The organism is Oligosphaera ethanolica (assembly GCF_030814695.1).
GTDB lineage: Bacteria > Verrucomicrobiota > Lentisphaeria > Oligosphaerales > Oligosphaeraceae > Oligosphaera > Oligosphaera ethanolica.
Map to the genome: position 1 here is coordinate 807,400 of NZ_JAUSVL010000001.1, position 56,776 is coordinate 864,175.

55 protein-coding genes (1 of these 55 cut by a window edge) are annotated in these 56,776 nt (G+C 61.0%); 11 read left to right on the plus strand and 44 right to left on the minus strand.

Going from position 1 to position 56,776, the window contains the following annotated elements:
* The 3 genes from J3R75_RS02805 to J3R75_RS02815 all read left to right on the plus strand — a co-directional run.
* A protein-coding gene (locus J3R75_RS02805; protein ID WP_307259805.1) for an HlyD family secretion protein crosses the window boundary here: on the plus strand, positions 1 to 890 show its 3' portion. It extends 220 nt beyond the left edge of the window; only the last 890 of its 1,110 coding nucleotides appear in the window; the start codon falls outside the window, past its left edge; the stop codon is at positions 888 to 890.
* Between the two features lie 114 nt (positions 891 to 1,004).
* Positions 1,005 to 2,798 carry an ABC transporter ATP-binding protein gene (locus J3R75_RS02810; protein ID WP_307259806.1) on the plus strand — a complete coding sequence of 598 codons (1,794 nt, stop codon included), beginning with the start codon at positions 1,005 to 1,007 and terminating at the stop codon, positions 2,796 to 2,798.
* 21 nt (positions 2,799 to 2,819) lie between these two features.
* A complete protein-coding gene (locus tag J3R75_RS02815) occupies positions 2,820 to 4,838 on the plus strand; it encodes an ABC transporter ATP-binding protein (RefSeq protein WP_307259807.1) in 2,019 nt (672 codons plus the stop codon).
* A gap of 621 nt (positions 4,839 to 5,459) precedes the next feature.
* On the opposite strand, the gene J3R75_RS02820 is transcribed toward J3R75_RS02815, so the two are convergent.
* The 26 genes from J3R75_RS02820 to J3R75_RS02945 form a co-directional block, all read right to left on the minus strand.
* Entirely contained in the window at positions 5,460 to 6,296 is an 837-nt protein-coding gene (locus tag J3R75_RS02820; RefSeq protein ID WP_307259808.1) for an MBL fold metallo-hydrolase, read from the minus strand.
* A gap of 114 nt (positions 6,297 to 6,410) precedes the next feature.
* The gene (lepB, locus tag J3R75_RS02825; protein WP_307259809.1) at positions 6,411 to 7,700 is read right to left on the minus strand and encodes a signal peptidase I; all 1,290 of its coding nucleotides are present in this window, start codon (positions 7,698 to 7,700) and stop codon (positions 6,411 to 6,413) included.
* 17 nt (positions 7,701 to 7,717) lie between these two features.
* The gene (gene lepA, locus J3R75_RS02830; RefSeq protein ID WP_307259810.1) at positions 7,718 to 9,532 is read right to left on the minus strand and encodes a translation elongation factor 4; all 1,815 of its coding nucleotides are present in this window, start codon (positions 9,530 to 9,532) and stop codon (positions 7,718 to 7,720) included.
* 54 nt (positions 9,533 to 9,586) lie between these two features.
* Positions 9,587 to 10,684 carry an LptF/LptG family permease gene (locus J3R75_RS02835; protein WP_307259811.1) on the minus strand — a complete coding sequence of 366 codons (1,098 nt, stop codon included), beginning with the start codon at positions 10,682 to 10,684 and terminating at the stop codon, positions 9,587 to 9,589.
* Positions 10,685 to 10,787: 103 nt separating this feature from the next.
* A complete protein-coding gene (gene bamA, locus J3R75_RS02840; protein WP_307259812.1) occupies positions 10,788 to 13,154 on the minus strand; it encodes an outer membrane protein assembly factor BamA in 2,367 nt (788 codons plus the stop codon).
* Between the two features lie 131 nt (positions 13,155 to 13,285).
* Entirely contained in the window at positions 13,286 to 14,314 is a 1,029-nt protein-coding gene (gene argC, locus J3R75_RS02845) for an N-acetyl-gamma-glutamyl-phosphate reductase (RefSeq protein WP_307259813.1), read from the minus strand.
* Positions 14,315 to 14,504: 190 nt separating this feature from the next.
* A complete protein-coding gene (rpsI, locus tag J3R75_RS02850) occupies positions 14,505 to 14,900 on the minus strand; it encodes a 30S ribosomal protein S9 (RefSeq protein WP_307259814.1) in 396 nt (131 codons plus the stop codon).
* A gap of 43 nt (positions 14,901 to 14,943) precedes the next feature.
* Positions 14,944 to 15,375 carry a 50S ribosomal protein L13 gene (gene rplM, locus J3R75_RS02855; RefSeq protein WP_370882360.1) on the minus strand — a complete coding sequence of 144 codons (432 nt, stop codon included), beginning with the start codon at positions 15,373 to 15,375 and terminating at the stop codon, positions 14,944 to 14,946.
* Between the two features lie 411 nt (positions 15,376 to 15,786).
* A complete protein-coding gene (locus tag J3R75_RS02860) occupies positions 15,787 to 16,635 on the minus strand; it encodes a hypothetical protein (RefSeq protein WP_307259815.1) in 849 nt (282 codons plus the stop codon).
* Between the two features lie 48 nt (positions 16,636 to 16,683).
* Positions 16,684 to 19,614 carry an insulinase family protein gene (locus J3R75_RS02865; protein WP_307259816.1) on the minus strand — a complete coding sequence of 977 codons (2,931 nt, stop codon included), beginning with the start codon at positions 19,612 to 19,614 and terminating at the stop codon, positions 16,684 to 16,686.
* Positions 19,615 to 19,741: 127 nt separating this feature from the next.
* Positions 19,742 to 20,197, minus strand: coding sequence for a 50S ribosomal protein L17 (rplQ, locus tag J3R75_RS02870; protein WP_307259817.1), 456 nt, complete (start codon positions 20,195 to 20,197; stop codon positions 19,742 to 19,744).
* 5 nt (positions 20,198 to 20,202) lie between these two features.
* Positions 20,203 to 21,237 carry a DNA-directed RNA polymerase subunit alpha gene (locus J3R75_RS02875; RefSeq protein ID WP_307259818.1) on the minus strand — a complete coding sequence of 345 codons (1,035 nt, stop codon included), beginning with the start codon at positions 21,235 to 21,237 and terminating at the stop codon, positions 20,203 to 20,205.
* Positions 21,238 to 21,305: 68 nt separating this feature from the next.
* Positions 21,306 to 21,749 carry a 30S ribosomal protein S11 gene (gene rpsK / locus J3R75_RS02880; protein WP_307259819.1) on the minus strand — a complete coding sequence of 148 codons (444 nt, stop codon included), beginning with the start codon at positions 21,747 to 21,749 and terminating at the stop codon, positions 21,306 to 21,308.
* Positions 21,750 to 21,831: 82 nt separating this feature from the next.
* Entirely contained in the window at positions 21,832 to 22,236 is a 405-nt protein-coding gene (gene rpsM, locus J3R75_RS02885; RefSeq protein ID WP_307259820.1) for a 30S ribosomal protein S13, read from the minus strand.
* A gap of 69 nt (positions 22,237 to 22,305) precedes the next feature.
* The gene (gene rpmJ, locus J3R75_RS02890) at positions 22,306 to 22,419 is read right to left on the minus strand and encodes a 50S ribosomal protein L36 (RefSeq protein ID WP_307259821.1); all 114 of its coding nucleotides are present in this window, start codon (positions 22,417 to 22,419) and stop codon (positions 22,306 to 22,308) included.
* Positions 22,420 to 22,630: 211 nt separating this feature from the next.
* Positions 22,631 to 22,846 carry a translation initiation factor IF-1 gene (infA, locus tag J3R75_RS02895; RefSeq protein WP_307259822.1) on the minus strand — a complete coding sequence of 72 codons (216 nt, stop codon included), beginning with the start codon at positions 22,844 to 22,846 and terminating at the stop codon, positions 22,631 to 22,633.
* On the minus strand, positions 22,828 to 23,604 hold the full coding sequence (map, locus tag J3R75_RS02900) for a type I methionyl aminopeptidase (RefSeq protein WP_307259823.1): 777 nt from the start codon (positions 23,602 to 23,604) through the stop codon (positions 22,828 to 22,830). The genes infA and map overlap by 19 nt, the downstream gene beginning before the upstream one ends.
* Positions 23,605 to 23,622: 18 nt before the next feature.
* A complete protein-coding gene (locus J3R75_RS02905) occupies positions 23,623 to 24,285 on the minus strand; it encodes an adenylate kinase (RefSeq protein ID WP_307259824.1) in 663 nt (220 codons plus the stop codon).
* Positions 24,286 to 24,436: 151 nt separating this feature from the next.
* Positions 24,437 to 24,658, minus strand: a complete 222-nt coding sequence (locus J3R75_RS02910; protein WP_307259825.1) for a DNA-directed RNA polymerase subunit omega — start codon at positions 24,656 to 24,658, stop codon at positions 24,437 to 24,439.
* A gap of 519 nt (positions 24,659 to 25,177) precedes the next feature.
* Positions 25,178 to 25,420: a hypothetical protein gene (locus J3R75_RS02915; RefSeq protein ID WP_307259826.1), complete on the minus strand. Its 243-nt coding sequence runs from the start codon at positions 25,418 to 25,420 to the stop codon at positions 25,178 to 25,180.
* Between the two features lie 146 nt (positions 25,421 to 25,566).
* The gene (locus J3R75_RS02920) at positions 25,567 to 27,117 is read right to left on the minus strand and encodes a glycoside hydrolase family 5 protein (RefSeq protein ID WP_307259827.1); all 1,551 of its coding nucleotides are present in this window, start codon (positions 27,115 to 27,117) and stop codon (positions 25,567 to 25,569) included.
* Between the two features lie 78 nt (positions 27,118 to 27,195).
* A complete protein-coding gene (locus tag J3R75_RS02925) occupies positions 27,196 to 27,975 on the minus strand; it encodes an energy transducer TonB (RefSeq protein WP_307259828.1) in 780 nt (259 codons plus the stop codon).
* A 7-nt stretch (positions 27,976 to 27,982) separates the two neighbouring features.
* Complete coding sequence (locus tag J3R75_RS02930; RefSeq protein ID WP_307259829.1) at positions 27,983 to 28,390, minus strand: ExbD/TolR family protein; 408 nt, start codon at positions 28,388 to 28,390, stop codon at positions 27,983 to 27,985.
* Between the two features lie 66 nt (positions 28,391 to 28,456).
* Positions 28,457 to 29,152 (minus strand): MotA/TolQ/ExbB proton channel family protein, encoded by a 696-nt coding sequence (locus J3R75_RS02935; protein WP_307259830.1) that lies wholly within the window; start codon positions 29,150 to 29,152, stop codon positions 28,457 to 28,459.
* Entirely contained in the window at positions 29,149 to 30,507 is a 1,359-nt protein-coding gene (locus J3R75_RS02940) for a MotA/TolQ/ExbB proton channel family protein (protein ID WP_307259831.1), read from the minus strand. Before J3R75_RS02940 ends, J3R75_RS02935 begins: the two co-directional genes overlap by 4 nt.
* 155 nt (positions 30,508 to 30,662) lie before the next feature.
* Positions 30,663 to 31,445, minus strand: a complete 783-nt coding sequence (locus tag J3R75_RS02945; RefSeq protein ID WP_307259832.1) for a DUF3450 family protein — start codon at positions 31,443 to 31,445, stop codon at positions 30,663 to 30,665.
* 188 nt (positions 31,446 to 31,633) lie between these two features.
* Between J3R75_RS02945 and J3R75_RS02950 the strand changes: the two genes are divergently transcribed.
* Together J3R75_RS02950 and J3R75_RS02955 are read left to right on the plus strand one after the other, a co-directional pair.
* A complete protein-coding gene (locus J3R75_RS02950) occupies positions 31,634 to 32,158 on the plus strand; it encodes a hypothetical protein (RefSeq protein WP_307259833.1) in 525 nt (174 codons plus the stop codon).
* Between the two features lie 8 nt (positions 32,159 to 32,166).
* Positions 32,167 to 33,174, plus strand: coding sequence for an AAA family ATPase (locus tag J3R75_RS02955; protein ID WP_307259834.1), 1,008 nt, complete (start codon positions 32,167 to 32,169; stop codon positions 33,172 to 33,174).
* 89 nt (positions 33,175 to 33,263) lie between these two features.
* Here J3R75_RS02955 and J3R75_RS02960 read toward each other — a convergent pair whose 3' ends face one another.
* The 3 genes from J3R75_RS02960 to J3R75_RS02970 all read right to left on the minus strand — a co-directional run bounded on the left by J3R75_RS02960 (position 33,264) and on the right by J3R75_RS02970 (position 35,719).
* Positions 33,264 to 34,553, minus strand: coding sequence for an alpha-L-fucosidase (locus J3R75_RS02960; RefSeq protein WP_307259835.1), 1,290 nt, complete (start codon positions 34,551 to 34,553; stop codon positions 33,264 to 33,266).
* A 276-nt stretch (positions 34,554 to 34,829) separates the two neighbouring features.
* The gene (locus tag J3R75_RS02965; protein WP_307259836.1) at positions 34,830 to 35,234 is read right to left on the minus strand and encodes an Hsp20/alpha crystallin family protein; all 405 of its coding nucleotides are present in this window, start codon (positions 35,232 to 35,234) and stop codon (positions 34,830 to 34,832) included.
* Positions 35,235 to 35,278: 44 nt separating this feature from the next.
* Positions 35,279 to 35,719 carry an Hsp20/alpha crystallin family protein gene (locus J3R75_RS02970; protein ID WP_307259837.1) on the minus strand — a complete coding sequence of 147 codons (441 nt, stop codon included), beginning with the start codon at positions 35,717 to 35,719 and terminating at the stop codon, positions 35,279 to 35,281.
* Between the two features lie 239 nt (positions 35,720 to 35,958).
* Here J3R75_RS02970 and J3R75_RS02975 point away from each other — a divergent pair, with 239 nt between their 5' ends.
* The gene (locus J3R75_RS02975) at positions 35,959 to 36,579 is read left to right on the plus strand and encodes an IMPACT family protein (protein ID WP_307259838.1); all 621 of its coding nucleotides are present in this window, start codon (positions 35,959 to 35,961) and stop codon (positions 36,577 to 36,579) included.
* 81 nt (positions 36,580 to 36,660) lie between these two features.
* Here J3R75_RS02975 and zupT read toward each other — a convergent pair whose 3' ends face one another.
* Positions 36,661 to 37,533 (minus strand): zinc transporter ZupT, encoded by an 873-nt coding sequence (gene zupT / locus J3R75_RS02980; protein ID WP_307259839.1) that lies wholly within the window; start codon positions 37,531 to 37,533, stop codon positions 36,661 to 36,663.
* Between the two features lie 391 nt (positions 37,534 to 37,924).
* Here zupT and J3R75_RS02985 point away from each other — a divergent pair, with 391 nt between their 5' ends.
* Positions 37,925 to 38,659, plus strand: coding sequence for a metallophosphoesterase (locus tag J3R75_RS02985; RefSeq protein WP_307259840.1), 735 nt, complete (start codon positions 37,925 to 37,927; stop codon positions 38,657 to 38,659).
* Here the strand turns inward: J3R75_RS02985 and J3R75_RS02990 are convergent.
* The 10 genes from J3R75_RS02990 to J3R75_RS03035 form a co-directional block, all read right to left on the minus strand.
* Complete coding sequence (locus J3R75_RS02990) at positions 38,650 to 38,889, minus strand: hypothetical protein (protein ID WP_307259841.1); 240 nt, start codon at positions 38,887 to 38,889, stop codon at positions 38,650 to 38,652. The genes J3R75_RS02985 and J3R75_RS02990 overlap by 10 nt on opposite strands.
* A 5-nt stretch (positions 38,890 to 38,894) precedes the next feature.
* Entirely contained in the window at positions 38,895 to 39,509 is a 615-nt protein-coding gene (locus tag J3R75_RS02995) for a DUF1559 family PulG-like putative transporter (RefSeq protein ID WP_307259842.1), read from the minus strand.
* A 67-nt stretch (positions 39,510 to 39,576) separates the two neighbouring features.
* Positions 39,577 to 40,233, minus strand: a complete 657-nt coding sequence (locus J3R75_RS03000; RefSeq protein WP_307259843.1) for a DUF1559 family PulG-like putative transporter — start codon at positions 40,231 to 40,233, stop codon at positions 39,577 to 39,579.
* Between the two features lie 51 nt (positions 40,234 to 40,284).
* Positions 40,285 to 40,932, minus strand: a complete 648-nt coding sequence (locus J3R75_RS03005) for a DUF1559 family PulG-like putative transporter (protein ID WP_307259844.1) — start codon at positions 40,930 to 40,932, stop codon at positions 40,285 to 40,287.
* Between the two features lie 40 nt (positions 40,933 to 40,972).
* Positions 40,973 to 41,623, minus strand: a complete 651-nt coding sequence (locus J3R75_RS03010) for a prepilin-type N-terminal cleavage/methylation domain-containing protein (protein WP_307259845.1) — start codon at positions 41,621 to 41,623, stop codon at positions 40,973 to 40,975.
* A gap of 22 nt (positions 41,624 to 41,645) precedes the next feature.
* A complete protein-coding gene (locus J3R75_RS03015) occupies positions 41,646 to 42,371 on the minus strand; it encodes a lipoate--protein ligase family protein (RefSeq protein WP_307259846.1) in 726 nt (241 codons plus the stop codon).
* A 14-nt stretch (positions 42,372 to 42,385) separates the two neighbouring features.
* Positions 42,386 to 43,621 carry an LL-diaminopimelate aminotransferase gene (locus tag J3R75_RS03020; RefSeq protein ID WP_307259847.1) on the minus strand — a complete coding sequence of 412 codons (1,236 nt, stop codon included), beginning with the start codon at positions 43,619 to 43,621 and terminating at the stop codon, positions 42,386 to 42,388.
* Between the two features lie 87 nt (positions 43,622 to 43,708).
* Positions 43,709 to 44,590, minus strand: a complete 882-nt coding sequence (locus J3R75_RS03025; protein WP_307259848.1) for a YecA family protein — start codon at positions 44,588 to 44,590, stop codon at positions 43,709 to 43,711.
* A gap of 394 nt (positions 44,591 to 44,984) precedes the next feature.
* On the minus strand, positions 44,985 to 46,124 hold the full coding sequence (locus tag J3R75_RS03030) for a M24 family metallopeptidase (RefSeq protein WP_307259849.1): 1,140 nt from the start codon (positions 46,122 to 46,124) through the stop codon (positions 44,985 to 44,987).
* Positions 46,121 to 46,495: a Trp family transcriptional regulator gene (locus tag J3R75_RS03035; protein WP_307259850.1), complete on the minus strand. Its 375-nt coding sequence runs from the start codon at positions 46,493 to 46,495 to the stop codon at positions 46,121 to 46,123. Before J3R75_RS03035 ends, J3R75_RS03030 begins: the two co-directional genes overlap by 4 nt.
* A 214-nt stretch (positions 46,496 to 46,709) precedes the next feature.
* Here J3R75_RS03035 and J3R75_RS03040 point away from each other — a divergent pair, with 214 nt between their 5' ends.
* From J3R75_RS03040 to J3R75_RS03055, 4 genes are all read left to right on the plus strand, one after another.
* Positions 46,710 to 47,699: a carbohydrate binding domain-containing protein gene (locus tag J3R75_RS03040; protein WP_307259851.1), complete on the plus strand. Its 990-nt coding sequence runs from the start codon at positions 46,710 to 46,712 to the stop codon at positions 47,697 to 47,699.
* A 36-nt stretch (positions 47,700 to 47,735) separates the two neighbouring features.
* The gene (locus J3R75_RS03045) at positions 47,736 to 51,149 is read left to right on the plus strand and encodes a rhamnogalacturonan lyase family protein (protein ID WP_307259852.1); all 3,414 of its coding nucleotides are present in this window, start codon (positions 47,736 to 47,738) and stop codon (positions 51,147 to 51,149) included.
* 78 nt (positions 51,150 to 51,227) lie between these two features.
* Entirely contained in the window at positions 51,228 to 51,401 is a 174-nt protein-coding gene (locus J3R75_RS03050; RefSeq protein ID WP_307259853.1) for a hypothetical protein, read from the plus strand.
* Positions 51,402 to 51,549: 148 nt separating this feature from the next.
* Positions 51,550 to 51,984: a hypothetical protein gene (locus J3R75_RS03055; protein ID WP_307259854.1), complete on the plus strand. Its 435-nt coding sequence runs from the start codon at positions 51,550 to 51,552 to the stop codon at positions 51,982 to 51,984.
* A gap of 520 nt (positions 51,985 to 52,504) precedes the next feature.
* Here the strand turns inward: J3R75_RS03055 and J3R75_RS03060 are convergent.
* Genes J3R75_RS03060 through J3R75_RS03075 form a run of 4 tightly spaced genes read right to left on the minus strand, consistent with a single transcriptional unit; the run spans position 52,505 to position 56,191 of the window.
* The gene (locus J3R75_RS03060; RefSeq protein WP_307259855.1) at positions 52,505 to 54,316 is read right to left on the minus strand and encodes an asparagine synthetase B family protein; all 1,812 of its coding nucleotides are present in this window, start codon (positions 54,314 to 54,316) and stop codon (positions 52,505 to 52,507) included.
* A gap of 60 nt (positions 54,317 to 54,376) precedes the next feature.
* Positions 54,377 to 55,120 (minus strand): glycosyltransferase, encoded by a 744-nt coding sequence (locus tag J3R75_RS03065; RefSeq protein WP_307259856.1) that lies wholly within the window; start codon positions 55,118 to 55,120, stop codon positions 54,377 to 54,379.
* The gene (locus J3R75_RS03070; RefSeq protein ID WP_307259857.1) at positions 55,117 to 55,488 is read right to left on the minus strand and encodes a DUF2304 domain-containing protein; all 372 of its coding nucleotides are present in this window, start codon (positions 55,486 to 55,488) and stop codon (positions 55,117 to 55,119) included. Before J3R75_RS03070 ends, J3R75_RS03065 begins: the two co-directional genes overlap by 4 nt.
* A gap of 25 nt (positions 55,489 to 55,513) precedes the next feature.
* Positions 55,514 to 56,191: a glycosyltransferase family 2 protein gene (locus J3R75_RS03075; RefSeq protein WP_307259858.1), complete on the minus strand. Its 678-nt coding sequence runs from the start codon at positions 56,189 to 56,191 to the stop codon at positions 55,514 to 55,516.
* Between the last annotated feature and the right edge of the window lie 585 nt (positions 56,192 to 56,776).

Consider the following 56,776-nt stretch of genomic DNA (forward strand, 5'->3'; position numbering starts at 1 on the left):
AAATCTTCGTCTTCAGCGGCGACAAGGTCAAGGCCGGCGACTTGCTCGTCCAGCTCAATGCCGAGGAAGAAGAGGCGACCCTCGCCGAAACCCGCTCACGTCTCTCGCGCCTGCAGGTCAACCTCGAACGCCGCAAAGCCGAAATGGACATCGACCTCGAACGCCGCAGCGTCGATCTCGATGAGCAGAAGCGCGACCACGCCAACAATCTAGCCGTCGCCGAACTGCAGCTGCGCAACGCCCAGACTAAACTCGCACTCACCCAGGAGCTCGTGGACAAGGGCCTCAAGGCCGCCAACAACCTCGAAGATGACAAACTCAAGGAACAGCTCGCCCGCGTCAATCTCACCGCCTTCCAGCAGAAGTCCTTCACGGTCTACGAAGAACTGCTCAAACGCGACCGCCAAAAATACAACCGCGAGCTGGCCGCCCTCGACGAAGAGATCAACGCCATGGAAGACGCCGTGCGCCGCGCCGAAGCGCGCCTGCGCACCCGACAGGTCCGCGCGCCGATCGACGGCGTGGTTGTGCGCTATGAATTCGTGGTCGGCGAGCTGCTGCAGCCGGCGACCGTCATCTACGAAATCTTCGGTGGCGACACCAACACCCTCAAGCTGCGCATCAACGAACGCTATTCGACCAAGGTGGCCGTCGGCCAGAAGTACAAAGCCCGCCTCAATTCCTTCCGCAGCCTCAACCGGGTGTACTTCCACGGCACAGTCCAGTACATGCGCAGCGTCATCCAGGCTGAAGGCGAAGCGACGTACCGCGTCATCTACTGCAGCTTCGACCCCGGCGACCGCCTCATTCCCCCCGGCGCGACCGCCGAAGCGCGCATCTACTACGGCCAGTCGTGCCTGTGGTTCTACTTGTTCAACATCGACCTCTAACAGCGGCGCGGCCTATGCGCGCCGCAGCACCACGCCAGTCCTGCGGCAGCCCCGCGGCACCGGCGCCGGCGTCTTTCCCCTCAGCATCAAGGCACCGTCCCTCCAGCACCGACCATGGCCGACGCAACCGCAAAAAAACCGGATGAGAACAAGCGCAGACTGGGCAACATCAGCAAGATTCTGGTGTTCATGGAGCCCTACTACCTGCAGCTCTATGCGCTGTTTGGGCTGACGGTCATCCTGTCGATTCTGGCCATGGCACCGCCGTTGGTCACCCGCGCGCTGGTCGACCGCGTCCTCACCAACGGCGAAACCGAACTGTTCTTCGGCCTCGGCCTGCTGATGATCCTGCTGCCCTTTGTCAGCTCCCTCTGCGGCTACATCCAGTCGCTGAGCATCGCCTACCTCGGCCAGCGTTTCGTCTTCGACATCCGCAGCGCCCTCTACAAGCACTTCCTGAGCCTGTCGCTGCGTTTCTTCAGCAAGAACAGCGTCGGCAAGCTCGTGTACCGCCTGATGGGCGACAGCGGCACCGTCCAGCAGATGCTCACCGGCCAGAGCGTCGGCATCATTTCGGACTTGGTCTGCTCATCCTTCGCCATCATTGCGACCTTCACCATCAACTGGCGCCTCGCGGTATTGCTGGCGCTCGTCCTGGTCGTCTTTGTCCTTAATTACAACTACACCATCCGGCCCATCATCGTCGCCAGCCGCGCGGCCCGGTCGGCCTACGACCGCCTCTCCGGCGGCGTGCAAAACCGCCTGGTCGCCAACATGGCGGTGAAGACTTTTGGGGCGGAAAGCCGCGAGCACACGGTCTTCCACGAACAGTCCCAGCTGGCCCTGCAGTTCTCGAAGGAACAGGGCATCGCCGGCAATACCTTCTCCATGAACGTCAACCTCATCCAGGCACTGGGGCGCTCCCTCATCTTCTTCCTGGGCTGTGGCATGATCCTGCAAGGCGAACTCACCTACGGCGACGTCACCGCCTTCACCGCCTACGCCATGCAGCTGCTCGGACCCGCCGTGCGCTTCTCGCAGCTTATCAACCAGCTCCAGCAGGTCGCCATCGCCACCGAACGTCTCTTCGAAATCTTCGACGAACTGCCCGAAGTCGTCAACGACCCCAATCCCATCCCCATCCCGAAAATGCGCGGCCAGGTCGATTTCAATGACGTCCACTTCCACTACGAAGAAGGCAAGCCGGTCCTGCGCGGCATCACCATCCACGTCAAGCCCGGCGACACCATCGCCCTCATCGGCCCCACCGGCTGCGGCAAAAGCACCATCCTCAATCTCCTCCTGCGCTTCTATGACATCACCGGCGGCGAGCTGCTCATCGACGGCCATGACATCAAACGCCTGGACCTCCACCAGCTCCGCAAGCAATTCGGCATCGTCCTCCAGGAATCGCTGCTCTTCGGCATCAGCATCCGCGAAAACATTCGCTACAGCCGCCCCAGCGCCACCAACGAAGACATCTACAATGCGGCCAAAACCGCCGAAATTCACGACTTCATCATGACGCTCAAGGAAGGCTACGATACCCTCGTCGGCGACTACGGCATTGAGCTGTCCGTTGGCCAGAAACAGCGCATCAACATCGCCCGGGCCATCTGCGCCGACCCGGCCATCCTGATCATGGACGAGGCGACCAGCTCGCTGGACAGCGACTCCGAACAGGCCATCCAGCGCGCGATGGCCAAGGTCCTCGAGGGCCGTACCAGCTTCGTCGTCGCCCACCGCCTAAGCACCATCAAGAACTCCAATCTGATCATCCTGCTTGACAAAGGCGTCATCCAGGAACAGGGCACCCACGAAGAACTCATGGCCGTTCCCAACGGCCGCTACCACGACCTATACACCAAGCACATGGGCAAGGGCGTCATCGAAGAAGAACACACCTAGTTCACCCCCAAAAAACACGCCATGGGATTTTTCAGCAAAGTCAAAGAGCATCACCGCAACTACCTGTTCCGGCCTCCTAAGCCGGAACGGTCGCGCGCTGGCGCCAGCGACTGGCCTCTCTACTGGCGTTTCATCCGCGAATACGCCTGGCCCAAACGCTGGTCGCTCATGATCTGCGTGGCCATGGTCGCCATCAATTCCACCTCCGTGTACCTCATGTCTTTCTACTCACGGATCGTGGTCGACAATATCCTCGTCATCAAAACCGCCAACACCAGCCAGGCCCCCGTCGAACGGCGCATCTGGGAACCCGACCGAAATAAATTCACCGTCCAGCGGCCCACTGTCGGCATGGGCAAAAAAATGGACCAGGGCATCATCGCCAGCCACCGCCCCCCCGGCGCCGGCCGCCGGCTCTTCAACATCGCCCTGGCCTACATGCTCACCCAGATCACCCTAAACTACCTGGCGCGCTTCTCCACCCGCCAGCAAATCATCGTCTCGCAGGGCATCACTGAAAAACTCCGCGAGGACATGCACCGCAAGGTCCTCGATCTGTCCATGTCCTACCATCAGACCATGAGCCCTGGCCGCCTGCTGTCGCGTATCCTCTCCGATGTGGACTCCGTCCGCGGCGAGATGATGGGCTTCTTCATGAGCGCGACCCACTGCGTGGCCATGATCACGGTGGGCACCACGGTATTGCTTTACGAGGACTGGCGCATGTGCTTGATCGCCGTGGCCATCACGCCTATCTACGCGTGGATGTACCGGCGCAAACGGCCGATCATCCGCCACCTCAACCAGGAACAGCGCCACACCAACTCCTGTCTCTATGGCCTGGTCTCCCAGAAGATCGACGGCATGAAGGCCATTCAGGCCTACGCCCGCGAAAAAGGCGAAGTGCTCAATTTCCACCGCATCTCGGCCTGTTTCATGCGCGACGCGCTGCTCACCCAGCGCATCAGCGCCGCCCTCGGCCGCGAAGCCGGCATCCTCACCAGCCTCAGCAGCTGCGCCATCTTCCTCTACGGCGGCAAGTTGGTCCTCGACGGCGAGATGTCCCTCGGCCGCATGATGTTCCTCCACTCAACGACCATGACCCTCTTCCAGCCCGTGCTCGAATTCACCCAGCTCAGCTTCGTTCTCCAACGCCTGCGCATCGCCCTCCTCCGCGTCACCGGCGTGCTGGACCGCCCGCTCGAAATCGCCGACGCGCCCGATGCCGTGCCCTTCCCCACCCCCCTGCGCAAAGGCGTCGAAGTCCACAACGTCAGCTTCGCCTACCCCGCCCCCAGCAGCGAAAAAGAAACCGAAGACGACGCAGTTACCATCGAGGACAGCGCGGCCAAGGACCTGACTGACCGCGTCATCAAGGACGTGTCCTTCTTCGTCCCCGCCGGCACCTGGCTCTGCATCATGGGCCCCAGCGGCAGCGGCAAAACCACCCTCCTCCACCTGCTGTCCAGGCTCTACGAACCAAGCTACGGCGAAGTCCTCGTCGATGGCGTCAATCTCCGCAAGGTCCAGCTGCTGTCCCTCCGCCGCGCCGTCGGCATCGTCCCCCAGGAAGCGCAGATCTTCAGCGGCTCCATGCGCGACAATATCTGCTACGGCCGCCCCAACGCCACCAACGAACAGATCATGGACGCCGCCAAAGCCGCCCAGCTGCACGATTTCATCCTCGAAATGAAAGTCCAGTACGAGACTCTCATCGGCCAAAAGGGCACCAGTCTCTCCGGCGGCCAACGCCAACGCCTCTCGCTTGCCCGCGCGCTTCTCACCAACCCCGAGTTGCTCATCCTCGACGACTGTACCTCCGCCCTCGACGCCAATACCGAGCAGAAAATACAGGAGACCCTCGCCAAAATCCTCGTCGGCAAAACCGCCATCATGGTCTCCATGCGCGTGTCCATGGCCATGCGCTGCCATAAGATCTGCGTCATCGACGAAGGCCGCGTCGCCGAATTCGGCACCCACGACGAATTGCTCAAGCTCAACGGCTTCTACGCCCGCCTCTACCACCAGCAGACCGAATAATTGCCAGGTGCTTCGCTTGCCGCCATATACGGCTCAGCGGCCATGCCGCTACGATCTTCATGTCTCGCGTGAGCAAAACCGAATTGCCGCCTTTGCCTCACGGTAAGCCGTAACGTTCGCGTCTTCTTATCGGTGGCGTGAATTGCCGCGCAGCGGCAAGACATGCCGCCATTCCTCTTCGTATTCTTCGCGCCTTCGCGCCTTCGCGTGAGCAAAAATTGCCATCGCGCCTTTCGGCCGCGTGAATTGCCGCCTTTGCCTCACGGTAAGCCGTAACGTTCGCGTCTTCTTATCGGTGGCGTGAATTGCCGCGCAGCGGCAAGACATGCCGCCATTCCTCTTCGTATTCTTCGCGCCTTCGCGCCTTCGCGTGAGCAAAAATTGCCATCGCGCCTTTCGGCCGCGTGAATTGCCGCCTTTGCCTCACGGTAAGCCGTAACGTTCGCGTCTCCTTATCGGTGGCGTGAATTGCCGCGCAGCGGCAAGACATGCCGCCATTCCTCTTCGTATTCTTCGCGCCTTCGCGTGAGCAAAAATTGCCATCGCCTCTTCGCGTAAAAAAACGCCGTCCCGCATACGATAGACGGGGGCGGCGTTGACTGAAACGGCGTAACGTGGTTTTCAGATGTCGAGGATCATGCCGTCGCAGGCGACAGTAATGCCATGTTTGCCGTAGGTATCGACCATTTCGGCGTGGTTCATGGCGCCGTTATGCGAGAAGTGGTTGGTGACCACGGGCGTATTGGCCTGGATGCAGCCCATATCGCGAAGGCGATCACGGAAGGCCACGGTGGTATTGAGACCGAGGTGGCCATTGCGCAGGTCGGCGCTTTTGAGGGTGCCAGTGCTTTCGATGACGGCGGCGTCAAGTTTGATGTCGGCCAGTGCCTGCCACGACGCATCGGGCAACCAGCCAGTGTCGTTGGCAATGAGGAGGCGTTTGCCGCCACGGCTGATGACGTAGACCAGCGGCTCCAGTCCCGGTGCGTGGTTGGCAGCCAGAGGCAGCAGATCAATATCGCCATCGCTGCTGGGTACGCCGGCCTGGACCACCTTGGGCACCAGCAGGAATCTCTCGAAGTTGTGGTCGGGCCGAACCCCGTGGAAATGGGCGAGAATGCGATCGAAGACCGGCTGCGAGCCGATGATGGTCAGTTGATTGCTGACGTGGCTGAAGTGTGGTGTGAAGCGCCAGTAGAGGTCCACGGGGTTGAGGTGGTCTTCGTGGGGGTGGGTAAAGATGATGCGGCGCAAGTTGACCAAGTCGATATTGAATTGCGTCACCTGCCAGAAGGCATCGGGGCCGAAGTCCACCATGGTGTCGGCGTCGATCAGATAGCTGCAACGGCGACGAATCTCTTTCCCGCCACGGGCTTTCGCGGTGGCACAGGTCTGGCAATCGCACCACAATGCCGGTATGGCCTCTGCGGCGGCCGTACCCAAAAACTGCAAACGCATCTTCCACCTGCTTTCGTTTGAATACTCTCATCTCGCGTTGTATCGATCAACGGCGGCAGAAATTGCCGGAAAATGCCCCGCCAGCCACTACATCAATGCCGCGCCCCCAGTTCATCAACCTTCGCGCGCTGGACGATTGGGCGGCGTGTCAACGGGCAGCGGTTCGACGCGGTCAACCCAGCCCCAACGGCGGGAGAAGGGCCACCAGACAATGGCGGCGGTGCCAATGAGGTTCTTGCGGGGCACGAAGCCCCAGTAGCGACTGTCCTTGCTGTTCTCGCTGTTGTCGCCGAGCATGAAATAATGACCACGGGGGATTACAACACTATCGCGGTTATGGCGCAAGAATTGACTGCCGGGCATGTGCGCGTAGCCGCGGTAGCCGCCCTGGCAGCTGTGGATGCGTTCGAAACCGGGATCGTCCGACGCGTCCAGCAGGCGGAAATCGGCATCGCCGGGCGCCTTCACGTAGAGCTTATGGTTGACGATGCGGAGTTCGTCGCCAGGCAGACCCACCAGGCGTTTGATGTAGAAACGACCGCCGAAGCCCTGCCCGTCGGGATCAACCAGATTGTCGGTCACGAAGACCATCACGTCGCCGCGCCGGGGTTCGCGGAAACAGAGACTCGTGCGGTTGACGAAGAGGTGATCGCCCAGGGACAAATAACCGCAGAGCAGCCGCTCGCCCTTCTCGAAGACGCTGCTGCGCTGCTGGCCGCTGTATTCCTCAATGATCGTCTTGAGGACGGTATTTGGGTCGCCCGGCAATTCGTACATGCGATCACCGACCCACAGATTGGTCTCGGGAAAAAATGGCCACGACGATCCCGTGGGCAGGAAGCGTTCAAGATTGATTTCGCCGGTCTCGGCGACTTCCAGGAACATGTTGCGACGGGTATAATTCAGGTAGTTGAAGAAACGCACCGGAAAAGCCGTCGCGGGCGGCTCGGCAGTTGGCTCGAAGTGAATGCCGAAGAGGGTCGGCTGCATGCTCCCGGTGGGAATCTTGAAGGGCTGCAAAAAGAGCGCGCGAACGCCGAAGGCCAGACTCAGCGCCACCACAACCACTTCCAGATTCTCGCGCAGCCAGCCCAGCGGCAGCGGCGCCGGCAGGGCCACGCCGGGCTTGCCGGCCTCGTAGCGGGCAAGGGCGACTTCCTGCGCGGCCTTGTCGCCACTACGGCGCAGCGCGGACAGCTCGTCGAGCAGCGTCTGGTAGGCCTTGATCTCCGACGCCTTGAACAAATCGCGGCGACGACGCAACTGCTGGCGGTAGTAGCGCTCGAAATCCTTCAAGCGACCGCGCCGACGCAACGACGGCGGCGACAGCCAGCGCACAATGGTGTTGCCGAACAGAAAATAGAGAATGGCAAGATCAAACAGAACGATGATGTAAACTGGCATGGCCGGCTCTTTTCCTCTCAGCCTTTGTCGTCACTGGCTCGTAATACGGCGACGAAGGCCTCCGGCGGAATATTGACATTGCCGACTTCCTTCATGCGTTTCTTGCCCTCTTTCTGCTTGTCCAGCAGCTTGCGTTTGCGGGTGATGTCACCACCGTAGCATTTTGCCAAGACGTTCTTGCGCAGCTGCCGCACGTCTTCGCGGGCGATGATGCGACCGCCGACGGCGCCTTGGATGGCGACCTTGAACATCTGCGGGGGAATGGCCTCACGCAGGCGTTCGCAGATCATGCGGGCCCGGTACACGGCACGGTCGGCGTGAACAATGGACGCAAAGGCGTCCACCGGCTCGCTGTTGACCAGGATTTCAAGCTTGACGGTCGGGCTGGTCTCGTAACCATCGGGCTCGTAGTCCATGCTGCCGTAGCCACGGGTGACAGTCTTGAGCTTGTCGTAGAAATCGAGCACGATTTCATGCAGCGGCAGACGCGCGGTGATCATGACGTGGATGTGATCGACATTGTCGGTCTTGAGACAGATGCCACGCTTGTCCATCACCAGGTTCATGATGGCGCCAAGATAGGTCGCCGGAGCAATGATCTGTGATTTGATCATCGGCTCTTCGACGTGGCTGATGTGGCTGGGGTCGGGCATATGCAGGGGGTTGTCCACTTCCTTCATGCTGCCGTCGCGCATGAACACGTGGTAGATGACGCTGGGATAGGTCAGCAGCAACTCCATGTTGTATTCGCGGCGCAGGCGCTCCTGGACGATTTCCATGTGCAGCAGGCCCAGAAAACCGCAGCGGAAGCCCGCGCCCAAGGCGATGGAGCTCTCCGGCTGGGCCACGAAGGCCGAGTCATTCAGGCGCAGCTTGGCGATATTGGCCTTCAGCGCCTCGTAGTCGGCGGTGTCGATCGGGTAAATGCCGCTGAAAACCATCGGCCGTACGTGCTGGAAACCCGCCAGCGGCTGCTTGCAGGCCCGCAGATAGCCCGTAATGGTATCGCCGACATGAATGTCGCCCGGCGTCTTGATCGTCGTGATGATGTAGCCGACTTCCCCCTGCAGCAGCGACGCCGACGGCTTCATGCCGGGGCTGAAATAGCCCACTTCCTTGACCTCGGTGGTCAGGTCCGTATTGAAAAAGCGGATGGACTCGCCGACTTTGACGCTACCATTGACCACCCGTACAAAAGACACCACGCCGCGATAGACGTCGTACACCGAGTCAAAAACCAGCGCCTGCAAGGGCTGCGCCGGATCGGTTTCCGGCGGCGGCACGCGGGCGACCACGGCCTCCAGCAGTTCCTTCACCCCCATACCGCTCTTGGCCGACACTTTGAGGACTTCGTCCCGCGGGATGGCCAAGAGCTCTTCGACCTGTTCCAAGCACATATCGACGTCGGCCGCCGGGAGGTCGATCTTGTTGATCACCGGGATGATGGTGAGTTTCTGATGCAAGGCCAGGTTGGCGTTGGCCAGCGTCTGCGCTTGCACGCCCTGCGCGGCGTCAATCAGCAGAATCGCGCCTTCGCAGGCCGCCAGACTGCGGCTGACTTCGTAACTGAAGTCCACGTGCCCGGGAGTGTCAATCAGATTGAAGACATACGTGCGCCCGTCGTCAGCATCGTAGTGCATCCGCACAGGATGGGATTTGATGGTGATGCCGCGCTCGCGCTCAAGGTCCATGGCGTCCAGCACCTGATCATGAAAGGTGCGTTCTTCAATGGTCTTGGTGTGCAGCAGAAAACGGTCGGCAAGGGTCGATTTGCCGTGGTCGATATGGGCAATGATAGAAAAATTGCGGATATTGGTGAGCTTCTCTGGCATGGAGGTCCGTGTGTTCTTTCTTCGGCTGGCGTCGTAATGGCGGCAATGAATGATTTAGTGGCGACTGATGCGCTGGATGACCCACAGGCCGCCCAGCTGATAGATGAAATTCGGCAACCAGATGATGATCTGGGGATGATAACGGCTGTCCGCAAGGGCGTCGGCCAACAGCACAAAGGCGTAGAATCCCAGGGCCAACAACACGCACAGCAGGAGCCCCACCGAAAGCTCAGAGCGCTTGCTGCGAATCCCGAAAGGCAGCCCTAGCAGCAGGAAGGAAAAAGGCGACAGGGCCAGCGACAGGCGCGACTGCAGCGCCAATAGGTGCTCGGTGACATCACGGCCGGCCTCCTGCTCCAGACGGATCTGGCTGACCAGCATGCTGCCATCCATGTACTTGGTTTTTCGCGACAGGCTTTTGCGGTCCTGCGACAGACCGTAGGCCATGGGCAAACGGATGGACTTGGCCGCCAGGAAGCGCCGGGGCGCGTCCGCAGCCGGGGCCAACTGCGAATCCATCACCGTGGCGTCATCCAGTTCGAGATACACCATGCGCTCCTCAGCATGCACCACTACCCGGCCGCGCCGCGCCGTGATGTCCTGGACCTTCTCGCCATCCTTGCCCAGCATGAACATGTGGATGTCGTACAACTCGTCACCATCGCGTCGACCGACCCGGATCGGGCATTGAGGAAAGATGTTGACAAAGCCGCCGGGCTCCAACAGCGCCAGCGGTGAGCTGGCCAAGGCCGACCAGCGCAGCTGCTCGGCGCGATACCGGCAGAGCGGCGTCACCCACAGCGATAGCCAGACACACAGGCCACTCAAGACGAAACTCAGCACGAGCCCCGGCGCGACAATCTGCCACAAGCCAATGCCGTTGGCCTTCATCGCGCAGAGCTCGTTGTCCGCCGACATGCGGCTGAACACCAGCACGGTGGCCACCAGCATGGCCAGCGGCAGGGTGAAGCGCAACATGTCGGGAACCAGATAGAGCAGGTAACGGCAGAGCAGCCAGGGCGACACGCCGCGAGAGATGAGATCAAAGGCGCGGAAGAACTGCCCCGACAGCATGACAAAGGTCAGAATGCCGACGGCCATCAGCATGCTGACTATCATGTTTTTCGCAATGTAGCGGTTCAATATGCGCATAGAATCAACAAGCTCTGTCAAGAAATAGCCGGCGGCCGAGGCAATTCCCTCGCCGCCGGCTCAAGCTACGCGGCCCGGCCATGGTGGCTGCGGCCGTTCAGCGTCAGTAGGTATAACCGATATTGAAATGGAAGCGGCCGCTCTTGCCGTCCAAGTGATCGTAGTCCGTACTCACCGGCACGCCATAGTACAGACTGATGGGCAGCGCCCGGAACTGGATGCCCAAGCCGACACTCATGTTCAGCTTGGAGATGTCGGTGTCAAACTCATCCCACCAGACATTGCCGATGTCCGTAAAGACGCTGAAGAACATGAAGTCCTTGACCGGCATGAGAATCTCGACGGAGCCCAGCAGCATGCTGTTGCCGCCCATGGGGTTTTCGTACTGATCAATGGGGCTGACATCGCGGCGTTTGAAGCCGCGCAGGGAGCCGACGCCGCCAGCAAAATAGCGATCGAAGATCGCCGGGTCGTCGCTGGTCGTTGACGAATATTCTGCGGAGAGCTTCAACACCAGGTCACGGACCAGTGGGCGGTACATGGCGCCGCCGAGGCTAAAGCGGCCATAGGTCTCGTAGCTGCCGAAGGCCTCGGTCACCATTTCGCTCTGCAGGGTCACCAGCGAACCATCGCGGGGGAAGTAAAATGCGTCGCGAGTGTCGCGGCTCAACCGCAGAATCAGGCGATTGGCCCATTCGTCGCCCTCTTCGTCCTGGATGGTGCGGTTGCGGACATAGTCCCAGTCACCAGGCACCAGGTCGTTCGGGTCGAGGTCATCAACGTCAGATATGTCGACATTTTCGATGCGAAAGCCCACGCCCATGCGCCACGACTCAATATGCTCCGTGCCGGGTATGCGGAAGGCCAGCGGCCAGGACAGCATCATGCCGCCACCGACATTGCGCTGGTCGTATTCGTCTTCAAAGCGGTTGCGCAGGAACAGGTCGGTGCCCAGTTCCAGACGCCGGTCGAAGAGCCAGGGCTCGACATGCGAGATGGTGATATTCGACACTTCGGCACCGCCCTGCAGACGCAGGCGGAGGCGCTGACCGGCACCCTTCGGCGGCCAGTTGAAAAGACGCGCAATATCAAAATTCGACTCGGTGAACTCGATAAAGCCAATCACCGAATCCTCGGTGGAGTAGCCCGCACCGAGGGACACATGCCCGGTGGGCTTTTCTGACAATTCAATGCGCAGGTCCTTGAGTTCCGCCATTTCGGTCGCCACCGGCACGATCTCCACCCGTTCGAAGTAGCCGAGGTTGTCCAGGCGGGCTTTGGAGAGGCGGATTTTGCCCAGGTCGCCAAGTTCGTCCGGCTGGATGGCCAGCTCGCGGCGGACAACGCGGTCTTGGGTGATTTCATTGCCGACGATGGCGATGTCGCGGATGCGACTCGGGCTGCCTTCGGTGACGCGGTAAGCAATATCGACCAGTTGTTTTTCACTGTCCTTGGTGTGGACGGGATAGAAGCGCAGGTCCATGTAGCCAAGGCGTTCGTATTCGGCCTTCATGATGTTGAGGTCGGCGGTTTCCTGATTGGCGTCGTGGATCATGCCTGAACGCAGCTTCGTCAACGCCAGCAGCTTTTCTGCGGTAAACAGCTGAGCGCCCTCAATGCTGACGTTGCGAACGGTGTATGGCTTGCCTTCCTGCAACTTGAAGATCAGTACCACCCACTTGTTGCTAGCGTCGTAGCGTTGTTCGACGGCCTCGACGGCGAAGTCCATGTAGCCCTTGGTGCCATAGAGCGTCTTGAGCTGATCCTTGTCCAAAACCAGCTGCTGCTCGTTGTAGTAGTTGCCAAAGCGGAAGATGTAGCGCCACCACTGCCGCTTGGTGACCATGGCTTCCTGCAGTTCAGCGGCGGTAAATACTGTATTACCGACAAACTCCACGCCCTCAAGCTTGCTACGCTGCTCTTCGCGGACCACGTAGGTCACGTCAACGCCAACGCCGCTTTCCGGCTTGCTCTGCAGGGAGGCGACTTCCGTCCCATAATAACCGGCATCGCGGTACTTGCTGAGGATGGCATTGCGGTCTTTGGCCAGCACCGTTTCGTCTACATAGCGGCCGGGTTCGAGGGTGATGAGCTTGCGCAGCTTACTGGTCTTGTAGATGTCGTTGCCCTGGATAACGATGTTGCGGACCAACGGTTTGGGCTTGAGCAGGTAGGACACGTTCACCGCGCCGTCAGCTAGGGGATCGACCTGCGTGCGCACATCCTCAAAGGCGCCGACTTTCACCAGCGCGCGGATGTCATCGCTGAGCATCTGCGGATCGAATTCCGCGCCGACCTTGGTTTTGATCACCTGATAGACCATCTCCTCCAGGGTGCTCTGCACCAACTCCGCAGTAGTGGCCTTGATGCTGATGCTCTTTACCGGCACCGCAATGGCGGCCGTTTCGGCAAGCGCTAGCATAAGACCGACGCAAATCATGCGGTGGAACAACATTCTTGCTTTCTGCATGCTCTTCTCCCGAAAAGGTGTGGATGCTACAAAACAACCAAGTGAGGAAAAATCGTTGGTGTGGCCAAGACTGACAACAGTGGCGTGTAATGTAAATGACCGAGGTCATTATACAATAAACGCCTGGCTAATCAACGCAGGCCGGCCGTCTCGTCCAGACCACACATGATGTTCATGCATTGGATGGCCTGCCCCGACGCGCCCTTGGTGAGATTGTCGATCGCGCTGCTGACCAACAGGCGGCCAGTGCGTTGATCGAAGACGCAGCCGATTTCACACATGTTCGTCATCGTCACATGCTTGGTGTCAGCCAACTCGCCCGCCGCCAGAATCCGCACGAAGGGCTTGCCGTCGTAGGCGGCGTGGAGCGCCGCCAGGGCCTTGTCTGTCGTGCAACCGGTGCGACCGTGGAACAGTATCGTCGAGTGGATACCACGATTCACCGGTATCAGGTGCGGGATGAAATTCATGGTGATTGCCGGCACGCCCGCCGCAACCGCCAGTTCCTGCTCTATTTCCGGCAAATGGCGATGACCCGTCACCGAATAGGGACGGATGCTCTCGTTGCACTCGGGGAAGATGTAGGGCAGATCGACCTTGCGGCCCGCGCCAGACACGCCACTGAGCGATATCGCCTCAACGCCAGTGGTCTCCACCAGACCCGACGCCAACAGCGCTGAGCCAGGCAGGATAATGCTGGTGGGATAACAGCCCGCGCAGGCAACCAGCTCGGCGCCCCGCAGCGCCGAGCCATAGCGTTCTGGCAAGCCGTATACGGCTTTGCTCAACAATTCCGGCGCCGGATGCTCGCTCTTGTAATACTTTGCGTATACCGCCGTGTCCCGCAGCCGGAAGTCCGCACTGATGTCAACCACCTTCACGCCATGCGCCAGCAGGGGCGCGGCAAACTCGGCCGCCAGACCGTGTGGCAACGCCAGAAAGGCAAGGTCCACCAGCTCGGCAAAGCTCGCCACATCCGGCGCCATGAAATTCAGCGGGCATTCACGATAGCGGGGAAAGGCCGTACCCACTGGCTGACCAGCGTATTGCCGCGACGTAATGCAGGTCAACTCAACCGCTGGATGCTGCAACAACAGCCGCAGTAACTCTTCACCGGCGTAGCCCGATGCACCGACAATGCCAACGCGGATCTTCGACATGATTGCGGACCTCTCACTTTCTGAACACTAACCGACTTTGCGTGGCGTCAGTAGCCACGCGGAAACGAGACTGCGGGGCCCACCGACCAGCCAGAGCCCATCGCGCTATCAGCTCCATGAACAAAAAAACCGGAACCGGCGATACACGATCGCCGGATCCGGAGCACAAGAAAACATTAGCCGAAAACAATTAGCGCTTGGAGAACTGGAAGCGCTTGCGGGCTCCGGGTTGGCCGGGCTTTTTACGCTCTTTCTCACGGGAGTCACGGGTAAGCATACCGGCGGCTTTGAGCACGGCACGCAGTTCGGGTTTGTGAATTTCCAGCGCACGGGCAATGCCGTGGCGGACCGCGCCAGCCTGGCCGGCCTGACCACCACCGTCAAGGGTGATGGTCAAATCAAATTCGCTGCCCAGGCCAGTGATCTGGTACGGCTGCGTGGCATAGCCACGAAGAGTCTCAGTCGGAAAATAATCCTCAAACGACCGGCGGTTGATGACGATCTTACCAGTGCCGGGCTTCATATGAACACGGGCACTGGCAGACTTGCGGCGGCCAATGGCATGAATCACTTCGTTCTCTGACATGCTGAAATCCTTTGCTCCTGACACTATGATAAGTACAAATTCATTACTTGACGTTGAATGCTTCGACCTTCTGTGCCGCGTGCGGATGCTCGGGACCGGCATAGACTTTCAGCTTGGAGAACTGGGCACGGCCCAAACGACCTTTGGGCATCATCCCCCACACGGCGTCACGAATCAGACGGGTGGGATTCTTCGCGCGGACAACGTCAGCCGTCTGGCGCTTCAAACCGTCCGTGTAACCGGAGTAGTCCTGGTAAATCTTTTGCGTGTCTTTCTTGCCGGTCATGACGACCTTTTCGGCATTGACCACGACAATGAAATCACCACAATCCAAATGAGGCGTGAAGCAAGCCTTGTCCTTGCCCCGTAACGCATTGGCAATTTGCACCGCCAAACGTCCCAGAACCTGTTTTTCAGCATTCACCACGTACCACTTGCGCTCGATTTCGTCAACTTTGGGCAAAAATGTCTTCATGATTCCAACTCAGCTATGTATGTGTTCCCGTTCACTTGGCAGACATGCAAAGAGCAAATAATTTAAGGGCCATTAGCCGTTTTGCAAATCATCGCGACCCCTTTCACAGCCTTTTTCGTAATCCCTCACTTATTGATAATGGACGCACGGCATGCCGCCGACGTCAACCCCGGGTAAGTAAGTGAGTTCCATTGCCTCTTTGGCCCCAGTCAGCTTCGCCGACTGGGGCCAAAGAGGCCGAGGAACACGAACAATACTGGCGCTTTACCCAGGGCGACGCTCCGCCTTCGGCGTCGCTTGCCCTGGGCTGGTATGCTTCGCGCTTTCAGCGCTTCTGCCGCTTCGCGGCCTGGGATGCCTGGCGTGCGCCCCGCTCGAATAGCGTTCTTGCTCTTTCTCAAGCCTGATGCCCTACCGGCCATCGTCATTGAGCATAGCCAGTGCGGGCCAGTTCTTCAGCTCCCTACAGGCAAAACGCCAAAGCAGGGTCAGCTCCAGCTCAAGGCCGTTGACGGCGCTGTATTCCTGCCGACGGCGACGCGCGCCCAGCACACTTTCCACACAGCCGGCGCCGGCGGGCAGGCGTAGCCGCGCGACGGCCTGGCCAGCGCTGCCAACCACACTGCACAGCGCTTCGCCGGCGACCAGCGGCGACGCCAAAACCGTCGCCGACAAGCCCTGCCCGCAAACGCCACCCGTGCCAGACAAAACACCCTGTCCACCCTGTCCACCCTGTCCACCCTGTCCACCGTTTGTGGCGGTGCCCTCCGCCAGCCAGCGCAAGACATCGTCAGCGAACCACTGGTAGCGGCGAGACGGCCCCGCTTCGTCGCCCCAGGTCCAGTCGACTTCAAGTATCTCGCCGAGGCAGCCGCCACTGATCAGTTCCTTGAGACTCGCCAGCGCCGGCAGGACCCGCCAGGCGCCGAGGACGCATGTCGGCAGGCGCCGTTTGCTCGTCGCAGCGGCGAGCTGGTCGAGCCAGCGTGGATCGTCGTCAGGCGCGCCATCGGCGGCTGTCGTATCGGGCCAGGCGCAGGCAATAGGCCATTTGAGGCGCAGCAATTCACGTAGCCACTGCGCGCGTGCTTCACCAGCCACATGCAGCAGCACGCAGCGCGGACGGACCGGCATGGCCGCCAACTGCGGCGGCGGCGCTGACGCCGAGAGGCTGAAAACGCCAGGCCGCGCCAGAACGCTGCGTCCAAAAGAAGGCACGCTGCCGTCGTCTATGAAAAGAATGTCGTTTTCTACCTGCATGTCATTCCTCGGCATAATTCGCGAGCGCATGGGTGATGCGGGTCGTGGCTAAACAGTCAATGTCCGGTAGTGCAATGAGCTGGCCAACGCCGCCGGTGCAACCACGCAGTCGTTAGCCAGGGTGGCGGAATGCTGCCAGAATTCGGCCGCGCCGCGTCGCACGTGTTCGGGCGTGAGGGCAAAGAGCTGGCGACGGATTTCGCCGCGGCGCTCGTCAGTCCAGCCGAAGAGTTCGCGCCAGAGCGCCTGGGCGCAGGCCCGGGCGGGCCGCAGCGGCCGTTCGTCGGTTTTGATGCCGGCGATGATCGCGGCTTGGACGTCCTCGTCGTCGCAGCGAAAATCTTCCTGCGCGAGAGCGGCGAAAACACCGAACGTCCTGGCGGGCTGTGGGTCACTGTTGGAGCTGAACTGCAGCATGCCGAGATTGCCGTCGTAACTGCAGTGCGCGCCATAGGCGCCGCCCTTGACGCGAATCTCATCCCAGAGTTTCCCGCAGCTGAGCATGTGCGCATAGGCATGCAGCGCCACTGACGACGGCGCGGTCGCCAATGGCGCCGGCATGACCCGCGCACAAAAGCCGACACCGCCGTTCACCAGCAAGGCCTCACGCCGCCCCGTCGCAGGCCAGGCTGGCAGAGACGGTAGCGAAAGCCCGGCAGGAGCCGGCACCACCCCGAAGCCCCGTAGAAAATCGCGGCAGGCGGCCAAACCGACGTCGCCACCGACATAGGCCGCCGCCAGCGGCGACTGCGCCGCCAGGCAGGCCTGGATGGTCCGGCATTGCTCCTGCAAGGCGCCGAATTCACGAGCGAAGTTGCGTGCGTTCTTCTTCGCGGCCACGGCGTGTTCGACGCCGCGCCAGCTCTCGGCGAGGGTGCTCAGGGGCGACAGTCCGGCCGCGGCGCGGGTCATCGCCACGCCCTGGCCATTTTCGAGCAACTCGTCGCGTACGTGGGACCAATTTTGGCGCAGGAGTTCCTGGCAGCGTTTGCGTTCGTCGAAGATAGTCAGGCGCAGGCGCTCCTGCAGCAGCGCCAAGGCTTCGGGCAGGCACTCTTCCAGGGCACTGAGATGAACGAGTACATAGCCGCCGAGGACAGCGTTTCCCGGGCGAATGTCATGGCCAACAAAAGGCCGGTACTGAATGGACGCCGTCGCCGCCGCCAACTGCTCGGCCATCGTGTCGTAACTCCGGCCGGCAACACCGACGCGGCCCGCGAGGTGAAAATAAAAGGGCATGGCCGGCAGGAGCTCAACAGGAAATGCCGACAGGGGATAGACCAGATCAAGATAACTGACGCCATTGCTGAACAGTTCCGGCTGCAGGAGGACCACGCCCGTGGGCAGGACCTCGCGCCGGCAGGGAAATGGCGGCAATTCCCGCGGCAGGTCTTCCCGCCGCAAGCGCGGCAGACAGGCGAGGTCCTCAGCCCGGTTGGGTGCCTCCTGTCGCGCCTTCAGGGCGGCGGCCTCGGCGTCTATCCGGCGCAACTCATCGTCACTCATTCCCGCACGGATAGCCGCCAGGCGCGCGGCCTCGTCGGCGAAACGACGAGACTGCAGGGTCGTGTCCGGAACCAGCTCAAGATAGAGCGTATGGGGATTGTTCAACACGTGACGCGCAAGCAGCTCTTCCAGAAAACGCGGCTGCGCCGCCAGTGTCGCCGACAGTTCGTCCAGCACCGCCGCGTTGTCCACATACAACAACGGGTCGCCGCCGTGAATCCAAGACGAAAACACGTCCTCAAGCACAGACAGACAGTGGTCTTCGCCAATCTCCTGCTGTTCCAGACGAAACTGCCGAAAAGCCGTCTGGAGCTTCGCGGGGGGAAAGCCGTTGCGGACCTGCTCAGTCAGACAGTCGCGCACGAGACGCTCCAACGCTGGAAAATTCTCCGACGGACAGCCCGTGAGACCGACGCGGAAGACGGCTTCGATGCTTTCGTTGTCGTAGCCGCTGTCAACCAGGCCATCGCCGAGGCCGGATTCCAGCAGGGCCTTCTGCAGCGGCGCCGCGGCGTCGCCCAGCAGAAGGTAATCCAGCAGGTCGAAAGCCAGGTCCAACAGGGGCTCCAGGCCGTCATGCAGAAAACATGCCATCACCCACGCGCCGGCTTGGTCGCTCTGCCCATCACTCAGCTCCGGCGCAAAAGCCACGCGCTGGCGCCGGGGTGAGGTCCAGCGCGCCTGCCGCGGCCGCGGCGGCAAGGGCGCCGCCGCACTCACCGCGCCGAGCCCGGGCATCGCGACCAAATGCCGGGATACGTAGGACAACTTCTCGGCGGTGGGAATGTCACCCCAAAAGCAGATGCGCGCCCGCGATGGGTGGTAGTGCTGGCGATAAAAGTCGCGAAAGGCCTCGTCGTTGAGCGCACTGATGGCCTCGGGACGCCCGCCGGCCTCGAAGGCCCGGGGCGAGTCAGGCAGCAGCGCCCGGTTGAGTTCCTGGTCAATGACGGTGTCGAGTTCCGCCGTGGCCGCCCGCATTTCATTGAGGACGATGCCGTTGACGCAGAGCGGCGACGTCAAATCGCCCGGCTGCGACAGCTCGTAGTGCCAGCCCTCCTGCCGCAGCCCGTCCGTACTCAGATTCGGATAGAAAATCGCGTCCCAATAAACATCGACGAGGTTGAAGAAATCCCGCCGGTTGGTACTTGCAACGGGATACACCGTGTGGTCGGGATAGGTCATGGCGTTGATAAAGGACGCCATGCTCGACTTCACCATCTCCATGAAGGGGTCCTTCACCGGATAACGCCGGGAACCGCCGAGCACCACGTGCTCAATTATGTGCGCCACGCCGCTGTCGTCCGTGGGCATGGTGGGAAAGCAGGCGGAAAACCAGTTCTCGCGGTCGCCGTTTTCCATGCTCAGCACTTCCATGCCACAGCCATGACGGAAAAGCCGGGCACGCAGCCCCAGTCGGGCGAGGTCCCGTGACCACAGTTCCTGAAAATCCCCACAGCCCTGCTCGTTCATAGTCTGCTCCACTCACCCGGCAACCCGCCGGCAATGGCTCACGCCGCAATTTGGTCATGACGCAAAAAACCGGCAACGGTTATTCTCCCGTCACCGGTTTCAGCGTTCAGGCAAAACAAAATGACCATCAGGCCTTCGGAGCATCCTCCGCCGCCGGCGTTTCCGCCGCCGGTGCCGCTACCGCAGCAGCCGCAGCGCCTGCGCCCTTCTGCGCAGCAGCCTTCTCGTCATTCTCAACAAATTCCAAGATGCACATCTCGGCGTTGTCGCCTATGCGTGGCCCGAGCTTCATCATGCGGGTGTAGCCGCCCTGGCGTTCCTTGAAGCCCGGAGCAATCTCGCTGAACAACTTGCCGACTTTGTCAACCTGCTGCAGCTCAGCAATAGCCTGCCGACGCGTGTGCAGGGTGCCAGTCTTGCCCAAGGTCACCATCTTCTCGGCCAAGCGGCGAACTTCCTTCGCCTTCACCAGCGTCGTCGTGATCCGACCATGCTCAATCAGACTGCAGACGGCATTGGCCAGAAGGGAACGCCGATGGGCTGACGTGCGACCAATCTTAAATGTGTGTTTGCGATGTCTCATCCGGCTCAATCCTCTTTATTCTGCGTTTTCAACGCCAACAGGCGGTTCATCTCATCCCTGACATTGTCAGCCAGGACCATCTCCAGATTCAAGCCCCGGCTCTCAAGCTTCAGCTTGATCTCCTGCAGAGACTTGCGACCGAAGTTGCGGTACTTCAACATCTGGCTCTCGGACTTCTCAACCAACTCGCCGAGATAGCTGATCTGCGCGGAATTCAGGCAATTCACCGCACGAACCGACAGCTCAAGGCTGTTTACGTTGGTGCAAAGCTTCTCGACCAGCTCCTTCTCATCATCAGTCAGACCGGCCACCGGGGCCGATACCGTGCCACTCATGGCAGCACCTTCACTCTTGACAAAAACCCCAAGGTGCTCGCGCAATATCATCGCCGAGCGAACCACCGCATCGCGGGGATCAATGCGACCGTCGGTCCAAACCTCAAGCTCCAGGCGGTCGTAGTCAGTGTGCTGACCAACTCGGCAGGCCTGAACGTCATAACGAACGCGCTCAATGGGGCTAAAAAGACAATCGACGGGAATGGTCCCGATCGGCTGGTCCTCGCGCTTGTTCTCCTCCGCAGCGCGATAGCCGCGGCCGCGCTCCAGTTCCAATTCCATCCGCAACGGGCGGTTCTTGTCCAACGTGCAAATCACCTGCTCGGGATTCAACACCGTGGTCACGCCGTCTTCACGGATGTTCGCCGCCGTGACCTCGCCAGCCTCGTCCGCGTACAGCTCAAGCGTCCGCGGCAGACTGCCGTCACAGGAAAACTTCAATTTTTTGATGTTGAGGATGATCAGCATGACGTCCTCAAGAACATCCGGAATGGAGCTGAACTCGTGCGAAACTCCATCAATCCGAATACTTGATACCGCCACGCCTTCCATGGAGGACAACAATACCCGACGCAACGCGTTGCCCATCGTATGCCCAAAACCATTCTCCCAGGGCTCTGCGGTAAAACGGGCGTAGCGCGGCGTAGCCGTCGCCTCGTCCACAACCAGCGCGTTGGGAAGCTCAAAACCTTCAATGCCTGGCATGTTTTTCTCCTTACGTGCTCATGTCCATACACTCTTCGCTTAACCCAAAAACCGACAACCGTGTGTCTTCACACACGCCGGCGTTTGGGAGGACGGCAGCCATTGTGCGGCAATGGGGTGACATCCTTGAGCACCGTAATATCCAAACCGGCGGCGGCGATACCGCGTACTGCCGATTCGCGGCCCGCACCGGGCCCTTTCACCTGCACTTCAACTTCACGCAAGCCGTAGGTCGCCATCGCCTTCTTCGCCGCGTCCGTCGCAATCAACTGCGCCACATAGGCCGTGCTCTTGCGCGAACCCTTGTAACCCAGCTTGCCGCCCGTGGACCAGGACAGCATATTGCCCTGCTGGTCGGATATCGCCACATGGGTGTTGTTAAAGGTCGAGTCAATATGAACAATACCGCTCAAGACCTGGCGACCGCCTTTGGATTTGACGCGCTTGGTTTCAACTGGCTGTGGAGTGGTGCTTTCCTCCGGCTTTTGCACATCGATGCTTTCGTCTGCCATATCGTGATCTTCTCCCTGGTGGGGCCTTCGTTACTCTTGCTTCCTGATCTCGCCGGACAGTCCGGCCAAACCCAACTGCGGCTTACTTGCTGCCGGTGTTGGCCTGCTTGCGTTCCGAACGGTCGCGGATCGCGCCGACGGTCTTCTTGCCGCCCTTGCGGGTACGGGCATTGGTCCGCGTGCGCTGACCATGAACAGGCAGGTTGCGACGATGACGCTGGCCGCGATACGAGTTGATCGCAATCAGACGACGGATGTTCTGCGCGACCTGCCGGCGCAAATCACCCTCGACCATGTAACTTTCCTGAAGAATCTGTAGAATGGCCGAGATGTTGGCCTCCGTCAGTTCGCCAGCCTTGGTGCTGGGGTCGATCTGGGCACGACGGCATATCTCATCCGCACTCTTCTGCCCAATACCATACAAATAGGTCAGAGAGATGTTCGTGTGCTTGTTGTTGGGAATGTCTATTCCGAGTATTCTGGGCATGTTTTCTTCCTACGCTTGAAGCTTCCCTGTTCCTGTTCACAGTGCCGGGCGCCGTCGCCTGCGGCCGCATTAACCCTGACGCTGTTTGTGACGGGTATTCTTGCAGATGATCCGAATCACGCCTGCACGCTTCACGACGCGGCAGCTGTTGCACATACGCTTGACTGATGCTCTGACTTTCATAATGCCTTCTTTCCGCCTGATCCTTCCGGCTTTTTTTAGGGGGCCATGCTTCAGATGCCAGCCTGAACGGCGGCCGGAAACATTGACGCCACTCATACTGACAAAAAACAAAGGATTTGAATATAGTGCACAATTAGTGACAAATCAACAAGAGACGCGCCAAATTTGCTTGCCGCCCCAACGAATGCCAAGCGACGGCAAGAACGCGGCCTTAGCGTTTCCGGTAGGATATGCGCCCCTTGGTTAGATCGTAGGGAGACAATTCCACCGTCACTTGATCACCGGGCAGGATGCGGATGAAATGCAGTCGCATCTTGCCGCTGATGTACGCGCGAACCTCGTGGCCGTTTTCCAGAGTGACAATAAATTCCGTATTGGGAAGCAGCTCTTTGACAATACCTTCGACTTTTATGCAGTCTTTACCCACGTTAAAATCTCCGCTTGGTTCTTGGTGATCAGGACTTGATGTTCAAAATGGGCAGACAAGGACGCATCGGCGCTGCGCACCGTCCAGCCGTCGCGGCGGTCGATGGTGATCCGCCAGGTGCCGACATTGACCATCGGCTCAATGGCCAGGATCATTCCCGCCCGCAGGGTCGGGCTGTGCCCCGGCAGCCGATAGTTCGGCACTTCCGGCGGCTCGTGCATGTGCCGGCCGCAGCCGTGGCCGACCATATCGCGCACGACACTGAAGCCGGCGCGCTTGGCGACCTGCTCGACGGCTCGGCCGATATCATTGACACAATTGCCATCACGGGCTTGCTCAATGCCCGCGGCCAACGCCTCTTCCGTCACGTGCAGCAAGTCCGCCGCGACGCCGGTGGCGTCTTGGCCGACGCAGATGCTGCGGGCGTTGTCGCCGACGTAGCCACCCAGGGTCACGCCAACGTCCAAACTGACGATGTCGCCCGGGGCAATGACGCGATCGGCACGGCCGATGCCGTGCACAACTTCGTCATTGATGGACACGCAAATCTGCCCGGGGTAGCCCTGATAACCAAGAAACGCGCTCTTCCCACCAGTATCGCGGATAAATTCTTCGGCCAGGTGGTCCACATCCGCCGTCGTCATGCCCGGTGTCACCGCGTCGCAAAGACGCTTAAGCACCATGGCCGACGCCTGGGCCGCAGCCCGAACGCCGACGATTTCCTCCGGCTGATAGATGGTAATTTTTCCCCTGGTCATATCCTGCAGTCCACTGTATTATCGTTTCAGGGCGGCTTTCAGCCGGCCGTAATTGACATCGACGGCGACGTCGCCGCTGTGCATGCGCACGAGTTGGCCTTTGCCCTGGTAGTAATCCACCAACGGCCGGGTCTGTTCATCATAAACTTTCAAGCGGCCGCGGGCGGTTTCCTCGCTATCGTCGGAGCGCTGGATGAGCGCGGCGCCACAGCGGTCGCAAATACCTTCTTGGCGGGGCGGGTTGGTCTGGACATTATAGATGGCTTCGCACTGCTTGTTCGGGCACATGCGGCGGGAGGTCAGGCGCCCCATCAGCATGGCGTCATCGGCCTCAATCAGCAATACGGCGGCCATGACATCGCCACTTTTGGCCAGGATGGTGCTGAGCATTTCTGCCTGTGGCACCGTGCGCGGAAAGCCGTCCAGCAGCACACCGTGAGCTTTGATATCGGGCTGGGTCAAACGTTTGGCCACCATAGCAGCAACGATATCGTCAGAAACCAGAGCACCGCGAGCGATGAGGTCTTTCACCTGCAGCCCCAAGTCGCTACCCTGCGCCATCTCGTCCCGCAGCAACTGGCCGGTCGACACGTGGATGGCGCCACTGTCACGGCAAAATAATTCGCCGAGAGTACCCTTGCCTGCTCCGGGAGGTCCGAGAAACACATACACATTCGCCATGACCAGCGCGCTCCTATGACAATCTTCACCGTCTGACCGCAAACAGCACCGCAGCGCGCCGACGGCCCTTACAAATACGGCTTTCGACCTGCGGCCGAAAACCGTATTTTTTTGCCAGCCGAAAATTACGGCCGACGCTAGTATTTTTCGCTTACTTGCCAGTATCGGCATCATCACCAGCGGTGATAACCACCTTGCCCTCGGCAACTTCCAACAGCGCTATATCCAAGTGCGAACGCTCGTCGTTGGGCGGCGAGGGAACCAACCGACGCGCGCCCTTGGCCAGCTGCGCCGCACGCTTCGAAACGCCGTTGATGAAGATACGGACATCCGACACTTTTTCTCTGGCGCGGGCCAGATATTCTTCATTCATAAATGAATCCTCCTGACGACGATACATTCGTTACAAAATAAGGAAACTGTAATGTAGTGGCGCAATGATGACTTTCAATCACTTGACAGCCTTTTCGCTAAAAACGAAGTTACCGGTCAGCCATTGATAATGGCCGGTCTCAGAGGACGACTGGGACCATGGGGACGACTTGGCGACTGCGCGCACTGGGGCGAGGACTCACGGACTCATGAGGCATGGTCCCATGGATTGGACCGTGGGGACTTTCTGGACCATGGGGAAGGACGCCTTGGACACCGGGGACCGGTTGTGGACTGCTTGGACGCCGTGGACTGACCGGCGGTGTCCATAGCGTCCATGGTGTCCAAAAAACGTCCAGTGTCCCCCCAGTCAAGAAGCGGCATGCCGTGCGTCCATTCTCAATCACTCCTATGAAACACGCTGCCGCAAAGGTCGGCGGAAATCAAGGTCGGATGGTTGGGCGGCGAATGGTCGTGGGTTTCCTGCAAATTGTCCCCGGTGTTTTCCCCACCGGGGTGGTTACTTACCGATTACGTCTCGCGGCCGTGGAGTGGGCGTCTCGCCCACTCCGACAAGACGGCTCAATAAACCGTCCTCGTCATCCACGCCGACCGTACCCGGCCCGTCTCCCCCGCCGCATGAATAGTTACTCCTATGAAACACGCTGCCGCAAAGGTCGGCGGAAATCAAGGTCGGATGGCTGGGCGGCGGCGGGTCGTGGGTTTCCTGCAAATTGTCCCAGCGAAGCGCCGGGGTGTACACTGACCGATTACAAAACGAACGCCACACCGACCGATCGGTCCGATCGGTCCGATCCGTCCGCGAAAAAGACCGTCGAGCGGACCTGGCAGGCCAGTTAGCGCCCAACGGCGCCGGCAGCGCCATCGGGCCAACAGTGGCCGTGGTGCTCAGGGCCTATTGGTGTTCTTTTCGAGTGCTTTGAGGAGCACCTGTTTGCGCGGGTTATCGTCGGACGGGCGGACTTTTTGGAATTCGTAACCATCGTGTTCGATACTCCAGGCGTCCCATTCGCGGAAGGCGTGGTATGTCCAGTCCCAGCCGTACTCCTCGTAGAGTTCGATTGAGTCCTGCAGGTACTTGTCGGCGCCCTTGCCCCAGTTGATGGCGCTGAATTCGCCCACGAAGATGGGCACATTGTGCTGGCGTTGGAAATTGATGACCTCGGCCATGCTCAGCCGGAGTTGTTCCTTGTCCCAGTACACGCCGTCAATCCAGCCGGGGTAGGACCAACGGACCTTGCGGTCGCCGACGCCTTGATGGGTGAAGCTGTGGGGCGAGTAGAAGTGCGGGCTGTAGATCATATACGGGTCATTCACCGGCCGGAAAGTACGGAAGCTAGGCTCGGTGATGATCGGCGTCGTCGGATCAATGGCGCGAATAACGGCGACCAGCCGTTCCGTGATCAGCTGCCAGGGATTCTCCGCCCCTTGCACGTAGTTGCCGACCTTGGGCTCGTTGAGCAGATCGTAACCGTAGATGTGGGCGTTGCCGCGATAATGGCCGGCCAGCTGGCGCCATGCCTCTTCCAGCGTCGCCATATTCGCCTCACTCTCCACCAGGATATTGCTCGCCTCGGCCGTGCGGATCGTCCCGGGGCCCGTGTGCAAGTCGATAGCCACTTTGATGCCATGGCGGGCGCAGCGCGCCAGCACCACGTCCATCTCGACCATGGCGTCGTCCAGCCAGGCAAGGTACTTCTCCGGCGTCGAAATATCCCGGCGGCCGGCGTGGAGCTGATAACGGATAAGATTGACCTGCCAGTCTGCCAGCGTCGCAAAGGCTTCGTCGCTCATGTCATGGCCGGACATGAAACCGCGATAACGGGCGCCGCGGTGATCGCCACGGGGCACGAGTTTGGCCTCTTCATTCACCGGTGGCGGCTCGTTGGCCGCCTCGTCGGTCTCGACGCAGCGGTAGATGCGCACGCTGTCAACCCAGAATTCGCCGATCGCCTGCTGGATGCCGATGCTGAGGCTGACCATATCGGTCCCGGGCAAGATATTCTGCACCGTGAAAACCGTCCGCCAATCATAACTGCCAGTGCTGCGCGGCGGCTCGGGATGACTCTGCGTCTTGCCGCGGGTAATCGTCAGCATAATCTTCGTGCCCCAGTAAGATTTCTTGGCCGGTAGCAGGCCCTTGCCCCGCACCACGGCCTCAAGCTGGATCATGCCTTCGAGTTTCGCCGGGTCAAGACTCGTAGATATCCACAGGTCGTGCTTGTCGGTGTCGGCCTTGAAGTACATGACACCTGACTGCTCGGCGCCCTCCCCCGCGCGGTAAAACTGCGCGGCGTCTTCGGACCAGTTAGCCAGACTCTCAGGCGTGTCAAAACTAAAATCGTAGAGCAGGTCGGTCTTCTTGTAGCCAGCAAATACCGCGCTGCAGCTAAGCAGTACGGCGGAAACCAACGGCAGCTGTCCATGGAACAATTTCATTGCAATCTTCCTTTTTGCTGTTCCGGCTGGCCATGACGACAAACTGATGCCGTCAGACGCCGTCGGGCTTCGTCTATCTCAATCTTCCAGATCAAAACGGATGCGGATGCGCATCAGCGTCCGCACCGGCCGGCCGCCATGCACGCCCGGATTGAACTGCCAACGCCGCAAGGCACGCAGCGCCGCGTCGGCAAAGACGCCCGGCGGACTGTCCGCCAAGACCTGCTCGTCGCCGACCCGGCCCGTCTCGTCGACCACAAAACGCACATCCACATAGCCTTCCACGCCGCGCACTCGCGCCCGGTAGGGATACAAGGGCCGCACCTGCTCACGGAGCTCCGGCGGCTGGTCAATGCGCTCGCTGGCATAGACGCCGTCGGCTGCGTCAGCTGCGGCACCGCCGGCGTCCCCAGCCGTTGTCGCAACAACAGCGCCGCCCTCGGCCGGCACGTCCCGTGCCCCCCGATCGACGACGAAATTGAGTGCGAGGTCCGGCGCGGCTGTCGCCAGCTGGAAGTCGTACTCCAGCGGCAAACGCAGTGGCTCGGGCGGCGCCGGCGGCGCCGGCAACGCCAGATCGGGTAGTTCCGGTGGCTCCTCGGGCTCGGGCTCCTCGCGTTCAGGCTCGGGCGGCGGCGGCGGTGGCGGTAGCTGCAGCGGCGTGGTCCAGGTCGTCGTATTCACTCCGCGATAGACGACGGGCGTGGCCACGGGCGGCTTAACCAGTTCCACCGCAGGCAGCAGCAGCGTCAGCAGCCCCAGGCAAAGCGCGGTAAACAGCACGGACACGCGCCAGTACCAGCGCAGCGGACTGTGCTGATAGACGACTCGCTTGTCCTGCCAAATGTCGCGCTTCATCGCCTCACTACTCCTTGGTCGCCGCGACACTGACGTCGCGGGCCCCCGCCAACTTGCATTGGTCGATCAACTGCACCAGCAGGCCGGTCTGGGAACGCTCGTCAGCCAGAATGATCACGGGCATATCCTTAGCCTGCAGGAGCCCGCTGACCAGTGAGCGCAGGCGATTCATACTGACTTCCTGGCCACCATGAACCACCCGCCCGTCCGTGGTCAATGCCAGCAATATGCTATTCTGCGCCAGCGATTCAGCGCTGGCGGCCTGCGGCTTGTTCACGTCCACGCCGGTCTCCTGCACAAACACCGTCGTCACCATGAAAAAAATCAGCAGCAGGAAAACCATGTCCACCAGGGGCGACATGTTGATCTCGGCGGGCTCGCCGCCGATGTTTTCCATCTGCCGAAAATGCTTCATCGCTAATCCTGTTTTCGTAGTGATGCCTTGCCGACGCTCTGATGACGCCTGCAGTCGTGTAGCCCGTCATTCCGCTGTTGCTGGCAGCACGTCGCTGCCGCCGGCGCCACTGTCATCAGGCGGCGGTTCGCCGGCGCCCAGCCCACGCAAAAAGCCCGCACCGCAGAGGTGCGCCTGATTCACCAAGTGCTGATAACGCCAGAACAGGTGCGCCAGCCCAAAAGTCCCAGCCAGCGCCGCCACCAGCCCGGCCTGAGTGGTGATCAAGGCCATGCTAACGCCGTCGGCGACCATGCCGGTCACATCGCTGCTGCGTTGGGACACCGCCGCGAAGGTCCGAATCATGCCCAGCACCGTTCCCAACAGTCCCACCAGCGGCGCCGCCGCCACCAGCGCGCCCAGACCGAGCATGGCGATGCGGTACTCGCCCAGCTCAATGCTCCGGCATTGCGCGAAGGCCGTTTCCGGTGATTGTCCCGCACGCATCCGCGCGATCGCGTGCACAATCATCCGCGGCACCGCACCGGCGAGCCCAGCGCAGCGGCGTTCGCAGGCATCCAGACGGCCAACCGGCCGTAGGTCACCATCCAGCCCCAAGGTGTGGGGATCGTCGTGCTGCAACGCCTCACGCAGACGGCAGAGCAACAACAGGTACTGCCACCAAATCCAAAATCCGATCAGGCCCAGGGGCAGCATCAGCCAGCCGCCGGCCTGCAGATAGCTTTGGCTTTCCCGCACCAGTTCTGCCAGGGCCGCGTTCATGACACCGGCCCCCCCCCGTTAGCGGAACTGCGCACCGCGGCAAGACCGCCTAATGCTGGCTCGTCCAGATTCAGCGTTAGGCCATTGAGCAGACAGATCGCCGCTTCCTGCGCTTGGGTGGACATGTGCCGCACCCGTCGCGTGCACCATGCGTGAATCAACAAGGCCGGAATCGCCACCAGCAGGCCAGCTTCGGTCGTAATCAACGCCTCCGAAATGCCCGATGACAGCAGTCGCGCGTCGCCCGAGCCGTACACCGTAATCAACTGGAAGGTATGAATGATGCCCGTGACCGTGCCCAGCAGCCCCAGCAATGGCGCTGCGCTGGCGCTGACCGCCAGCGCGCTCAGGCTGCGCCCCAGCGGCGGTATCAGCAGCAATGTCTGCTCATAAAGAAGTTCTTCTAGGCTGTCTCGGCCCATGCCGCGCGCGGCAACACCCGCGCGTACCAGCGTGGACAGCGGCCGTCCCAGACCGTCAGCCAGCTTTTCGGCCTCGGCAATGCGACCGTCACGTACCAGCGCTACCACCTCACTGACCCGCTTGACCGCCCGCGCACTGGGCAGCCGCAGCAGCACCGGTACCCGCCACAGGATCAACACCAGGCACATCAGCGCCAGAAAAAGGATCGGGATCATCACGGGACCGCCCTTGAGGTAATGCTCCAGCAGACTGTCCTCCTGCTCGCGCAGACTGATCGCCTGGCCCATGCTCAAATCCATGGGCACCTGCGCCACCTCGCCAGCGCGCAGACTGGCGAGCGCGGTTTGATCTGCGGCCTCAAGCCGGCTGAACAGGGTCGGTGCGGCACTGCCCAGGCGCAGCGCCGCCAGCCCTGCCGGCATGGAGCCGGGCGGCCAAAAGTACAGCAGCGGGCCATAACGCAGATACTCTCCCTGGAGCTCCATGCCGTCGGCGCCGTAAGCCAGGCCCGGCCCGCGCACGCCGCCAAGACGCTCGTCAACGCGCGCGTTGGCCACGCGCAACAACGCAGTCAGATCGGCCGGCGATAACTCGGCGGCCGTACGCAACCCCTCCGCGCAATCCGCCATGGTTTGCGTTGTCGCCAGCTCGGGGCCGAAGCCCTCGCCAAGCTGCTGGTTGGCAGCAAAATCGCGGCTCATGACCAAAAGCTGTCGGGCAATCTCCTGCAACTGCCGCAGCTCGCGTTCCTGCTCCGCGCGTTCACGCTGCAAGGCCTGGGCCTTGGTGGCCTCGGCGGTCAGCGCGGCGTCCAGGTCGCGCTGATCATCGCGCAGGCGCTGCAAGTCGGCCGCCAACTGCTTTTTTTCCGCCAGAATGGCATCGTGCGTGGCCGCCAGAGCGGCGGCGGCCACCGCGATTTCAGTGTCCAACTGCGCGGCAACGGCCGTCACCGACAGCGATGGCGGGGTGGCGACAGCGCCCGCAGGCGCTGCCTGCGGCGTAGTGTCGTCGGCGCCTGCAAGCGGGGCGCTGTGAGCAAATAGCGCCAGCAGCAGAGCCAGCGACAGGGATAAAAGCTTACGCGTCACGGCCGCACCTCCCCGACGATGGGCGGCAGTGGCAGGCGCAGAAGTTGCGCGGGCTGTTCTTTGCGAGCCACTGCCATGGCCTGGGCAACGGCGGGAATCCACTCGTCCTGCCAGCGCCATTCCCAGCCCGCAGCCGTCGGTACGCCCATGCCGGCGCGATCGCCGCCGGCTGACAGCGCGTAGGCCACGGCCAACCCGAGATACATCACGTCATATTCACGGCGCTGCTCGTCTGGGTTAGGCAGGACCTCCTTGGCCAGATGAATGCCGTGGTCATACTGCTCAATCTCAGTCAGCACACTCAGCTGCGTCTGCAGGATGCCCGGCAGTTCCGTCAAGGCCGGTGCGGCTTCCGTCAGGCGCTCCAGGCGGGAAAAAGCGTCCTGCAAATGCCGGCGCAGGTCCGGCGGCAGACGTCGGCGTAGGGCCAACAAGGCGTCGTTCTGCGTCAGCATTGCCGCACAGAGCTCGCCGAGGCGCGCTTGCAGCGCCGTCAGTTCCCCGGCGAGGTCCGCATTACCGGCAGCACTCGCGGCGGTTTCCTGCCGCTGTGCCGCCAGGGCCGTAGCCAGCACTGCGCTCTGCTTTTGCAGGATTGCGAGCTGGTCCTGTAGGAGCTGCCGTTGACTCTGCCAGTCCTGGCGGGCCGACCATTCGCTACGCTGCAGGTCTGCCAAGCGCAGCACCTGGCTTTCCATGGCCCGCAACGCCTCGGCAGCGACGAGGTCGGACAGCAACAGCAGTGACAAACACCCTACGCAGACAATTTTTGCAAGCATGGCACCATCATTTCATCAACCGACACCGGGACAATTCGAAGAAGATAACGGCTGGGGGCGCTAGCCACCGATCGCCGTGTTCAGTTTTGCAATTGGGGCATAACATAATATGTTTTTTGTTTACTGCCGGCGCGCCAAAGCCCGCCAGCACCCGCCCAGCCGCCTTTCACCCCCAAACGACGGACATCATGCACACTCCCACCGCGCCATCCCGCCCCGATAAACAAGCGACCTTCTACCGTATTTTCTCCCTCTGGCTGACCATCTGTCTGGCGACTTTGGCCGCGATGATGCTGGGCGGCGCCCCCGGCAATCCCCTCACGCCTTTTCTGCCCATCACGGTCAGCTTGGCCGGCATCGCCGTCATGGGTGTGTCCGTCATCTGCCTGTGGGGGTTGCTTTTCGTCGTACCGATTTACTACCTGAGCGAGGCGTGGCTGCGCCTGGCTGCGCCCAAGCTCATTCCGCTGATCTTCCTGCTCCAGGCGCTGCTCACCACGCTGTACTACCTCTTCGCCGGCGAAATGGCTTGGCGACAGGGCGGCCAGGCGTTCGGCATCTTCGCACTACTGCTGGTCGCCGTGGTAGTCGCCTATGGCCCGGCCGAAGTCCGCCGGCATATCAACCACCGCGCACGCATCCTCAAACGCTGGCTGCGTAAGATGCGCCAGCATGACGAGGCAAAACCGGAAAACGCTCCGGCCAAACGCTGACAGGCATCATGCAGAATCCAACTCACAGCGCCGACACCGTCTGTTCGCAACGCATCGCCGCGCTCCGCGAGGAAATCGGCCGCGTGCTCGTTGGCCAACGCGAGCTCGTTGACGGCATGATCATCGGCCTGCTCTGCGGCGGCCACGTGCTTCTGGAAGGCCGACCGGGCCTGGCCAAAACCCTCGCCGTCAAGACCCTCGCTCAATGCCTCGGCGGCAGTTTCGCCCGCATTCAATTCACCCCGGACCTGCTCCCCGCCGATATCTGCGGCTGCACGCTATTCAATCAAGCCGAAAAACGCTTCGAAGCCCAGCCCGGCCCCATCGCCGCCAACGTGGTCTTGGCGGACGAGATCAACCGCGCGCCGGCCAAAGTGCAAAGCGCGCTTCTCGAAGCCATGCAGGAACAGCAGGTGACCATCGCTGGCAGGACCATGCCTCTGCCACAGCCCTTCTTCGTCGTCGCCACCCAGAATCCCATCGAACACAGCGGCACTTACGAGCTGCCCGAGGCGCAGAAGGACCGCTTTATGCTGCAAATCGAATTGCCGTATCCGCGACGGGACGACGAACAGGCCATCCTCGAGCGCATGGCGACAACAGCCAGCAATACGGCTGCGCATGCCGTGCTGTCCTGCGCGGACGTCTTGGCGCTGCGCCAAAAGGTCGATGCGGTCCATATCGCGCCGCGCCTGCGAGAGTACGTGCTCGACCTGGTCATCGCTACCCGCCCCGGCGAAGACGCCGAACTGCGCTTCGTCAACCGCGACGCGCTGACCGGCATCGGCGAGCTCATCGACTGCGGGGCGTCACCGCGCGCCTCCCTCGCGCTGGTCCTGGCCAGCAAGGCCCACGCGCTGCTCAACGGGCGCAATCACGTCACCCCCCATGACATCCAGGCTTGCGCACCGGCAGTCATCGCCCACCGATTGGTCACCAGCTTCGAAGCCGATGCACAGAAAATTACCCCCCGCGACATCGTCGCGCAACTGCTCGGCCTCGTGCCCGCGCCATAACCAATCGTAGCCTCACGGCATGCCGTGAGGAAAGGCCAGCGTAGCCTCACGGCATGCCGTGAGGCGACGGAGGGGGCGCGTCGTGCGCTTTATTTGAGGAAGAGTTCGATTACTGGCACGTCGCCGCAGGCCGACGGCAATAACACCGGCAGTTCGAGAGTCAGCGCGTTGCCGGGCGAGGTGCTGTTCAAGGCGGCGTGAATGGCCGTACCGGCCTCGCGACGCTTGATTTCGCTGCCGTCAGCCAGCAGCTGCGCGTACTTGACCTTGCCCGCCAGGTTGTCCAGGTGGATGTGCTTGAAGGGCCAGGCAAACAGGTGCAGATACAGGCACTTCGTCGTCGCATTGTAGGTGTAACGACAGTCGGCGGGCACCGGGAATTCCGCCGGCGCCTGGCCGCAGCCATAAATTGACCGGCTGTGGACTTTCATCCACGCCGCATAGCCCGCCAAACGGTCCTTCGCCCGCTGGTCGAGATAGCCACGGGACGTCGGGCCCACATTCATCAGCAGGTTGCCGCCGCGCGACACGTGGTTCACCAGCATCTCGATGCACATCTTTACGCTCTTCCAAGTCGCTTCGTCGCGATGATAGCCCCATGAACCCGACAAAGTCTGGCAGCCTTCCCAGACCACCGGATTACCCTTGTCGTCCACCATGCCCTTGTCCGGCGTGTACTGCTCAGGCGTCACAATGTCGCCGGAGCCGGGGAGGTCCAGGCGGTTGTCAACAATGATATCCGGCTGCAGTTTGCGCACCTGCTTGATCAGCTTCTCGGATTCCCACTCGTCGTGGCCCTTGCCGTTTTCACCGGGATAGCTGAAGTCGAACCACAGGATGTCAATCTTGCCGTAGTTGGTCAAGAGCTCGGTGACCTGGTCGCGCATGTATTTGGCGTAACGGCTCAGCTTGCGGCCCTTGTTGAACTCCTCGGGCTTCATCTTGTTGCGCATGGGATGAATGCGGTCCCAGGTGAAATCCGGATGATGCCAATCAATCAGCGAATAGTAGAAGCCCACCCGCAGACCCTCGGCCCGAAATGCGTCAACGACTTCGCGCAGCAGATCGCGGCCGGCCGGCGTGTTGGTCGCTTTGTAGTCGGTGTATTTGCTGTCCCAGAGACAGAAGCCCTCGTGATGCTTGGTGGTGATCACAAAGTACTTCATGCCGGCTTCGCGCGCGGCCTTCGCCCATTCCTTCGGCTCGAAGAGATCGGGGTTGAACAAATCAAAGTACACCTGGTAGTCCTTGTCGGTTATCTCTTCGCGCTGTTTCACCCACTCGTGCCGCCCGAGCATGGCATACAAGCCCCAGTGAATGAACATGCCGAATCGGTCATGCGTGAACCAGCTCGTGTCGCCCTTGCCGTAGTTGCCCATGTGTCCGCTCCTTGCTCTTAGACTCCATTTCACACGTCTGCTCGACAACGCCAGACGGCGCGCCGAAAAAGGCACCGCTCAATATAGGAAGCCCAGACGACAACGTCCAACACCAACAAGGCAAATCAACAAAACCAGCGAGAATGCCGGCACCACCCCTTTACCACAGCTCCCAAACGCGCAAAGGGCGCGGAGAACTCGCTGTTCTCCGCGCCCTGCGTGTCCGCCTGCGGCCGGCAGCGGCGACTTCGGCGCCGTGCCCATCGCTCTTGGCCATCAGCAGGCTTTCACCTCGATCCGCCGCGGGGCCAGTTCCTTGATCTTCGGCAGCGTCAGGCGCAAGACGCCGTCCTTCATCACCGCCGTGATCTTCTCCCGATCAATGGTGTCACCCATGGTGAATTGCCGCTCATAGCGGTAGTCGGGCTGGTACTCCGTCCGGATCAACTCCATGCCCGCCGGCACCGGCGTTTCGCGATGCCCCTTGATGGTCAGGCTGTTGCCGTGGAGATCGATATCGACATTCTTCTCGTTCACGCCCGGCATGTCGGCCAGCAAAAGGACATCCTTTTCAGTTTCCAGGATATCTACTGCCGGCGACAGCACAACGGCCTCGCGCCGTTCTACGCGTTGGACATTGGCTTCGTTGTCTTTATTGACTGTTCTTACTTCCGTTGACATAGTTCACACTCCTTTCCTGGTTTGTTATGACAGTGTCCTGTTCATCAACCAGCTTTGATGGCAATCTTGCGGGGCTGGGCACTCTCGGCCTTGGGGAGCCGCACGGTCAGAATGCCGTCTTGATAGCGGGCGGCGACCTCACCGGTATTGACCGGGAAGGGCAGCGCGAAACTGCGCACAAAACTGCCGGCGCCGCGCTCCTGCCGCAAGTACTCTGCGCCCTCGGGCGCCTTGTCAACCTCGCGAGAGCCTTTAAGGGTCAGGGTGTCTTGATTGACCGTCACGTCGAGATCCTTGGGGTTAATGCCCGGGAGCTTCATGCTCAATTCAAGAGCATCGTCGCTCTCGTACACATTGACCGCCGGGAACTCGCCACTCAAGCCCTGCCAGGGAGAAGCCCCAAAGGCCCGGCTGAACTCGTCTTGCAGGTCCCACAGATCACTCCAGGGATTCCAGGTCGATTGTCTTGAACGTCTCCAGAACATAGCGTGCCTCCTTTCACTGGCTTGGTTGTCCTTGCCGCCTGCTGTCGGCGGCGGCCTGTCGTCACATTTGTTCGCGACATTTGGACATTAGCAAAAGGCATGCCAATTTCAGGAGAGAGGGCGCCGCAGCTCCCGCCAGCGCTTTTCCGCGCGGCCGGCACGGCGCCGAGCGCGCTGCGGTGTTACATTTTGTCACAGTTCCCGCGCATTATTGTCACAGTCGCCAAGGACACTCCGCCATGCTCGTTCTCTGCGCTCCGGCCAAACACGAAATCATCGTCCGCAATTCCCGCTTCATCGCCGAAGCGGTGCCGGTCGGCAGCGCGGAAGAAGCCCGGGACGTCCTGCGGCAGCGCAAAGAGGAGTACGCCGACGCCAGCCACGTCGTCCACGCCTTCATTGTCGGCATTGGCGCCAGCATCATGGGCTGTTCAGACGACGGCGAACCCGCCGGGACCTCCGGCCGCCCTGCCCTGGAAGTCGTCAAAGGTAGCGGCATCAGCAATATCATGGTGACCATCACGCGCTACTTCGGCGGCACCAAACTGGGCACGGGCGGCCTGGTCAAGGCCTACACGGAAAGCGTCCAGCAACTGCTGGCCAGCGCCCAGACGAAGGAATGGGTGGCCACCCGCGCGTTTTCCCTGCAGGCGCCATACACCCTCTACGAGCCAAGCAAAAAAATCCTCCTCACCCATGAAGCCGAAATCAGTGACGAGGTCTTTGCCGACGAGGTGACCCTGCGCGGCACGATGCGGGAAAGTGCCATCGCCAGCGCTGAACAGCAACTGCAGGACCTCTCGCGGGGCAAAATATCCCTGCAGGTCGAAGACGATAGCGGGGACCACGCGACACCGTGAGTGGCGCTGGCGCTCACGAGGAAGCACGCCAGAGACGCCGGCGTTGAGCGCGGCGCGACACCGGCACCAGGGTTGCCTAACTCACTTCAGCAGCAGCAGGCTGATGCACATCATGAGCATGCCCGCAACCAGCCCAAGAATGCTGTCGTGGCCTTTGCCGTAGGCGCGGCTGCTGGGCAGCAGCTCGTCCAGGCTGATATAGACCATGATGCCCGCCACCAGCGCAAAGGTCGCACCCATCACCTGAGGCGGCATGGCCCTGCCACCCAGAAACAGTAGCAGGACGACATAGGCGACCGCCGCGCCTACCGGCTCGGCTAAACCGCTGAGCAATGAATAGACAATTGCTTGCCGACGACTTCCCGACGCAAAATAGATCGGCACGGCCACGCTGATGCCTTCCGGAATATTATGCAGTGCCACGGCGATGGCGATGGCCAAGCCGGTCTTGGGCTCATGCAGCGCCGCCATAAATGTCGCCAGACCCTCGGGAAAATTGTGGATGGTCACCGCCAGGGCGGTAAACATGCCCAGGCGCATGAGTTTGAGCGGCGAATGCTGGTGGTCGTGGCCGTCGCTGCCCTTGGCGCCCGGCTCGGGCGCCTCGGCCCCCGTGCGCACCGCCGCCCGCTCGGCCGCCGAGTGCATCTCGTGGGGATTCTCCGCCGCCGGAATCAACGCGTCAATCACGCCAATGAGCAGCATGCCCCCAAAAAAGCCCAAGGCGTTGAGCCACTGCCCACGCGTCTCGCCATATATCTCCTCCAATGTGGCACTGGCTTCCGGATAGAGCTCCACAAAGGATATGAACAACATCACGCCGGCCGAAAAACCCGTGGCGACCGCCAGAAAGCGATAGTTCGTCCGCTTCGAAAAGAAGGCAAAGAGACTGCCCAGACCCGTGGTGATACCCGCAAAAAAAGTCAGCCCGAAGGCCATCCACACGTTTTCCATCCGCGCTACCCCTGTGTTGTGGTTCCCTGAGGATGCTCTGCTGGTCAGACCGATCAGTCGGATCATCAGACCGATCGGACCGATCGGACCGATCAAGTCGACGATCCGGCCGATCCGGCCGATCCGGCCGCGATAACAAGAAAGACGATCCGTCCGATCCGTCCGATCCGTCCGCGATACCAAGTCGACGATCCGTCCGATCCGTCCGATCCGTCCGCGATAACAAGAAAGACGATCCGTCCGATCCGTCCGATCCGTCCGCGATAACAAGGATGAAGGCCCGCCCGCGACAAAAGACCGTCTCTGTTCCTCTTCACTTTTGCCGTAACGGCGATAATGTAATGCCCCGACGCCGTTTCACCTCCGCCCGCCACCCGAACGACCAGCCAGCATGATCATACTTATCGCCGACGCCCACGTCCACTCCCATACCCCGCGCGCGGACAACTTCCGCGCCATGCTCCAGGCCATCGCCACCACCGACCACGACGTGCTCTTCCTCGGCGATATCCTCGATCTGTGGGTCGCCATGCCCCGCTATGAAGACCCCTACTGCGCAGAATTCCTCGCCTGGTGCCGGCGGGAAAAAGAGCGCCGCCGCGTGGTCTTCATCGAGGGCAATCACGAATTCCACGTCGCCAAGCTGCACCGCCAGGCTTTCAGCGACAGCGCTGTGCTCGACTTTCGCCTGGGGCACAGCCTCTTCCTGCACGGCGACCTCATCCAGTGCAATCTGGTCGGCCACCGCGTTCTCCACGGCATCGCCAAAAGCCGCGTCGGCGAGCTCATCTTCCGCTATGCGCCATGCGGCCCGGCCATCGCCCACTGGGCAAAGAACCGCTTCAGTAGCAAGGCCCGCGGCATCGCCAGCTTCATTCCCGAAAAGACCATTCTCGACTGGACCTCGACTGTCCTCAACGACGACTGCCGCCATATCTTCATGGGCCACTTCCACCTCGGCAGCGCCTGGACACTACCCGACGGCCGCAGCTGCAACATCGTCCCAGCATGGAAATTCCGCGGGGATATTGGCCTCCTCGACAACGAAAACGCCAGTCTCCAAACCGGAAACTGGCGTGATTTACTCGGCGTGCCGGGCGAAAAGCCACCAGCGCCTCAGCGGTAGTTGAACAGCGCGTCCAGCGCGACATTCTGGCCGCTAGCGGCGTTGAAAGCCCGCAAGACTTTCTGCCTAATGGCCGTGGTCAGCCAACGGCCCTTGCGGGCTTTCGAGACCATCTTGTGCGTCACCTGCTCCGTCGACGCGCAGACCAAGTCGTCGTTGGTCAAATCCAATTCAAGCATCAAAGCGTCAATCGGCTGTTCGCCGTATTCGCGTTCCTGTTCTGGTTTCATCGTGGTCAATTACCTGTGGGGTAGAATTTATTAAATAGCACCGAGCCGATCTTCTGCGTGCCCACATGGCCATCCGCAAAAGTCAGGTTAATCATCTCATTGTGGGGAAAGGCCAAACGCAGGTTGGTATTGACGTTAGCAAAATTGGGCTCGACTTGGGTCAAACCGTCAATGCCCCAAGGCGTCGTCCCCGTGCGAACCCGCTCGGCAAAGACAATGCCCTCCGACGGCGTCTGCCTAATCGCTGCATTGGCACCGGTCACGCTGTATAAATAATTGGTGTTGACAGCCGTCACCGTCGAACTCGCCGAGGGGCAGAACCAGATCTTGTTGTCGCCAACGTAGGGATTCAGCAAAAAGCGATAGCCGCCATCGGCCGTTGCCGGCACCCAAGTGTTGTTCGCCGAATCCCAGTAGTAACGCGCCATACGGTCGTCGTGGTCCTGCATGTACATCATCACCGCCACGCCCAGCTGCTTCATGTTGCTCACACAGCTGATCGCCCGCGCCTTCTCACGCGCCTTGCTCAAAGCCGGCAACAGCATCGCCGCCAGAATCGCGATGATCGCAATCACCACCAACAACTCAATCAGCGTAAATTTCAGTCTCTGGTTGCTCATGGAGGGTCTCCGTTGTTCTTTCCCACGCTCTCGGGTATATATTGGTAGATCAAAAAAATAGGTAGCGTCAGATCGGCGGTGCCATGTAATACGGCGCCGGCCCGGTGAAATCACGGGTGGACAGCGTCCTGAAGCTGCGCCACTCGGCATGGCCGTCCATGAAACCGCAGATCGTGCCGTTATTGTGGTTCTTACGAATACGGTTGAACAACGAACTGGCGCCATTACTGTCGTTCCAGTCCCAGAAGATGCAGTTGCTGCCATCGGCCATGGCGATGCAGGCCGAAGGCGATTTGTCAGCAGACTTGTCCACCCAGGTCGGCAGATTCATCGCCGAGCCGTCACGGGCAACACCCGTCGGGTATCTGCCGCCCAACATGCCGTAATTGACCGTCGCCACCACCGATGGGCAGACGAAGGCCTTCTTGTCGCCGACGTAAGGGTAGACAAAGCTCATGCTCGCGTACTGGCCTTCGCCATTGATTTTGGTCATGCTGGCGTAGGTCGTCGTGCCTTGCGAAGTCGTCATCATGTACTCCACGTTGTCGTCGGCGTACATACGCAGACCAAGCCCCAGCTGCTTCATGTTGGAGGTGCAGGAAATCGTCCGCGCCTTCTCCCGCGCCTTCGCCAAGGCCGGCAACAGCATCGCCGCCAGAATCGCGATGATTGCAATCACCACCAAAAGCTCGATCAAGGTAAAAGCTCTTTTTACACTGTTCATGGTCCGCAACCTCCTTGTGTATACCACCCGTAACGTTAGGCAAACCAAGGTCTAGTAAATGGTAACCGTGCTCCCCGTACCCCAGGCGCCAATGCCCAGAATTTTCGAATTGGCCTGTACGGCCTGGCCTTTTATCCCGGCAACATGGCCATCAAGGAAGCCGATGTTCATCATCTGATTGTGCCGCGCGCAGCAGCGATAGGGCCGGTCGCTCTGCAGCCATTCTTCCGTCGCATCGCCAAGAACACCGCAATCCGACGGTGAACTGGAAAACGACCCCGTGCCCGGAACCGCGTGGCGAACCTTGCCGTGCAGTGCCGTCGTCAACGAGTAGTCTTTGCCAAAAGCGGTCTTCTTGACCGTTTGCCGCGAACTCGGGCAGAGAAAGGTCTTCTTGTCACCAACATAAGGCACCAGCGCCGGCTGGTAGCGCCCCCACTCGTACACGACAAATGTGTCCGTGTCGTAGTAGGTGTCGGCATTCCAGAAGAAATGCTGACTGGGAAAGGTGTCAAGGTTATCGTCTAGATACATTTCCCACCCCAGCATGATCTGCTTCACATTAGACGTGCACGAGATCGCCCGCGCCTTCTCCCGCGCTTTGCTCAAAGCCGGCAACAGCATCGCCGCCAATATCGCGATGATCGCAATCACCACCAAAAGCTCGATCAGGGTAAAATGCCGTTTTCTGTCAGTCATGGTGCTCCTCCTTACCGCAAATGAGTTTTTCGACGCTAGCTCAATAAATCGTCACATATTTCCCGGCCGCCCACCACGTCAGCCCAAAAATGCGATAATTGGCCTGCACCGCCAGCCCCTTGACGGAGCCGACGTGGCCGTCCAAGTAACCGATATTCATCATCTGGTTGTGCCGCGCGCAGCAGCGGTCCGGCCGGTCGCCCTGTATCCACTCCTCAATCGTATCACCGATGACGCCGCATTCCGACGGCGAGGCAGAAAAACCCGTACCCGGATATCCCGGCACTTCATTCCTGGTCTTGCTGTGCAAGGCCGTGCTCATGGCATAGTCGCGGCTGAAAGCAGTCTTCTTGACTGTTTGCCGTGAGCTCGGGCACATGAAAGTCTTCTTGTCACCCACATAAGGCACCAGCGCCGGCTGGTAGCGCCCCCACATCGTCACCACGAAAGTATCCGTGTCGTAATAGGTATCCGCATTCCAGAAATTATACTGGTACACGAAAGTATCCGCATTGTCATCCAGATACATGGCCCAGCCCAGCATCACCTGCTTCTGGTTGGACGTACAGGAGATCGCCCGCGCCTTCTCACGAGCCTTGCTCAAGGCCGGCAACAGCATCGCCGCCAGAATCGCGATGATCGCAATCACCACCAAGAGCTCAATCAGCGTAAACCGCACCGCTTGCCGCATGTTGCCATCTCCTTGCCTTGTGTTACCTTCGACCATTCCATTCGTCCGTTGCGTACTTCTCAGCTCGACACCTCGCCACCGCGGCAAAAAATTCGTCCGCCGGGTGATAATCCAACATGGTCACCGCCATAATACTCGCAAAACCGCGGATCAGCGCCTGGGTCATGGCTGCTCGTTCGTACGGCAGTGGGCCGCCAAAGTGTATGCTGCCCTGGTGCAGTATGCCGTCGTGCGTCCGCCGCTGGGCGCTGCCCGCAATCTTACGATCACCAACAAGTATATCAAATTTCGTCGGGTTTTTAAAGCAAATCATGGATAATCTGTCAATATTGTGTGGTATGACCTGCTCCGCGAGCTCGGCGGAGACCGCCAAGTCCGTCAGACCGGCCTGCACCGAGCGGTTGATCCAGTCATAACTCGTGACCCGATCCAGCCCCGCCAGCCAATGTTCCGGCGGCAATACCACGGTGTAGGTGTAGTCATAATCATGATACACCACGCCACCGCCCGTCGGCCGCCGCACCACGGCATAGCCGGCCGGCGCGGCATCACGGCGCTGAATATAGCCAATGGACACCGCCAGGCGATCCCAGCCGTACACGCGCAACAGCGGCCGCCCGCGGCTCGCCGCCGTCGCCAGCAACACGTCGTCCGCCGCCATGTTGAAGGCCGGATCGTGAGCGCCGTCCAGCCACAGATGCCATGCTTCCGGCGCCGGCGGCCTATGCGTGTCGTTGTCGTTTGCCATGGTCCCGCCGCTCGTCAGAATTCAAAGACCGAGTCGGCCAAGCGCGTCTTGACTTCAGCAAGCACCCGCTGCTCCTCGGCCAGAGTCGGCGCCACAAACGTGGCGGAGAAACGGACAAAGTGGCCGACGTCGTCCCACGGCACCGTGCTAATGAGTTTCTCCATGATCATCCAACGGCTGAACTCTTCCGCATTGGCGAAGCGCACGCCGCCCTCGACACCCTTGGGAATGGCCACGTACAGGTAGAAAGAGCCCTCGGGCATGGCCGCGTCAAAACCGAGCTCGCGCAGGGTCGCGACCAGTGCCGCCAGACGCCGGCGGTACTTCTCGCAGATCTTCGGCGTAATCGCCCGTTGATTGGCCAGGGCCTTCGCGGCGGCCTTCTGAATCGCCAGGAACTGGCCGCTGTCGGCGTTATCCTTCACCGTCGCGAAGGCCTTTACCGCCGCCGCACTGCCGCAGACCCAGCCTAGACGCCAGCCGGTCATATTGAAGCCCTTGGACATGCTGTGCAGCTCCACTGCGACGTCCTTACCGCCGGGACGGGACAGAATGCTCAGCGGCGCGCCCTTGAAATTCAACGGCGCATACGGCGCGTCAAGCACCAGCAAAATGTTGTTCTCGCGGGCAAAGGCGATCGCTCGGTCGTAGAATTCCGGCGTAGCCGACGCGCCCGTGGGGTTGTTGGGGTAGTTCAGGTAGATCAGCTTGCAGCGCCGGCGCTGGTCGGCCGTCAGGCTCTCCAGGCAGGGCAGAAAGCCGTTCTCCTTGAGCAGGGGCAGATTCACTACTTCGCCGCCAAGATATTGCGTCCAGGTGCCCATGACCGGGTAACCCGGCACGGTCATCACGGTGATATCGCCAGGATTGATGAAGCAGGTCGGCAAGAGGCTCAGCGCCGACTTGCTGCCGATGCTGTGCACGACCTCGGTCTCGGCATCAAGCTCGACACCGTACAGCTCGCGCATATACGACACGACCGCCTGCCGGAATTCCATGCAGCCATTGTCCGCATAAAAACGGTTGTCAATCTTATCGGCTTCTTCCGCCAACGCCGCGACCACCTCGGGGAAGGCCTTATCGTCGGGCTCGCCGACGCCCATGTCAATGAGCTCGACACCGGGACGCGCCTTGCGGGCGGCGGCCTTCGCGCGCTTGATCTTCTCAAACTTGTAGATCGTCGTGTCCTTGCCAAACTGCTTGCCGCCAATGCGCTCGGCGAACATGTCCTGCAGATAAGAATCAGCCATGTCTTGTTCCTTTCGCTCTATGTGATGGGTGATAAAGTTTATTCGCATGCCCCGCCTGCTAGTCGACAGGCACGCTACGCCCAGCGTTTAGTTGCCGGTCCCGCAGCACTTCTTGTATTTTTTGGCGCTGCCACAAGGACAGGGGTCATTGCGGCCGACCTTCGGTGCTTCCCGCACCACCGGCTTGCCGCGCTCAGGCATGCTGACGTCCTGCTCATCCCCCGCCGGTTTGAGCATCGCCGCCACTTCCGCTGGCATATCTTCGTAAAGCCCTTTGTGCTCCTTACGCAGCATGTCGCGGAAATGGTGACTGCCTGCACCGAAGAGGCCGTTGACCACCTTGCGCACAAACGAGGTCTGGTCGCCAAGACGACCACTGTCCAGCACGTTCATCACCTGGGGCTTCAGCTTGATGCCGCCAACCACCGTCGCATTGACCACCAGCGCCATCCACAGCTGCCAGTTGTCCTTGGCATCCAACCCCTGGTCCAACAGCACGCGATACTGCTCAACCGCCTCACGCTCACTCACCCGGCCCTCAAGCCACAGAAAATGAATCGCCAGCAGGGCCTGCTCACGCAGAACCAACTGCAAACTACTGTCCAGAACCAGGTCGCCAAATACCGGCAGGTCATCAGCCGCCGCCAAAGAGCCGAAAATACGATGCAGATCCAGCGCCAGCCAGTCCTTCTCGGGCATTAACTCCGCAAAACGCGGTTGGCGAACCAGCCGTAGCAGATCGCCAAAAGACTGCTCGTCACGCCAATGCGCCAACCACAGCAAGGTCACCCGCAAGCTCGCCAGGCTATCCGCAGCCGACAAATCGTCAGGCGCGAGAGCAAAATGAGCTAGGCTAGCGCGCAACGCGCTCTTCGCCGCCTCACCATCGGCCTGCACCGCCGCAACCCCGGCGGCAATCTTCTCCGCGTCAGCATCGGCAAATAACAACGCTATATCTTTACTGTCCATAGAAATCGCTCATTTCCTAAAGCAGAATGTTTCCCCAAGACATGACCGGCATCGGCACTGGGCAAAAAGTCTTAATATACCCGAAGTATGACCCAACCGCCATTCATTTGGCCGTATCAGACCGATCAGACCGATCAGACCGATCAGACCGATCAAGTCGACGATCCGTCCGATCCGTCCGATCCGTCCGCGATAAAGAGCAAGATGATCAGACCGATCAGGCCGCGTAGGGGCCGGACCTATGTGTCCGCCCTAGCCCGATCCGTCCGATCCGTCCGATCCGTCCGCGACAACAAGACAGAAGATCAGACCGCGATAAAATCGGCGACATCGGCGGAGACCAGTACCCGCACCGCAACCCGCGCCCCACTCCGCGCGCGCCCGCGCAGCCTCTTCAGGGTATTTCCAGGTACACCGGCGCCGTCGTCAGGTTTTCGGCGCCAGCGTCGGTGATGACTGCGACGTCTTCGATGCGAATGCCGCCCCATTCGGGGTAGTAGAGCCCCGGCTCAATGGTCACCACGTTACCCGTCACCAGCGGCGCGTCATTACGCAGATTCAAGCCGGGGTATTCATGGATGTCCAGCCCGACGCCATGCCCCGTGCTGTGAAAAAAGCCTCGGGCCGGCCCGGGTTCAAACACAGTCACGTAGCCGTCTTCGGCAAAAACGGCCTCGACGCGTTCGTGCACGGCCTTGGCAATCACGCCCGCGGCCAGCATCGCCAGCGCCTCGCGCTGGGCCCGTTGCACGCTGGCGAAGGCACGGCGGACGCAATCAGGCGCGCGCCCCTTGACCAGGGTCCGCGTCAAGTCACCATAGTAGCCCGTGCGGTCACAGCGGGGAAAAATGTCCAGCACGATCGGCGCATTGGCCGCAATCGGGCCGCTACCCTCACAGTGAGGACTGGCGCCCTGCGTGCCTGGTGCCGTGATGGTGTGAGAGGCCGTGCCACCATGTCGCGCCACTTCGGCGTTGATCTCGCCGCGCAGCAACTCGGCCGTTAGCACTGCGCCCTGCCAGCAGACCATGCCAGCGGCGTCAATGACGCTCTCCCGCAACACCTGTTCGGCCCGCCGCAGGCCGGCCTCGGCTAGCTGCACGCCCTCGCGCAACCACTCAATCTCTTGAGCCGTCTTGACGGCCCGCGATGGACAAAAATGCGGCACGCTCGCCAACACAAGCCCCTTATCCAGCAGAATTTTGGCCAACGCGAAGGGAAAATTGGCCGGCACCTGCCAGGTCGTAACGCCGCAGTGCCTCGTCAACGCTACGATCAGGTCACTGATCCCCGGTCGCTCTTCCACCACGCCCCAGCGCGCCGCGGCCTCCCTGGGCGTCAAAACGTCCAGCCCCGACCGGCACTCGGCCTGTGCCCGCGCCAGTTCCATGACGTTGATCACAATCCCCCGCTGCTCTCCAACTGCATACCACAAAAATTCGTCGGTCGTCGGAAAACCCGCCTCGTACCACAAGTCCGCACAAGCTTCGCTGGACGCGTAGAGCAGGCGGCCCGTCACCTCCACTCCACTCATAGAGAGCCGCCCTTCCCTGTTTCCCGGGCGCTTTTGCGCGTCCGGGAATGCGCGGTCAGACCCTTCCCCTCCTGCTCGTATTCAGCCCAAACCCGCCTAACCACGCGGCAGAAATCGTCTTCACCATATTTCATCAGCCGGGAGCCACGGGCGATCTTGCCCAGACTAATGCCCAAGCGCTGACTAATGTCCCGTTGCGTGAAACCGGCCTCCAGACACTGCAGCAAGCGCCAGCGCAGATGAATGCCCTCCAGCTCGGAGGGCGTCAGCAAACCCTGCAGCACCACCGCCAACTCGGCGCGATTGCGAGTTCGCAATAAAATGTCCGCCAATTCGTCAACCCATGGAGCTATCTTGGGTTCCAGAGCCATAGTCGCCTCCTTGCCTGAAGTCACACGAGATAAAGATCAAAGACTAACCATAATCCGCGCAACCTGTTTTTCGACTGTCCACACGCTATTCACCGCGCTTTTTCTTGCAAAGCGCCGCCGGCTGTCCTACAGTTTCTTCGTGCCTGCGGCCCTCTGCAGCAGCGCCCCTCGCCACGACTCGCTTGAACCCCAACGCGCATGATGGAGCACCGCCATGTTTTCCACCCGCCTCGTCCTCGTCCCCGCCCTCGTATGCTGCGCTGTGACCGGCATGGCCCAGACACTGTTGCACTTCGAAGCCGAAGAAGTCATCGTCAACAAGGAAGTCGTCATCAAAGACAAAATGCGCCCCGATCTCTGGACGTACTGGACCACCGACAAGGACGCGGACAAAAAATGGTCCGGCGGCGTGGTCATCCGCAGCCCCGAAGTCAAAACAGACCGCGCCACCCCCGAAGAAGGCGCGCCCGTCCTCTATGTGAGCATTCCCATGCCCGAATCGGGCACCTGGGACATTCGCGCCACGGGCATCAACCGGCCCATCGCCCTGTCCCGCGACGGCGGCAAAACCTGGATACGGCAGACGTCACCACTCATCGCCGAAGGCGTTGTCGCCGACGGCACGCCCTTCACCTGTTGCTTCGATGACGCCTTCGCCCATGACAAACCAGAGCACCGCGGCGCCACCTACCTGGATTACTTCAGCATCATCCCCGCCATTCCCACCGTCAATGGTGTCAAAAATCCCGACTTCGAAGCCGTAACCACCACCAATGCTGACGCCCCGCCAGCTGGCTGGTCGTGGTGGTCGCGGGACGGCGCCGGCCAGGCTCGGCCCTTCAACGATGCCAAATCAGGCAAACAAGCCGCAAAAATCACCTTCACCGGCGACAAAGACTGGGCTTTCAATAACGACGGCGGCATCACCGTCAGCAAGGGCCAGCAATTCACCGGCAGCGTCTGGGTCAAAATCCTCAGCGCCAAGTCGGCAACGGCGATCACCCTGCAGGCCGTGGGCAGCAAGGACAAAAAAGTCGTCAAACACGGCTACGCTGCCGCCAAAGCCAGCGACAGCAATGACTGGCAACTGCTGACAACGACTTTCACCATCGGCGACGACATTGACCACATCCGCCTGCGCATCATCGGCGCCGGCGACACCGACATCGTCGTCGATACCTGCAATCTTGAACCAGCAAACTGACGCGCCCCGAAACCCAAGTCCCTCGGAGGATCCAGCATGTTCGCACGCACTCGCACCCGCGCCGCCATCACGGCCGCCATCGCTGGCGCCATCACGGCCCTGCCCCTGCTCGTCCGCGCCCAGCGCATTGAAGTCGAAACAACCATCGTCAATCACGATGCCACCACCGACGATGTCGTCAGCGAAAAACACTGGTGCATCTGGCGCAGCGACAAGGACGCCGACAAAAAATGGTCCGCCGCCGTCGTCATCCGCAGCCCCATCGTCCGCCAAGACCGCACGGACAGCGCCGAGGGCGCGCCACCCCTGCACTGCCGCATCCCCGTTCCCGAACCCGGCATCTACTCGCTCAGTCTCTTCGGCTCGCAGCGCCCAGTAGGCGTGTCCCTCGACGGCGGCACGACCTGGCAGCGCTTCACTCAAGGCACTCTCGCCAGCGCCATGGACGTCACTGCCGACCATATCGATTGCCATTTCGATGACCGCTTCGCCGCCGAAATACCCGCCCAGCAGGGCGCGGCATACCTCGACTATTTCATCCTCGAACGCATCACCAATGTCAAAAACAACCTCGCCAACCCCGATTTCGAAGCCGGCCAGCCCGGCGCCACGCCGCCCGGCTGGACCTGGTGGCACCGCGAAAACCTCGGTCAAGCCGTCATCACCATCAGCGCCCCCGAAGGCAAGCAGGCCCTGCACATCACCACGCCCGCAGGGCGCGACTGGAACTGCAACAACGCTTTCCGCATGGCCGTCAAGCCCGATACCGAATACCGCATCAGCGCCCGCGCCAAAACCGCCACCGGCGGCGCCAATCTCGCTATCGTCGGCCTCAAAAATGGCCAGGTCGTCACCTGGCAACACGGCGCCGCCAGACTCCGCAGCAATAGCGACTGGCACGAAGCAAAGGGATTCCTCACGTTCACCGCTGAGGACGATCTCGACGAGGTCTACCTGCGCATCGCCGGCAGCGGCGCCGCCGATATCATCATCGACGATATCGCCATCACCCAGGTCATCCGCGGCGCCACCCCGCCACGCCCCCCCGTGCGGGGCTTTGCGACGTCCCGCGTGCAGGAAGCCATGGACCGCGGCCTCGTCGCCATGCCCGACGCCGGCGGCGTCTATCTGTCCTGGCGTCTCCGCAAAGACGACCCGCAGGACATCGCCTTCAATGTCGTCCGTACGCGCCAAGGCCAACAGACCGTAATCAGCCCCGCGCCCATCCGCCAAACCGGCGATTTCTTCGATGCCAATGGCCTCCCCGGCGACAGCTACGAGGTCGTTGCCGTCAACGCCCCCAATGCGCCTGCTGGCAAAGCCGTCGCCGTCGCCCGGGCCGATGCCGGCGACCTGCCCTACTTGTCCTACAAGATCAGTAACCCGGAAGCTAGCGTGCAGAAAGTCGGCGTCGGGGATCTCAATGGCGACGGCGCTTACGACTATGTCGTCAAACACCCCAGCGGCAATGTCGACCCCTGGAGCGTGGTCTGGTACGCGTCACCCGAAACCTACAAACTTGAAGCAATCCTCAGCGACGGCACCATCCTGTGGACCAACGACCTCGGTTGGGCCATCGAACGCGGCATCTGGTACTCGCCTTTCGTCGTCCATGACCTCACCGGCGACGGCAAGGCCGAAGTCGCCCTCAAACTCGGCGAAGGCGACCCGCGCGATGCCGACGGCAAAGTCACCTCCGGCCACGAATGGCTCGTGATCTGGGACGGCATGACCGGCCAAGAAATTGCCCGCGCCCCATGGCCCGAACGCAAAACATTCGAAAGCTACAATCTCGCCTCGCGAAACCAAATCATGGTCGCCTACCTCGATGGCAAGACGCCCTGCATCGTCGCCCTCCGCGGCACCTACGGCGCTATGCTCGCCGACGCCTGGCAACTCAACAACGGCAAGCTCGAAAAACTCTGGTCCTACAACAACGAAGAACTCTCCAGCCGCTTCTGGGGACAGGGCGCGCACACCAACTACGCACTCGATATCGATAACGACGGCCGCGACGAAATCATCCTCGGCAGCGCCGTCATCGACGACAATGGCCAGCCACTCTGGACCACTGGCAAGGGACACCCCGACGGCGTCTTCGTCGGCAAACTCCGCCCCGATCTCCCCGGCCTGCAAATCGGCTACATCATGGAAAGCCGCCAACGCAAAGGCGGCATCTGCATGGCCGACGCCCTCACCGGCAAAATGCTCTGGGAACTCGACACGCCGACCTCGCACGTCGACGGCAAAGGCACCTGCGCCGATCTCGACCCGCGCTACCCCGGCGTCGAACTCGCCGGCGCCGACATGGCCATCCTCGAACCCGGCACTAACAAACGCGGCCTGGTCACCGGCTGGCTCTTCACCGCCAACGGCGAACTCCTCAAGGAAGGCAAAGACATGCCCTACCGCTTCGGCACCTGGACGGTTTATTGGGACGCCGATCTGCAAAAAGAACTCATCCGCGGCAAAATCGTCGATCCCGACGGCTACGACGTCAGCACCGCCACCCGCCGCGGATCAATCATCATGGTCGCCGATGTCCTCGGCGACTGGCGCGAAGAAATCTTCGCGTCCGTCCCCGGCGAGCTGCGCATCTACACGACAACCATCCCAGCCATGGACCGCCGGACCTGCCTGATGCAAGAACACAACTACCGCCTGCGTATCGCCTCCAACGCCATGGGCTATCCCTCGGAAGCCATGCTGCCTTACGACCCCGAAAGCGAATCGCCTAACCTCAACCTGACCTACCAGCTCAACGACGACGGCGCCAGCCTCCGCATCGTCGCGGTCGCTTCCCGCCACGCGGCCATCACCGGCGAGATAAGTCTCGACCCCATCGCTGGCGTGACTTTCTCACCAGCGTCATTCCCGGTCAATCTCCAGCCCGGCGAACGCCTGGTCACCACCATCACACCCACCTGGGACAACGGCTACGATGGCCACATCAAGGCCCGCCTCAACCTCGGCAACGGCACGTCCCTCCAAGGACAGGTCTTCGCCCGAGCACCACGCGGCACCCTCAAAAATGCCATCATCCGCGAAGCCGAAGACATCAGTTCGCAACAGGGCGGCACCGTGCAAATACGCGATGACAAGGCCGGCACCAGCGGCAAGTCCATCTCCCATTGGGACCCCCTGGGACACACGCTCAGCTGGGAAATCACCGTGCCCAAACCCGGCAAATACCACTTCTTCGTCCGCTACTGCAATGTCAGCGGCGCCAAACGACGCGTCGTCATCAATGACCAGGACCTCGGCGAATGCACCTTCGCCGCCACCGGCGGCTTCGGCGGCTCCGCCCTCGACTGGGATCACTTCAGCCCTGTCCACAACGGCCACAAGATGGTCTTCGAACTCAAGGCCGGCACACAACGCGTCGTCATGGAAAACACCGACGGCGCCGGCAATAATCTCGACTACGTCGCCCTCAAAGCCGTGGAATAAATCACGCGGCGGCGTGCGTCAACGGCCATCGCGCAGCGCCCACTACCGCTGCACGGTGTTTTGTTGTGGAACTCATCTTTGCTTAGTTTAGCTTTGCTTGAGGTCATCCCAAAGAAAGCGGTCAGTAACCATCCCGGTGGGGAAAACACCGGGGACAATTTGCAGGAAACCCACGGCCAACCGCCGCTCAGCCAGTCGACCTTGATTTCCGCCGACCTTTGCGGCAGCGGTGTCATAGCGGCCCCAGAGTAGCAGCGGCTTCCAGCCGCTGTGCGCACGACTCGTGCGGCGGGGGAGACGGGCCGGGTACGGTCGGCGTGGATGACGAGGACGGTTTTATGAGCCGTCTTGTCGGAGTGGGCGAGACGCCCACTCCACGGCCGCGAGACGTAATCGGTCAGTGTACACCCCGGCGCTTCGCTGGGACAATTTGCAGGAAACCCACGGCCCGCCGCCGCCCAGCCATTCGATCTTGATTTCCGCCGACCTTTGCGGCAACGTGTTTCATAGGAGTAACCACCCCGGTGGGGAAAACACCGGGGACAATTTGCAGGAAACCCACGGCCAGCCGCCGCCCATATGGGAGACTAACCAGGCAGCAAGTTTCATAGGAGTAACCACCCCGGCGCTTCGCTGGGACAATTTGCAGGAAACCCACGGCCCGCCGCCGCCCAGCCATCCGACCTTGATTTCCGCCGACCTTTGCGGCAACGTGTTTCATAGGAGTAACCACCCCGGCGCTTCGCTGGGACAATTTGCAGGAAACCCACGGCCCGCCGCCGCCCAGCCATCCGACCTTGATTTCCGCCGACCTTTGCGGCAACGTGTTTCATAGGAGTAACCACCCCGGTAGGGAAAACACCGGGGACAATTTGCAGGAAACCCACGGCCAGCATTTGAGCGCCCTGTCGCAAACCGCCGTCCCGGCGGCATTTGAGCACTGAAAGCGCGATATATGATAGCCCAAGGCAAGCGCCGCCGTCCCGGCGGCATTTGGCGCTTAAAGCGCGATATATGATAGCCCAGGGCAAGCGACGCCGTCTCGGCGGCATTTGAGCGCTGAAAGCGCGAGATATGATAGCCCAGGGCAAGCGCCGCCGTCTCGGCGGCATTTGAGCGCTGAAAGCGCGATATATGATAGCCCAGGGCAAGCGACGCCGAAGGCGGAGCGACGCCCTGGGTACAACGGCGACATTGTTCGTGTTCCTCGGCCTCTTTGGCCCCAGTCGGCGAAGCTGACTGGGGCCAAAGAGGCAATGGAACCAGGCAATGCCTTCCCCGTCCTGTACCGTAATGCCCGGCGCGGTGCTTTTTTAGGTCGTCCCTTTCCTCCCCCTCGCAGAACCCAACAATGCTTACCGTCCCTGCTCCAGCCAGAGTCGCAGGCAGTACAGCGCCCAGAGTCTGGCGCCGTGGTCGCATTGTGCGGCCAGGTGTTCGTCAACATAACGAGCGAGCACTCCGCCATCGAACCAGCCATCGCGGTCCCACTGGCGCTGCTCAGCCACCAATGCACGCATCGCCGGCGCCAGCTCGCTGCGCAGCCATGCTGCCACCGGCACGCCAAAACCGCGCTTGGTCTGCCGCAGCAGTGACGGCGGAATAATCCCCACGCCCAGCGAGCGCAATAGCCGTTTACGCTCACGGCAAGTCACGCGGTACTGCCTTGGCAACTGCAGCGCAAAACGCGTCACGTCCATATCCAGAATGGGCGCCAGAGGCTGCACGTCGGTGCCCATGGCCGCCAGCACGTCCTTGCGACAGCCGTCGTCCGGCACATAATGCAACAAATCCAGCAGATTCATCTGCTCGACCAGATCGCGCAGGCCGCTCGCGGCGATGTCCGCCGCCCAGTCGTCCAGGTAGCTCGGCGCTTCACGCAGGGCCGCCGGCGCCGTCAGTTCGAATCGCATTGCCGGCGAAAACAGCTCCTGGAAACTCGCATAGCAGGGCAAGGCCTCTTGCGCCCAAGCCGCCGCCAGTCGCCGCAGACTCGACAACGCCGTCCGCTGTTCCGCATGCTCTGGCAAGCAGCCAAGTGCGCCTGTCGCCAGCGCCCGCACCAGCCCGCGCGGCAGCAGTCGCAGCCGTTCACGCAAGGCCATGACTTGATAGCGCCGATAGCCACCGAAAAGTTCATCGCCGCCATCGCCCATGAACACCGCCTGGGAGCCCCCGGCCGCCGCAAAACGCATGGCGATGGCCGTCGGCAGCAGCGACGAGTCGGCAAAGGGCTCGCCGGCAGCAGCCAGCAACTCCGGCAGCAGGGACAAATCGGCCGGCGTCACCACCCGCTCCGTGTGCTTTGCCCCGGCCATCGCCGCGGCCTCCGCCGCCAGCACCCGTTCGTCGTAATTGCCCTGCTCAAAGCCGATGGTGAAACTATGGAAAGGCCCCGTCTTCAGCGGCGCCGCCATGCCCAGAATCACGCTGGAGTCGATCCCGCCCGACAACAGTATTCCCGCCTCGGGATACGCCTGCAGGCAGCGCCTGATTGACTGTCCGAGCAAGCACCGCGTCTCCTCCAGCGCCTCGCCATAACTCAAATTGCCGCGCCCACCCGCCAGCGGCCGCCAATAACGCTCTGCCACCGCGTTATCGCCCCCATTCCAGGACACGGCTGTGCCGGCGCTTACTTTGCCGATGCCGCGATATATGCTCCGCGGCGATGGGACGTAACCCAAAGACAAATAGTCGCTTAATGCATGAAAGTCGATCCCAACCTCCACCCCGGGACAACCCCGCAGCCATGGCAACGAGTCCGAAAAAAAGACCACGCCGTCTTTCCGCCGCGCATAATAGAGAAATTTTTGCCCATGCTGGTCACGTAGCAAAGTCAGGCGCCGGGGTTTTTCCTGGACTATCGCGGCCACGAAGGGGCCGTTGAGTTCAGCTAGTGCGGCAACACCGCGCGCAACAATCAGCCGGCCGACCAGGGCCGCCCCGGAACAATCGCCCGCCAGGCCCGTCGCAGCCGCTAGTTCGGCGTGGTTGCTGACGCGACCGCTGAAGAAGGCCCGCGCGCCGCCCTCCCCCGACTGTTCGCCACCACTCATGTACTGCCAGCAAAGCGTTGGCGCCGGCGTCGCGCCTGGCAACGCGGCGATGACATCGGCCGGCAAGGCGTCGCCGACCATCGCTACCACACCCCACACGCACTCTGTCATGGCCTGTTTCCTTCTGTATACTAACGTCCTGGCGCGACACGCCCGTGCCACGCGCCCCGCTTATTTATTCAGCAGGAAGCGTGCCAGCCACGCCAACCAGGCCAAGAGCGGAAAGGCGCTGTGCCGGCGCGCGATCGCCAGCGTCTCATTCCGCGCCAGTGCGCGACTGCTGTTCGCCGCCCCGCCAACAGCCATGTTCACCAGCGGCAACGACAAAGTCAGATAGGGCACATCGGCTTTCCGGCAACGCCAGATAAAATCATAATCCGCCGCTATGCGGTACTGCGTATCGTACAAGCCCAGGCGATCATACAGACGCCGCCGCACAAAACTGCCAGGGTGCGGCAATGGCATCATCAACTCGCTCAACCACAAACACTTGGGATATATTTCGCCACAGATTTCGCCGGTCTGCTTGCGCAATTGTATCGGCACGACCACCATATCCGCTGCTGGCACTTGTGCGAGAGCCTTCTCAATCTCGATAAGCGCGTCCTCCTCGTACCAGTCATCGCTGTTCAACAACGCAATCACCTCGCCGGACGATGCCGCAATGCCTTGATTCCACGCCGATGGTATGCCCGCTTCGCCTTCGCGCCTTTCCTGTGCCAGCACCTTGAAGGCAATGCCCGCCGCCGCAAAGGCCGCCTGCGCTTCTTCGGCCAAAGCCAGCGTGCCGTCGCTAGAACCCCCATCAACCAGTATATACTCGTTGGGCAGACGACGCTGCCGCAACAGCGAGTCCATGCAGCGCCGCAAGGTCCCGGCCGAATTCCAGCAGATGGTAATCACTGTGATCGTCATTGCTGGCGACCCTCGAAAGAACCCGCAACCTGCTTCCGCGGTGGCACTTGCACCGATGCTATCGCCAATTTCCGCACCAGCAGCGTCTGATTGCGCTCCAATCGGCGAAATTTTGCCAGGATGCTCAATCCACCCAGGTAGCAAAACACGATGAACAGGTACAATATCAAGTCAGTACCACGACCGATGCCCACCAGCCGCGCCAGCCGCGAACTCAAATCCGGCACCAGCACAAAGACCATTCCGAGCACAAACTGACAGATGAAAAACAGCCGCCCCAGTAGCTGGTTCTTCAATACCGCCACCGCCAGCACCAGCGACAGGCCAATGCCGCCAAGCAAAATCCATTGAATGGGATAGGTCTGCATCTCCGGCACTCCTCAACAACCAGCTTCAAAACAGTTTATTCATGATCAATTCGACAATTATGTTCAGCGAATTGTACCATTTTTGTCCTTTTTTCCGCGAATAAGCGCTGTAGACGATAGTCACCGCGATCTCCCGCACGCGCAACCGCCGCTTGCGGATCAGCGCCAGTATCTCGCTGGCGTGGGCCATGCGGTTTTCTGTCAGTTCAATGGCCGCCAGCGCCCGTCGGTTCAAGGCTCGAAAGCCATTATGGGCGTCACTGAGCCACATGCCTGTAAACAGGCCGTTGACCACCCGTGCGCCCTGCAGCAGCAGCCGTTTCGCCACGGGCACCCGCTGCCGTTCGGCACCGGGCAGAAAGCGCGATCCGAGCACAACATCGGCGCCGTCGGCCAACGCCGCCAGGAAGCGCGCGATGTCAGCCGGATCGTGTTGGCCATCGGCATCAAAATGCACGACGGCCGCCGCACCACAGCGTTTCGCATAGTCCATGCCGGTCTGCAAGGCCGCGCCCTGCCCCAGGTTGATCGCATGGCGCAGCAGATGCACCGGCAGGCCCGCCAGCAGCTCACCCGGATCGTCTCGCGAGCCGTCATCAACCACGACGACCTCGTGTCCCAGCGGCAATAGCGCCCGCACGGTCTCAGCCAATACCGCGCCTTCGTTGTAGCTCGGCACTATGATGTACACCTTGTCTTCCATGTCGCCGCAGCCCTTTTCGCTCAACCCTGTCGCATTCGTTGCCTGCCGTCACTTTCGCTCAATGCCGACACATCACGCACAGTCATCACCCACACACACTCCCCCCGCTCATGCGCTGTCACCGCGCAAAAGATAGCACACCAACAGCCGGCACACAGGCGCCACCAGCGAAAACGACCACCGTGACCGATTGCCACACCAGTAATCAGTCAGCCATTGAGAATGGACGCACGGCATGCCGCCGACGTCAACCCCAGGTAAGCAAGTGAGTTCCATTGCCTCTTTGGCTCCAGTCAGCTTCGCCGACTGAAGCCAAAGAGGCTGTGGAACACGGACCAATATGGCGCGCTACCCAGGGCGGCGCGCGCCTTCGGCGCCGCTTGCCCTGGGCTGGTATGCTTCGCGCTTTCAGCGCTTCTGCCGCTTCGCGGCCTGGGATGCCTGGCGCGCGCCAGGCTCCGCCTGCTGACAGCTGGCGACGGCGCGGGCTAAAAGCCCGCACCACGGTTGTGACAGGGGCGCGCCTTGGGCCGCCTGTTGCTCTATGGCTCAATTATCAATGGCTGACCGAATACCACACCAATC

Excerpts from the sequence above, each read along its gene's own strand:
- lepB (WP_307259809.1), bottom strand. The coding sequence starts at position 7,700 with ATGCCAGTTTACATCATCGTTCTGTTTGATCTTGCCATTCTCTATTTT.
- rpmJ (WP_307259821.1), bottom strand. The coding sequence starts at position 22,419 with ATGAAAGTCAGAGCATCAGTCAAGCGTATGTGCAACAGCTGCCGCGTC.
- J3R75_RS02965 (WP_307259836.1), bottom strand. The coding sequence starts at position 35,234 with ATGTCAACGGAAGTAAGAACAGTCAATAAAGACAACGAAGCCAATGTC.
- J3R75_RS03030 (WP_307259849.1), bottom strand. The coding sequence starts at position 46,124 with ATGAGTGGAGTGGAGGTGACGGGCCGCCTGCTCTACGCGTCCAGCGAA.
- J3R75_RS02990 (WP_307259841.1), bottom strand. The coding sequence starts at position 38,889 with ATGAAACCAGAACAGGAACGCGAATACGGCGAACAGCCGATTGACGCT.
- zupT (WP_307259839.1), bottom strand. The coding sequence starts at position 37,533 with ATGGAAAACGTGTGGATGGCCTTCGGGCTGACTTTTTTTGCGGGTATC.
- J3R75_RS03005 (WP_307259844.1), bottom strand. The coding sequence starts at position 40,932 with ATGACTGACAGAAAACGGCATTTTACCCTGATCGAGCTTTTGGTGGTG.
- rplQ (WP_307259817.1), bottom strand. The coding sequence starts at position 20,197 with ATGAGACATCGCAAACACACATTTAAGATTGGTCGCACGTCAGCCCAT.
- J3R75_RS02935 (WP_307259830.1), bottom strand. The coding sequence starts at position 29,152 with ATGAACGCGGCCCTGGCAGAACTGGTGCGGGAAAGCCAAAGCTATCTG.
- J3R75_RS02920 (WP_307259827.1), bottom strand. The coding sequence starts at position 27,117 with ATGAAATTGTTCCATGGACAGCTGCCGTTGGTTTCCGCCGTACTGCTT.
- J3R75_RS02835 (WP_307259811.1), bottom strand. The coding sequence starts at position 10,684 with ATGCGCATATTGAACCGCTACATTGCGAAAAACATGATAGTCAGCATG.
- J3R75_RS03070 (WP_307259857.1), bottom strand. The coding sequence starts at position 55,488 with ATGCAGACCTATCCCATTCAATGGATTTTGCTTGGCGGCATTGGCCTG.
- J3R75_RS03020 (WP_307259847.1), bottom strand. The coding sequence starts at position 43,621 with ATGGCTGATTCTTATCTGCAGGACATGTTCGCCGAGCGCATTGGCGGC.
- J3R75_RS02860 (WP_307259815.1), bottom strand. The coding sequence starts at position 16,635 with ATGCAGGTAGAAAACGACATTCTTTTCATAGACGACGGCAGCGTGCCT.
- J3R75_RS02905 (WP_307259824.1), bottom strand. The coding sequence starts at position 24,285 with ATGGCGAATGTGTATGTGTTTCTCGGACCTCCCGGAGCAGGCAAGGGT.
- J3R75_RS02960 (WP_307259835.1), bottom strand. The coding sequence starts at position 34,553 with ATGGGCAACTACGGCAAGGGCGACACGAGCTGGTTCACGCATGACCGA.
- rpsI (WP_307259814.1), bottom strand. The coding sequence starts at position 14,900 with ATGTCAGAGAACGAAGTGATTCATGCCATTGGCCGCCGCAAGTCTGCC.
- J3R75_RS02930 (WP_307259829.1), bottom strand. The coding sequence starts at position 28,390 with ATGAAGCATTTTCGGCAGATGGAAAACATCGGCGGCGAGCCCGCCGAG.
- argC (WP_307259813.1), bottom strand. The coding sequence starts at position 14,314 with ATGTCGAAGATCCGCGTTGGCATTGTCGGTGCATCGGGCTACGCCGGT.
- J3R75_RS03040 (WP_307259851.1), top strand. The coding sequence starts at position 46,710 with ATGTTTTCCACCCGCCTCGTCCTCGTCCCCGCCCTCGTATGCTGCGCT.
- lepA (WP_307259810.1), bottom strand. The coding sequence starts at position 9,532 with ATGCCAGAGAAGCTCACCAATATCCGCAATTTTTCTATCATTGCCCAT.
- J3R75_RS03000 (WP_307259843.1), bottom strand. The coding sequence starts at position 40,233 with ATGAACAGTGTAAAAAGAGCTTTTACCTTGATCGAGCTTTTGGTGGTG.
- map (WP_307259823.1), bottom strand. The coding sequence starts at position 23,604 with ATGACCAGGGGAAAAATTACCATCTATCAGCCGGAGGAAATCGTCGGC.
- J3R75_RS02985 (WP_307259840.1), top strand. The coding sequence starts at position 37,925 with ATGATCATACTTATCGCCGACGCCCACGTCCACTCCCATACCCCGCGC.
- J3R75_RS02865 (WP_307259816.1), bottom strand. The coding sequence starts at position 19,614 with ATGAACGAGCAGGGCTGTGGGGATTTTCAGGAACTGTGGTCACGGGAC.
- J3R75_RS02875 (WP_307259818.1), bottom strand. The coding sequence starts at position 21,237 with ATGCCAGGCATTGAAGGTTTTGAGCTTCCCAACGCGCTGGTTGTGGAC.
- rpsM (WP_307259820.1), bottom strand. The coding sequence starts at position 22,236 with ATGCCCAGAATACTCGGAATAGACATTCCCAACAACAAGCACACGAAC.
- J3R75_RS02910 (WP_307259825.1), bottom strand. The coding sequence starts at position 24,658 with ATGAATGAAGAATATCTGGCCCGCGCCAGAGAAAAAGTGTCGGATGTC.
- J3R75_RS02975 (WP_307259838.1), top strand. The coding sequence starts at position 35,959 with ATGCTCGTTCTCTGCGCTCCGGCCAAACACGAAATCATCGTCCGCAAT.
- J3R75_RS02810 (WP_307259806.1), top strand. The coding sequence starts at position 1,005 with ATGGCCGACGCAACCGCAAAAAAACCGGATGAGAACAAGCGCAGACTG.
- J3R75_RS02820 (WP_307259808.1), bottom strand. The coding sequence starts at position 6,296 with ATGCGTTTGCAGTTTTTGGGTACGGCCGCCGCAGAGGCCATACCGGCA.
- J3R75_RS02970 (WP_307259837.1), bottom strand. The coding sequence starts at position 35,719 with ATGTTCTGGAGACGTTCAAGACAATCGACCTGGAATCCCTGGAGTGAT.
- J3R75_RS02995 (WP_307259842.1), bottom strand. The coding sequence starts at position 39,509 with ATGAGCAACCAGAGACTGAAATTTACGCTGATTGAGTTGTTGGTGGTG.
- bamA (WP_307259812.1), bottom strand. The coding sequence starts at position 13,154 with ATGCAGAAAGCAAGAATGTTGTTCCACCGCATGATTTGCGTCGGTCTT.
- J3R75_RS02950 (WP_307259833.1), top strand. The coding sequence starts at position 31,634 with ATGCACACTCCCACCGCGCCATCCCGCCCCGATAAACAAGCGACCTTC.
- J3R75_RS02815 (WP_307259807.1), top strand. The coding sequence starts at position 2,820 with ATGGGATTTTTCAGCAAAGTCAAAGAGCATCACCGCAACTACCTGTTC.
- J3R75_RS03075 (WP_307259858.1), bottom strand. The coding sequence starts at position 56,191 with ATGGAAGACAAGGTGTACATCATAGTGCCGAGCTACAACGAAGGCGCG.
- J3R75_RS03065 (WP_307259856.1), bottom strand. The coding sequence starts at position 55,120 with ATGACGATCACAGTGATTACCATCTGCTGGAATTCGGCCGGGACCTTG.
- J3R75_RS02945 (WP_307259832.1), bottom strand. The coding sequence starts at position 31,445 with ATGCTTGCAAAAATTGTCTGCGTAGGGTGTTTGTCACTGCTGTTGCTG.
- J3R75_RS03025 (WP_307259848.1), bottom strand. The coding sequence starts at position 44,590 with ATGGACAGTAAAGATATAGCGTTGTTATTTGCCGATGCTGACGCGGAG.
- J3R75_RS03015 (WP_307259846.1), bottom strand. The coding sequence starts at position 42,371 with ATGGCAAACGACAACGACACGCATAGGCCGCCGGCGCCGGAAGCATGG.
- J3R75_RS03045 (WP_307259852.1), top strand. The coding sequence starts at position 47,736 with ATGTTCGCACGCACTCGCACCCGCGCCGCCATCACGGCCGCCATCGCT.
- J3R75_RS03010 (WP_307259845.1), bottom strand. The coding sequence starts at position 41,623 with ATGCGGCAAGCGGTGCGGTTTACGCTGATTGAGCTCTTGGTGGTGATT.
- rpsK (WP_307259819.1), bottom strand. The coding sequence starts at position 21,749 with ATGGCAGACGAAAGCATCGATGTGCAAAAGCCGGAGGAAAGCACCACT.
- J3R75_RS03060 (WP_307259855.1), bottom strand. The coding sequence starts at position 54,316 with ATGACAGAGTGCGTGTGGGGTGTGGTAGCGATGGTCGGCGACGCCTTG.
- J3R75_RS03035 (WP_307259850.1), bottom strand. The coding sequence starts at position 46,495 with ATGGCTCTGGAACCCAAGATAGCTCCATGGGTTGACGAATTGGCGGAC.
- J3R75_RS02955 (WP_307259834.1), top strand. The coding sequence starts at position 32,167 with ATGCAGAATCCAACTCACAGCGCCGACACCGTCTGTTCGCAACGCATC.
- rplM (WP_370882360.1), bottom strand. The coding sequence starts at position 15,375 with ATGAAGACATTTTTGCCCAAAGTTGACGAAATCGAGCGCAAGTGGTAC.
- J3R75_RS02925 (WP_307259828.1), bottom strand. The coding sequence starts at position 27,975 with ATGAAGCGCGACATTTGGCAGGACAAGCGAGTCGTCTATCAGCACAGT.